Source organism: Ruegeria sp. AB8 (assembly GCF_056542605.1).
This window is the reverse complement of the sequence record NZ_JBQGAB010000008.1, coordinates 1-55,636: the sequence shown is the minus strand read 5'-3', so window position 1 is coordinate 55,636 and position 55,636 is coordinate 1. Positions and strand designations below refer to the sequence as shown.

The window sequence follows — 55,636 nt, the reverse complement described above, 5'->3', positions numbered from 1 at the left end:
TGCGACCGGCACGCCCACATGTACGTGTCCGTGGCGGACGCCTTGACACGGGGGCTGGCCGCCGCCAATCCGATTGTCGAAACAAAGTCCGTACCGTTGACTGAGGCGATTGGCAGGGTTCTGGCCGAGGATTGCCTCAGCAGGACCGACATGCCCGCCTTCGACAACTCCGCCATGGATGGCTACGCGATCCGCACTCGCGATCTGGGCGCGGGGCCGGTCTTTGATCTGCCCGTCGCCGGGCGCGTGGCCGCCGGGGACAGTGGCGCGCATCAGGCACCCGCAGGAAGCGCCTTGCGTATCTTTACCGGTGCGCCGGTGCCGAATGACTTCGATGCCATTCTGATGCAGGAGGATTGCGAGCTATCAAAAGGCGGTATCCGCTTCTCAAGTCGCCCGACCGCCGAACAGCATATCCGCCGCGCCGGTGAGGACCTGAAAGCGGGGGCACTGATCCTGCGTCGCGGCTGCAAGATTGGCGCGCGCGAGGCCGCGGCGCTGGCCTCAGCCGGGTTTGGCCAGGTCAAGGTATACCGCAAGCTCAAGATCACCATCTTCTCGACCGGCAGCGAACTGCGCCAGCTCGGAGAAGACCTCGGCCCCGGCCAGATTTACAACTCGAACCGCTATATGCTGCGGGCGCTGCTGGACAAGCGCTGGATCGACCTGACGGACATCGGCCCGGTCGAGGATGACCCTGTTTTGCTGGAACAGGTCTTGCGGCAGGCATGCGACACATGCGATCTGATCGTCACAACCGGCGGCGTATCTGTTGGCGACGAAGATCACATGCCGCGCCTGTTTTCCGAAATCGGCGGTCAGACAGATGTGATGAAAGTGGCCATGAAGCCGGGCAAGCCGATCATGTTCGGACGTCACGGCGATGCGCTTTATATCGGGCTGCCGGGCAATCCGGTTTCCGCCTACATTACCTGGCAAATCATCGGGTCGCCGATGATGGCACGGCGCGCCGGTTTGCATCCAAGCCCGCTTGTCGCCGAACAGGCGGTGCTGGCGGAACCGCTGCAGCGTCATCCCGGGCGGCAGGAATTTCGCCCGGTGCAGATCCGGGGCACAGCTCCGGACGGCAGGCCGCGCCTGCACCTGATGGCACCGTCCTACAGCGGGCGCGTGGAGTTGCTGGCGCAGGCGGACGGGTTGGCCGTGATCCCGGCGGATGTCGAAACCCTACCAAAGGGGTACGCTCTGGAACTGATAAGGTTCTGAGCGCTCGGTGCCCGGGCCGAAGGTTGTGTCCCTATCGTGTGTTGAAAGACAGTGGCTTGATCCTCTGATGGGCGCAAAACAAAACCAAGCAGTCGCTGACTAACCACTAGTGGTTGTGAGCTTCATCAACCAAGACCTTGGGCAAGCTTCTTCAGCTCACATTGTGGGGCCACCAATCGTTCTGCCAACGCGACATTGTCTTCCATCAGCGCGCGGCAAATCTCTTCCTCCAGTTGGTTTGCAAGTCGCAGCAACAAAGGCGCGACTTCGTTGGCTCCGTTGTTGTTGCCAGAGGCTCCGGGTTGACCCAGTTTGTTCGTTGATACTTGTGGCATAGCGCGAATTCCTGATTGGCTCTCCGGAACATGGTATCCGCATGAACTTGGCGATGCCGTTGACTTATCGTTGATGTATCGTTGATCTTGCAGGCAGTGTGGGAGGAGCACATGCGGCGATGGGTATTGAATCTCAAGGATGGCAAATTGTCATCGGGAAAGGATCAATCGACACTATCGCCAAAAGCTACCGAAGTGCTGGAGTACATGATTTCCAGGGCCGGTATGGTTTTGTCTCGGGAAGAAATACTTCAGGCCGTATGGCATGGCTTGTTTGTGAACCCGGATCTTGTGCGCGAGTACATTTTTGAGATCCGAAAATCGCTCGGGGATGACGCAAAAAATCCAAGTTACATTGAGACTGTAGGGCGGCGTGGATTTCGGCTGATCGGACCAGTTTCCGTCCAACACGGTGAAGATCAGGCTTCGTACTCTGCTCTTTCCCCAGCGCAACCTAACCCATTGCCTTTGGTGAAATATTGTCGTTCCAAGGACGGGACCTCCATCGCGCATACTGTTTCCGGCGAAGGGTATCCGATGTTGATTTCCGGAAGCTGGACGACCCACTAGGAACAAGACTGGCAAAACCCTGCTTACGGCGATTACATTCGAAACCTTTCGGATAAGTTTACGGTCATTCGCTATGACCAACGGGGGAATGGTCTGTCCCAGTGGGCGGATTTCGACATCAGTTTTGAGCGCATGGTCGACGACATGGAAGTCGTGATCGATGCCTACGATTTTGAACAAGTAGCGATCCTGGGTTTGTCACAAGGCGCATCTGTTTCGTTGGCATATGCGCTGAGGCATCCGGAACGAATTTCGCATCTTGTACTAAGTGGAGGGTATTCAAGGGGGCGCAAACATCGCGGCAACGAAGCCGAGATTGAAGAAAGCGAAGCTCTTGTCAATTTAATCCGCAACAGCTGGGGAAACGAAAACCCCGCAATTCGGCAGATCCTGACAACGATGTTCATGCCGGACGCTACAAAAGCAGAAATGCAGTGGTTCAACGATTTCCAAAAGCTCTGCGGACCAGCCGAGAATATTGCTCAGTTTCGCGCTTTGTTTGACGACATTGACGTGAGCAACCTGTTAACAGAGATTTCATTGCCGACCTTGGTTCTTCACAGCGACAGGGATGCAGTGGCACCGCTTTCGGAAGGGAAAATACTAGCTTCCCAGATTCCGGATGCTTCATTCGTGCAACTGGATAGCCCCAACCACTTACTTTTTTCGTCAGAACCAGATTTCGAAAGAATGATTGCCAGCATCGACAGCTTTGTTCGGTCCTGATGCTTATTCTTGATGAGTTGTCGTTCCTTTTCCGACAGTTGCACAACAGGCCTGCCAAGAAACACCGCTTCAGCCCGGCGCTCTGAGAAATTCAGACGCCGGGCCGCTTGGCTCGAATCAGGCGGTTGCGCCCTTTATGCGGATGGCACTGCCCACCGCGCCCGCGCAAACGCCGACGGCGATGGCGATCATCAGTTCCAACACTTCGACATGGGCAAACTGCCATTTGGCAAAGACCAACGTCTCCAGCACGCCGACCACACCGCCCATGACCGCGCCCAGCCACAGCTTGCGGGTCATCATGCCAAGCGCCAAACCCAGAATGCCGGGCAGGCTGAGGATGTTGCCACCGATGGTTCCAAGTAATTCAAGCATGTGTCGAGCTCCTCTCAGTCTGCCCGTTTGGCCAGAAACGACCGGATTTCGTCACTGCCTGCCGAGGCGTGCTGCTGCAGGTTCTGCGGCGCCTCGTCCAGTTCGGCAGTGATGTCCTGATAGGTTTCCAGATAGTTGGGCGGCAGACTGTGGGCGATGCCCTGGTGGCAGTCGATGCATGTCATGCCGGAATCGATAGCGCGCTGATGCTCGGACGCGGCGCGGGTTTCCTGAAGGGTGAAGTCCATATACTCGAAATTGTGACAGTTGCGGCATTCGCGGCTGTCGGATTCCTTCATTTTCTTCCACACTGCCGAAGCCATGCTCAGACGATGGTCCTCATATTTTTCCGGGGTGCTGATGGTGCCGGCCAGCTCGTGATAAACGTCCTTGACCGCCATGATCTTGGCTTTGATCTTGTGGTTCCATTCGTGCGGCACGTGGCAGTCGGAACAGATCGCGCGCACGCCCGAGTGGTTGTTGTAGTGGATCGTCTCGCGGTATTCACCAAGATTGGTTTCCATCGTGTGGCACGAGGTACAGAATTCCTCGGTATTGGTCAGTTCCAGCGTCCAGTGGAAACCGCCCCAGAACAGGATACCGGCCAGAAAACCGGCCAAAATCAGGAAGCCCGAGCTGAACATCACAGCCGGAGTCCAGATCGCGTTCCAGAGGCGGCCAATCCAGCCGCGATTTTCGGGGGAGTCTGCCATATCGGTGCTCCTTTCAAAGATGCGTTGGATCAGTTGCCGGAAGAAGGTTCGAATTCATTGTCGACCAGCGCCGGAGTGTCGGCCTGCGGCACGTGGCACTGATTGCAGAAATACCTTGTACCCGCGATCCGGTCCAGTTCACGGCCTTCGCGGTCCAGGTAGTGGGTCATCGAAAGGGTCGGCGCGTTGCGTTCGCCCGCTTTGGTCCAGTCGTGACAGGACAGGCACTGATTGGTGCGCAAGTCGATCTGGTATTGTTCAATGGAATGCGGGATCAGTGGTGGCTGCTGGCGATAATTCCGCTGCATGCGTCCTTCGACATTGCGATGGACCTGATCGAGGACCACTGGTTCATCCACTTCGGCTCCGCGTAGCGAATTCACCTGAGCGGACTGCGCCAGAGCAAACCCACTCAGGAGCAAAACGGGGATCAGGGCAATTCCGCCTGTCAGGATTGGTCTATTCATCATGGCACTCCCTTAGATAGGTCTGGCGGCGCGCGGCTTGGGCGCGGCGGCTGGATCGGCAGGCGCGACGAGGGCCTCGTCGAACCGGTGAGTAAATTTGAAGACATCGACCGCACACACATCAATGCAGCGGCCACAATTGGTGCAGTCAGGCGACAGGATCAGTGGGCTGGATCCCGGCTTGCCCTTCAGCGCGGGCGAAATCACCTGGTTTTCCGGGCAGACCGCATAGCAGTCCATGCAATCGTCACATGCGGCGCGGTTACTGGCGCTGACGCGCAGCAGGCTTTTTGCGCCGATCAGGCCGTAGAATGCCCCGACGGGGCAGATATGTCCGCACCAGCCATGGCGTGCGACCAGCAGGTCAAGCACAAATATCGCGGCGATCATGGCCCAGACAAATCCCATGCCGAAGATCAGGCCCCGGTGCAGCATGGTGATCGGATTCACGATCTCCCACGCAATCACGCCGGTCAGGCCCGAGACGATCAGGACTGTCGCCAATATCCACAGCCGGGTGCCGCGCTTTGGCTGCCAGCCTTTCGGCAGGTCCAAACGCCGATGCAGCCAACTGGCGGCATCAGTCACCGGGTTGATTGGACAAACCCAGGAACAATAGACCCGGCCACCGATCAGCGCGTAAGTGACAAGCACGATCAGCCCGCCGATCAGTGCGGTCAGTTCGGGCCAGTGGCCTGCCACCATGCTTTGCAGCAGGATCAGCGGATCGGTCAGCGGTAGAACGCCCAATGTCAATGATCCGGCCAGGTTGCCCTGAACGATCCAGATGCCAAACCACGGCCCCAGCAGGAACAGCACCAGAAAGAACACCTGGCTTGCCCGGCGCAACAGCAAAAAGCGATGCGCGCCGATCCAGCCCTTGGCCTCTATCGCCTCTTGGCCCACAGGTATCTGGGTGCTGGCGCTCATTGTCCCACTCCCGGCAGGTTGTATTCGGGCGCAAACCCTCCGGGTGTGACCAGATTGTCGGTGCCGGGCCCCGGCAGGCGGTCGGGCAGGTCAATGATGCCCTCGACCAGAGGAGCGCCCTTGGCGGCCTTTTCTTCCCAGCCCTTGCGGTAGTGATCCGCCGCGCTGCCACGCGCCAGACGGGCTGGAAGCACCTTTATTGCGGCTTCCGGCAAAACGCAGCTTTTCTCGCATACGCCGCAGCCGGTGCAGCGGTCCGCATGAACCGTCGGCGCAAAGATCGCGTGGCTGCCTGAGCGGGTATTGTGTGACGGCTCAAGCGTGATGGCCTCATCAATGACGGGGCAGACGCGATAACAGACATCACAGCGCAGGCCGAGGTAGTTCAGGCAATTCTCCTGATCTACCAGCACCGCAACGCCCATCTTGGCATCGTCGATGTTGTCCAGCGACGGGTCCAGCGCGCCGGTGGGGCAGGCGGCGACGCATGGAATGTCGTCGCACATCTCGCACGGCACGTCGCGGGCGGTGAAAAAAGGCGTCCCGGTGGCGCCGGAATCCGAGCCCAGTTCCGCCAGTTTCAGCGTATCGTAAGGGCAGTCCCGCACGCATAACCCGCAGCGGATGCAGGCCGACAGGAAATCCTCTTCGGGCAGCGCACCGGGCGGGCGCAGGGCCTCGGCCGGCAGGCTGCGCGCATCGCGCGCCAGCCAGGCCAGCAACGATCCTGCAACCACGCAGCCGCCCGCCGCGCGCGCCGTTCCCTGCAGGAAACGACGCCGTTGCGGCGAAAGAGGTGTGCCGGCAAGGGACATGGGGACTACCTTCGCGATCCGTGCCGGTTACGCGCGCTCGACCTTGCAGGCGCATTTCTTGAAGTCGGTCTCCTTCGAAAGCGGGCAGGTCGCGTCCAGCGTCAGCTTGTTGGTCAGCTGTCCCTCGTCGAACCACGGCATGAAAACCAGACCACGCGGAACCTTGTTGCGCCCGCGGGTCTCGACCCGGCTTGTGACTTCGCCGCGACGGGTGGACAGAACGATCTCCTGACCACGGCGCAGACCCCGATCCTTGGCATCTTGCGGATGCATGTAGACCACGGCCGCCGGATAGGCGCGGTGCAACTCGGGCACCCGGCGGGTCATCGAGCCGGAATGCCAGTGCTCCAGCACGCGACCGGTGCACAGCCACAGGTCGTATTCCGCATCCGGCTCCTCAGGGGCGGGTTCATACGGCGCAAAGATGATACTCGCCTTACCGTCAGGCTTGCCATAGAATTTCACGCCTGCGCCTTCGGGCACGTACGGGTCATAGCCTTCGCGGAAACGATAGAGCGTTTCCTTGCCGTCCACGACCGGCCAACGCATGCCGCGCGCCTGATGGTACATTTCGAATGGTGCCAGATCGTGGGCATGGCCACGTCCGAAATCGGCATATTCCTCGAACAGACCCTTCTGGACGTAGTATCCGAAATGCTCGGCATCATCGTTGTCGAAACCTTCGGCAGTTTCCGACAGCGGGTACTGGTCGATCTTCCCGTTGGCATACAGCACGTCATACATGGTCTTGCCGCGATGTTCCGGCATGGCAGCCAGCAGATCCTCGCCCCAGACCTCCTCGACGGTGAAGCGTTTCGCGAATTCCATCAGCTGCCACAGGTCGGACTTGGCCTCACCCGGGGCCTTGACCTGCTGCCGCCAGAACTGGGTGCGGCGCTCGGCGTTGCCATAGGCGCCTTCCTTCTCGACCCACATGGCGGTTGGCAGGATCAGGTCGGCGGACAGGGCGGTAACGGTGGGGTAGGGGTCCGACACGGTAATGAAGTTTTCCGGGTTGCGGTAGCCGGGATACCCTTCTTCGTTGATATTCGGCGCGGCCTGCATGTTGTTGTTGCACTGCACCCAATAGGCGTTCAGATCGCCATCCTTCAGCTTGCGGTTCTGCAGCACAGCGTGGAAGCCCGGTTTGGGCGGGATGGTGCCCGCAGGCACGTTCCATGCGGTCTCGCAGATTTCGCGGTGCTTGTCATTTGTCACCACCATGTCGGCGGGCAGACGGTGGGCAAAGGTGCCGACCTCGCGCGCCGTACCACAGGCCGAGGGCTGACCGGTCAGCGAGAAGGGCGAGTTGCCGGGTTCGGAAATCTTACCAACCAGCAGGTGCACGTTGTACATCAGCGAGTTCACCCACGACCCGCGGGTATGCTGGTTGAACCCCATGGTCCACAGGCTCATGACCTTGCGGTTCGGATCGGCATATTGCTGGGCCAGCTTCTCAAGCTTTTCGGCGGGCACACCGGACAGTTCCTCGGTGTATTCCAGCGTGTATTCCGACACCGCTTCGGCATATTCCTCGAAACTGATCGGTTCCATCTTGCCGACATTGGGGTTCGCTGCCTCTTGCTGCAGCGGGTGGTTGTCGCGCAGACCATAGCCGATATCGGTGGCAGTCTTGGTGATGTTGACGTGGTTCTTGACGAATTCCTCGTTCACCGCGCCGTTCTGGATGATGTAGTTGGCGATATAGTTCAGGATCGCCAGGTCGGTCTGCGGATTGAACACCATGCCGTTGTCGGCCAGCTCGAACGAGCGGTGTTCGAAGGTCGACAGAACATGTACCTCGCACCCCGGCTTGGTCAGGCGCGTATCGGTCAGGCGCGACCACAGGATCGGGTGCATCTCGGCCATGTTCGATCCCCACAACACGAAGGTATCCGCGTGCTCCAGATCGTCATAGCAGCCCATCGGTTCGTCGATACCGAAGGTGCGCATGAAACCCACAACGGCCGAGGCCATGCAGTGCCGCGCATTCGGGTCGATGTTGTTCGACCGGAACCCGGCCTTCATCAGCTTGGCGGCAGCATAACCTTCCCAGACCGTCCACTGACCGGAACCGAACATGCCGACACTGGTCGGACCTTTCTTGGCCAGCGCTTCTTTCCACTTGGCGGCCATCACGTCGAAGGCTTCGTCCCAGCTGACCGGCTCGAATTCGCCGTTCTTGTCATATTCGCCGTTTGACTTGCGCAGCAGCGGAGTGGTCAGGCGGTCATTGCCGTACATGATCTTGGACAGGAAATAGCCCTTGATGCAGTTCAGGCCCCGGTTGACCGGCGCGTCCGGGTCACCTTGCGTGGCCACGACGCGGCCATCCTTGGTGCCGATCAGAACCGAACAGCCTGTGCCGCAAAACCGGCAGGCCGCCTTGTCCCAGCGAATATCCGGCGTTGCCACCTGGGCATTGGCCTGTCCGGCGGCCATTGGAATACCTGCGGCCGAAGCAGTGGCTGCCGCGGCTGAAGCTTTTAGAAAAGTCCGGCGAGATTCAGAGATGGTCATTGCATGGGCCTCCTGCTGGTCGGTTGGCTTGGGGCATCAGGACGCGGATAGCTTTCCGCGAGATCCTCGAAATGGTGATAGGTCAGCGTCAAAGAGATCACTCCGGGGATCTGGTGCAGATCCATGATGATCTCGGACGCCATACGTGCGGGCGTGTCTTCGACGACAACGACAAAGCGGCCGTCGTCGGTTGCGGCGTGAACCTCGACCCCCGGCGTGTCTTCCATGACCTGGCGCGCTGTGCCGGTGCTGTCCGGGGCGACGTGAACAAGGCAACCGCAGATATTCATTGCAGTGTCTCCGGGTGTAAGGTTGCAGGGCGTTCAAATCTGACCGCGTCGGCGGGGCAGGACGTGGCGCAGCCGCCGCATCCGGTGCAGGTCTCGGTATTCAGAACCGGTTCCGCCTTGCCGCCAGGCATCAGCTTGAACCGGATCGAGCCTTCATCGCAGCTGTCCTGGCAAAGGCGGCAACTGATCCCGTTCAGTGACAGGCAAGCGCTGGCGACGATGGATGCGCGCCAGGGCCAGTCGGCCATGCGATCAGCGATCAGGGCGCCCGTTTGGCAGGCTTCCACGCAATCGCCGCAGAACGTGCACGCCCCGTCCGTCATCCGTAGCGTCGGGTATCCCCCCGCGCTGAGCGTAATGACATCTTCGGGGCAGGCGTCCAGACAATCACCGCAGGCGGTGCACAGGTCCAGAAACCTGCTTTCCACCGCGCCCGGAGGCCTGATGGCACCGGGGTCTTCGCGGAGCATGCGCCCACTGAGAAAAGCGCGTCTGCTGGTTGGCTGACTCATGCGTTGCTGACCTGCGTTTCTGGGGGCAGGTGATCCTGCCCGGATTCGCTTGCTAGCGCATTTTCACAAGACCGGAGTTGATCCAGATCATGTTTTTTTGGAACCGTTTCTCCAGCTTGCAAAAACAAGGCAGACACGCCCAAGAGCGGTTGCCGAAGTATCTGCTTGTTTGCCAGCGAAACATCCACTCTCACAGTGGTACAACACCTTCGGCCCTTTGCCAAAACTTTTGTGCCACAATCAAAAGTTGTGATCAGATCATCATCTCGATCCGACTGCCGGGAAAGTGGGCCAGCACGGTATCAACCCGCGTCTTTGGGATCAGGCAAAGGGCTGTGGAAAGACCATCGGCAATCGCCGCTCGGGGGGCCGAGACCGAGACGGCCCGGTGCAAGGGCTTGCTACCGTCCGGGCTCAGGATGTGGCCCTGACCGTCCTTCAGAATCGTGCCTCCGGGTGCAGAAGTGGCAACCGCCCGGTCGCTGATCCCGATCCGTTTCAGAACCGCACCGTCAGGCCCGGCCAGCCCGACACGCCAGTGGCGGCCATCCGCGTTGGCGCCTGTGGCTGCGATCTCGCCCATGTCCACCAAAACGTTCCCAAGGCCCATGGACCGCAACAGATCGGCAATACGATCTGTTATCGCCCCCTGCGCTATTCCGTTCAGGGTCAGAGCCGACACACCGGGTTGTGGCAGAAGAATATGATCTGCCGTCACTGTGACTTGGTGCCAGCCGACCACCTGCCGGGCCGAGCGGATCACGCTTTCATCGGCACCAGAGGCCAAGGCAAGCCACAGAGGTTGAACACTCGGATCAAACGCCCCATCCGATGCGTCATGCAGTGCCGAACACAGGCTGAGAACGTTCAGCAACTCCGGCGCGGGGGCGGTCAGCGTCCCGTCGCGGTTCAACCTGCTCAACTCAGAATCGGGGCGATAGAGGCTGAAAATGTTCTCAAGCCTGCGCAGTTCCGCCTCGATGGCAGAGTTCACAGGACTGGCCTCGTCATCGGTCAGACCGGACAATTGCAGGCTGGCACGCGCGCCCAGTGCGGTGCCGCGCCAATGAGCGACTGGGGCAGCCTTTGCTCCGGCGGGCAAGGCCATGCAAGCCGCGGAAATCGACAGGAAACGGCGACGGGACAAAACGGTCATACGGGGGTCTCCAGATTCAGGTCCAGATCGACGGGCCCCAGAACCTCGTCAGCCGGGATGTCGGACAGGGGCAGGGCGGTGCCGCCATACCGATTGATAAAGTCATCGGCGTCGGCGGGATCACCAAAAGGAACAACCTCGCGTGCGCCCATGCCGCCGGCGACGTTGGCCCCGACCACAAATGTCGCGCCGTCGGCGGTGATCCAGTTGGAGATACCGGGTTCTCGCCAGTTTACCGCGATGCCCATGTCACTAACATAGACGGCGGTAATCTTGGCATCGCGTTCAGGGCTTTTCAGATAGGCCACCATGTCGCGCACTTGCGCAAAGAACAGCGGCGCAGGGTAGCCATCCAGATGAATCTGGCCCTTGGGTCCACCATGTTCGGCGATGTTCATCTGGCAGAAGAAACTCAGCGCGTCCGGGGTCAGATCGACCGGATCGGGGGCGACAGCGACCTCTTCCTTGCAGGCGGCCAGAGCAATCAGCGCAATCAGGCACAGGCGTTTCACGGCTCGACCCTCCGGAATGCCGCACGGGCAAGGGCAAAACCGATCACCGGCCAGAGCAGCAGCGACGCTGGTGCGGCCCAGACGGGCAGGGCCTGAGCCGCACCGGTCATACCAGACGCCATGGCGACGCCTTCGGTCGCGGCGATGTTCCACAGACGGAATGCGTCGGCCGGGTTGGCCACCATCACCCATGGAAAGACGGATTGGGTGAAGGTGCCGCCCTTGTCCATGACGACGGCCCCCAACAGGCCCAGATCATAAAGGACGACAAATACCAGCCATAGCCCGGCCGACAGACCTGCCGCCGCCGTGGACCCCTTTGCCAGGGCGGACAGCAGGTATCCCAGCGCCAGAAAGACAGCGCCCAGAAGGATGGATGTAAGGATGAGGCGTGCCAGCGCCATCAGGCTTTCCGGGCCTGCGCCACCAAAGAAGGCGGCGACGGCGCCAGCGGTTCCGAAACCGACGGTCATGGCAAAGGCCAGGGCGGCCAGATGGGCGGTGAACTTGCCTAACAGGATTTCTCCGCGCCCCGCCGGGTAGGACAGCAACAGCGACAGGCTGCCCCGGTCCACATCCCCCGCGATAGCGTCGAACGAGATCATCAGCGCCAGCAGCGGCGCCAGGTAGACTGAAAGCGTTGTCATCGAGGCGACCGAGACGGTCAGCATGTCAACGCCCAACGTGCCGGTCGGGGCGCTGCCTGCAAAGGTCAGGGCTAGCGCGAACAACACCATTATCAACGTTGCCACCAGCAGCCAGCGGTTGCGGCGCAGGATCAGCATCTCGGTGCGGGTGATGGCGAGGAAGCGGGTCATAGCCTCTCCTCCTGTGCATAATGGCGATAGAGGTCTTCCAGCTTGGGCGGGGTCATTTCCACATCCGCCACCGCGTCGCCCAACCCGGCGATTCGGCGCAGGGCCTCCATCTTGTCGTCAGATGTACAGAGCAACTCAACGGATGCGCCGTTGATCCGGTTGCCGCCCAGTTCGGCGGCAAGCGCTTCAGGGTTTGCGCTGGCGCGGACCCGCAGGCGTATCGGAAGTCCCGCCAGGGCGGACAGGTTGGTCAGCGTATCGTCGGCCACCATCCGGCCCTTGCGCATGATGGCAATGCGGTCGGTACGCGCCTCGACCTCGGTCAAAGCATGCGAGGCGATCAGGACCGCCGTGCCTTGCGCCGCCAGTTCGTCGATGATGGCGTAGAGATCCTGCCGAGAAATCGGATCCAACCCCGATGTCGGCTCGTCCAAGAGGGCCACTTTCGGCCTGCCCAGAAGAACCTGAGCCAGACCCAGACGCTGCCGCATCCCCTTGGAATAAGCGCCAATCCGGCGGTCGAGTGCATCGCTCAGGCCGACGCGTTCCAGCAGACCGGGCACATCGGCTTTGGCTCCGGACAGCTTGGCAAACAGCGTCAGTTGCTCGCGTCCGGTCAGGGCCGGGTGGAAGGAGACCGCTTCGGGCAGATAGGCCGTCTCGCGCCGCGCTTGTGCGCTGCCGGGGGCGGCATCCCCGATCCGAATGGCACCACCATGGATAGGTGTCAGTCCGAGAATGGATTTGATCAGGGTTGACTTGCCCGCACCGTTATGGCCCAGCAACGCGACGCGCTGGCCGGGGGCAAGTGACAGGGTGATATCGTCAAGAACGCGGGTTTTCCCTCGGTCCTTGAGTACATGGTCGATTGACAGGGCCTTATCCGTCATGAGGCACCTTTTTCATAGCTGGGGGTTCAGGGGCTTGCATTAGCGGGTTGCTGTCCATCACACCGCCCGGCAGCAGGGCCGGGAATGCAGATTGGGACCAGCGCACCAACTGCACGGCAGGCGAGCCGAGCAGCAATTTGGCTGAGGGTTGGGTCCACAGCACATGGTCCATCGAGTCATTGGGGCGATAGGGGGCATCGGCGATACCGTTGCCATCCACATCATACGCGGCGAAATCGGACCAGTAATTGCCGCGCCCTTCTTCTGACCACTCGACCCATTTGGTCGAAACGTATTTCACCTGTGTCCGGTTACCGACAAAGGCGTTGCCGACGATCCGATTGCGCTCGGACCCGGCGGTAAAGTGGATGCCGATGCCGCAACCTTGGAACCAGTTGTCGGTAAATTCGTTTTTGTTCGAGTTATAGAGGAAGGTGCATTTTTCCTTGGCACCTTTCACCACGTTTCCGGTGATAACGCTCTTGTTAGCGTAGTTCAGCATCACGCCATGTTCCCGGTCACTGATCGAGACATTGTTGGCGACGGTCACATTGGTCGTGAACATCACCGCATAGCCCAGATCGTTCCCGATTGAGACGTTGTCGCTGACCACCGAATTGTCGGCATACATGTAGTGCACGGCAAATCGAAGATCGCGGAACAAATTGCCCGTGAAGGTGTTCTTCTTGGACGAGTTCACAAAGATCCCATCGCGGCCGTAGCGAATGTCGTTGTCTTCCACCCGCGCGCCCGGCGCGTTCCAGACGTAGACTCCATTGCCACGGTCGTTCATCCGCTGGTCCAAACGCCCTTCGATCCGGTTACCACGCACGATGCTGTGCTTGGCCCCGTGAATGTCGACGCCATAAAGGTTGCCCAGCAATACGTTATCCTCGACCACTGGCGCATTGGCCGTTTTGGTCAGCTGGATGCCACTGTCGATTCCGTCATGGTCAGAACCCGAGCCGACCACCGTCAGCCCGCGTACCGTTACGCCCGGCCCGGTCACGGTAATGACGCTGCCGTCGCCTTGCCCGTCGATGGTGGCCTGGCCCTGCCCGTCGAGGGTAACGGGCCGGTCCAGAACCAGTGTTTCAAAGTATACGCCTGGGCTCAGGCGGAGGGTGTCTCCATCCGCCGCCTGCGCCAGTGTTTCGTTGATGGCCCCCGCCCGGTTGGGCACATCCCAGTCCGCCGCCCAAAGGGGCGAGCCGAGCAGGAGCGGTATGAGCAGGGACCAACGCATCGTTATGCGCTCCGCGGCTCAACAAACATCCGGCCGCGCATTTCCATGTGCAGCGCGTGGCAGAACCACTGGCAGTAATACCAGTGCACGCCCGGACGGTCAGCAATGAAGGTGACCGAGGCGGTGGCCTGAGGTGCGATCTCCATCGCGACGCCAAAGTTCGACAGGCACAGACCGTGGGTCACATCATCCACGTCATCCAGGTTGGTGACATAAATGGTGACTTCATCACCCTGCTTGACCGTGAACTTCTCCATGCTGAAGACAGGCGCGGTCGAGGTCATGTAGACGCGGACCTTGTTGCCGTCACGGATGGGTTCTTCGGCCCCTTCCTCCAGATCGACACCGTCTGCCGCGGCCTGCTGGCGCGCATCTTCCCACATCGGGTCGTTGCGGTCCCAGACATTGACCGGGTTCACCTTCGACCGGTGAACGATGATCGAGTCATGAGGCTCTGCAAAGGTCGGGCCGTCGTGGACCACTTTCATCTTGTCGCCCGAGATGTCGATCAGCTGCTCGTTCTCGGGCTTCAGCGGACCCACGTTCAGGAAGCGGTCTTTCGAGAACTTATTCATCGAAATCAGCCACTTGCCGTCCGCCTCGGCCGTTTCGCCCATCGAGGTCGAGTTATGGCCGGGCTGATAATGCACATCCACCTTGTCGACAATGGGATCGACGTCCGCACCCGCATAGGCTTCGATGGCCTTGGCGATGTCCCATTTCACCACCTGGCTGTCCAGGAACAGGGTGGTATAGGCATTGCCCTTGCCGTCGAACGCGGTGTGAAGCGGGCCAAGGCCCAACTGCGGTTCAGCAACGATGGCGGAACGCGGATCGGCATTGTCAGCAAACAGCGCGTCGACTTTCTCCACATCGATCACGGACACGGTCGGCGACAGCTTACCGTTGATCATGATGTGTTTCTTGTCGGGCGCGGCGTTCACACCGTGCGGCGAGTTCGGGATCGGGATATAGCGGGTCAGGTTGCCGCCAGCCTCTTTGCGGCCGTCCACGACCTTGACGCCGTTCAGTTCCTGATAGTTCCCGGCGGCCACGGCCTCTTCGATGCCCTTGAGGTTGAACACGACCACATGGTCCAGCTCGTTCTCGGTCATCTCGGCCAGGTTCATACCCATTTCCGAGTTGTACGAGGTCGAGAAGGCGTATTTGCCCTGATAGTCGCAGTCGGTGTTGTCGAGGTTGCCCGACACCATCACCTGCCACGCGATCTCCATCGTGTCACCGTCGATGGCGGTGAAGATGTTCACGTATTGCGACGGATCGTCGAGGATCTGACCATCATTCACCAGCGGCGCTTCATGCTCACCATTGGCAAAGACGTAGCCGGTGCGCGGGTATTTCTGCGGACGCAGGCCGTGGATGTCGTGCGCGTTCGGGATCTCGATGATCTTGTCGCATTTCATCACGTCACAGCGCACACGGGCCACGCGGGTGTTGGCCTTGTCATTCATGAACAGATAGCGGCCGTCATAGGTGCCATCGGTGAAGGACATGTGCGGGTGGTGCAGGTCGCCGTTGTCGTAAGTCACCTTGCCGTTTGCGGCCAGGAATTCCTTGGTTTCGGGCAGCAGGCCCTCGGTCAGGATTTTCAGTGACTCGTTGGTCTGACCCCAGCCCGTGGCCGAGCAGCGGTTGAACACCGGAACCCGCATCAGTTCGCGCATGGACGGCACGCCCATAATGCGCAGTTCACCGGTCTGGCCCGAAGACCAGAAGCCGTAATACTCGTCCAGTTCGCCCGGTTCCAGCGCGGCATTGGCGGCAGCGCTGGCTTGCTTGGCCGTCATCAGGGTCGAGCCCAGGCCGGTCCCGGCAATCACCGCGCCGGTGGCGGTTGCCCCCAGCATCCCGCGGCGTGTGATGTTCAGTTTGTTTTCATTGTCCGACATGATCGTTCCTCCTTTTTTAGGAAACGGATTGCGGTTTGGCGTTCGGATGGTTCGCCGGTGGTCGTCCGAGAGGGGTCTTGAGGTTGACCGACCCTGTCTTGGCCCGCCGTTTTAGCTGGCGGATAACGACGGGACATTTCGTCTCGGACTGATAGAGCACCTGGCAATGCAGACAGGTGACGCACTCGTTCGGGTTGATCTCACCTGTGGGGTGGATCGCCTGAACGGGGCATTCGTTGGCGCAGGTCTGACAGGGGCTGCCGCAATCGGGGTAACGGCGCAGCCAATCGAACATGCGGATACGGGCAGGGATCGCCAGCGCTCCGCCCAGCGGGCAGAGGTAGCGGCAATAGAACCGTTCGATGAACAGCCCAATCCCCAGCAGGGCCAGCGCAAAGACCACAAAGGGCCAGTCACGCATGAATTTCAGAATGATCGCGGTCTTGAACGGCTCGACCTCGGCGTATTTCTCGGCCAGCGGGATCGAGACAAAGCTGATGCCGAAGAGAACGAGGAAGATCATGTACTTCGCAGGCCAAAGCCGTTCGTTCAGGCCCCAAGGCAGGGTCCATTGCGGAACCTTCAACGCGCGCGCGATCTTGTTGGTCAACTCCTGTAGTGCACCAAACGGGCACAGCCAGCCGCAATAGGCCCCGCGCCCCCAGAACAGCAGCGCAGCGGCGACAGCGAACCACTGAATGAAGACCAGCGGGTCCAATAGGAACGCGTCCCAGGAAAATCCGGTCCGCAAGCTTCCGGCCAGTGCCATCAGATTCACCACACTCAACTGCGCATTGGCGTACCAGCCAATGAAGAACAGCGTCATGGTCAGGTATCCGATGCGGAACCAGTAAAAGACGCGCGCGTTCATGGTGGCGTGGAACTGGAAGAAGAAAGTCGCGGTCAGCACCAGCAGCATGACGATAAGAACGCCGATCTCGACGGTGCGGTCCTTCCAGATGCGTTGCCACAAAGCAGCCTTGGCAGCGGCTTCGCCGGTGGCATCATCGACAACAACGGGGGCAGCGACGGGCAGCAGGTACTGTTCCGGCAACTTGTAGCCCAGGTCGAAGGTCAGAAAGGTTTTTTCGACCGCACCCACGGCGCGCTGCACCAGCAGTTGCAGGCGGAAGGGTGCGGCGGGGTCGAACTCGGCGTCGGCCGGGATCTTGAAGATGTCGAGTTCGGTAAAGCTGGGCGCATCCGGCGCGGCCACTTCACCCAGACGACGCTGTTGACGGTCGAAGAACCGCACCGAACTGTCGCCCTGAATCAGTTGAACCCGGTCGAAAATCCCGCCACGCACATAGCCCGAGCCTTTGAAACTATAGGCGCCGCGCCCCAATACCAGAATGGCCTGCTCGCCTTCGTCCAGCCAGTTGATCAGGTTCTGGTATTCAGCCTCACCCAGCAGCGACTTGCCGATGGACGGCACCGAAACCAGTGCCACGTGCATGTCGATGAAGGTATCATCGGGTTCGCCGGGTTCGGGGCGTCTGATGGCGCGCTGATCTCCGGTGGCCTCGAAGGCGGCATTCACCTGGCCGATATCCAGCGTCATCCGCCGGACCGAACCGTCGCCCGAAAGTGTCGTCCAGTCGAAAACAGCATTCTGCGCCATGTCGACTTCGCGTTTCGGTCCATCGGCCTTTACCGGAGACAGTCCACCCAGCCCCAACGCGCGCGCCACTTTGATACCACCACGCACAAGGCTGTCGTCAATCACCATGATCGTCACGGTCGCGCCCGAGATGATGTCCAGGTCATGCCCTTCACCGCCGGTTTCGGCCTCACGCTTGAGGTCCAGGCCGGCATAGCCTTCGGTCAGCTCGACCATGCGCGAATTGGGGATGCCGATCAGAACGATCGGTTCCGAGTGTTTGACCAGTTTCACACCGGTCAGGACCGCGTCACTGTCTATGGCCGCCACCACGTGAATGGGTTTGCCGGAATAACCGGTGGTGCCGACGAAATCAGATGTCAGGAACGCCCAGGCAACCGTTTCGCCCCCCTTCAAAACCGGGGCAACGGGTATGTCATCGCGGACCGGACCAAAGGCATCGGCTTCTGGAACCAGATCGGCAGGAGCAATTTCGGGCAGAAAGCTGGCGAGGCTGTCGGCATGCGCGCTGATCGCCATCAGGCAGGACAGGGTGAAGGCCAGCAGGAAATGGATTGCGCGACTTACGACCATGGCGCACCTCCGATTACTTGGGTGGATGCCATGGACGTGCGCAGGGCGCGTTCAGATTCTTCTTTGGTCAAATGCGGGGGACCCCGGGTTTCGGGCCATAGCCATTTCGGGCTGTACAAATCGCACAGGCGCTGGTTCGCGACGTGTACAAGCCGCACATCTCCGGCCTGCACGACAAGCGGCAGGTCTGGCAGCGGCGCTGCCGTCGTCACCGCGCAAAGCGCACAATCGGCGCATTTCGGACAGGGCGCGGTCGGGTCGTCGGTATCTTCTTCCAGATCAACCTCAACCCAGACCGCCCCTGCCTCCGAGCAGATCTCGATCCACATGCTGTCGCCGGAACTCGCCAGTGCCGGGCCAAGCATTTGTAACAGCAACAGGAATATGCCCACCAAACCGCACACCGCGCGGGACACGCGATCAAACAAGTTATGCGGAGGGCGGAAGGTGGGCATTGAGAATCCAACTCGGCGTTCTTTCCCGAACCCTATGGGATTCTCTCAAGCAGAAACTTGACTTAGGTCAGGTCCGAGAAAATTTGCACCTATTCATCGGCCTCATCCATCAACCCGCGCAGCCAGCGCCCGGCCAGCCATGTCGCTGGAATCCCTAAAGGAATCGACCAAAGGATCGCCGGAACTGGTTCAATTGCGCCGAAACCGGCGCTGTGCAGGATCAGGCCAAGCAAAAACAGGTTGATGGCCACGGTCAGTGCCGTGGCCGGGTACAGCAGTATGGCCAGTTTCCAAACTGGCCATCTGCCCTCAGTGGCTGGTGCCTTCCGAGAAGGTGATCTTGTTCCAGACATTGTATTTCCCCGAAGGTTTGCGCATCGGCAGACGGCGAACTTCCTCCAGCGTCTGCGCATCATAGACGATCACCGCGCCGTCATCCTCCCAGATCGAAACCAACGCATGGCTGCCGTCCTTGGTAAATTCTACATGGGCCACGGTTTTGCCCGGAGCAGGCCGCAAAGTTTTTATGATTTCAAGGCTTTGCTTGTCGATGACATGCATCGCATCCTTGTTGGGTCCAAAGAACACGTCGGCCCAGACGTAGGGTGAGTTCTCATGGCTGCGCATGAAGAACCCGGGCCCTTCGGTCTTGATCCGCTTGACGGTTTCCCATGTCTGCATGTCGATCACCGACACCGTGCCATCGGTCAGATGCGGAGTGGCCATCACGGTTGTATCACCGTGCTGCCATGTGATGCCCGACCCCAGATGCGGCATCCCCGGCAGGTCCAGATCGGCCACTTTCTGACCGATGACCAGGTCGATCACCTGCCCGCCTTTACCATCACGGGACGCACCCATGACGTATTCGTAGCTCTGATCGAAAAAGAAATCGTCCAAATAGTCCGGCGTCGTGATCTTGCGCACCGGGAAGGGGTTGGGGTTCTTGAACTGCCCTTCGATGCGGAAGTCATGACCCAGCCCGGATTGCGGCGGGTTGGCGCCATAAAAGACCTCCCATATCTCGGGCACATCTTTCAGCGCCAGAACAAAACTCTCGCGCGGCGGAGCCTGATACACGGCCGAAACACGGCTGCCCTTGCCCTTCTTGCCTTTGATCTCGATGACCTTGGCAACCGACAGATCCTCTGTCGACAACAAGGTCAGGGTGTTGGGCAAGTAATTTGCCACGGCCACCCATTTGCCGTCGCCGGACATGGCGATGTTACGGCTGTTCAGGCCGGCGCGCACTCGACCCACCTGTTTCAACGCCCAGATGTCATATTTCTGCACCCAGCCGTCGCGCGACATGATGAAGACATATCGTCCGTCGGGGCTGAACTTTGGCCCGCCATGCACGGCAAAGGGGGTCTCGAACCGGTCGAGAACTTCGAACGTGTCACCATCCAGAACGCTGACATGGTGATCGCCGGTTTCAACGACCAGCGTGATGTTCATGGGGTCACTGTCCCAGACAGGGGCATCAACCGATGTGTAATCCTCGTCCAGGGCACGGCTGGCCATAATCTCGGCCTCGCCCCAATCCGGGTCGGTCTCCAGCGGCGATTTAAGCCAACCTGCCAATTCCTCGACCTGCAAGGCGTCAAGCTCATGCGAAAACCCCGGCATCTGTGTCGCCGCCCGCCCTTCGGCAATTACTGCGGCAACACGGGGGCCGCGCATGCGTTTCAAGGTCTCGGGGATCAGCGCCGGACCCACACCGCCCAGACGGCTCTCACCGTGGCACGATGCGCAATGCTCGGCATAGTCTGAAGGCGCATCCGCCCATGCCGCCCCGACACTGAGGATCGAACACAAGACCCCGATCTTCATCTTTTTACAAATACTCCCGCCGGAGGCTTCAGAACTCACCACCCGCACAGGTGCTGGGTGAACAGAACGCCCATTATCAAAAGAACTGATGCGCCGGATCATGACGTTTCCCCCGGAACGGCGTGACCTGCAGACGTTCGCCCGCGTCGTCCACGCCGATTTCTTGATTTGACAGATAGCAGGCCGGATCTTCGGCCCAGGGATCGCCGGTCAGTTGCAAGGCGCGAATGCGGGTGTTGCCGCCACACACATCCTTCAGCTGACAGGCGCCACAGCGCCCCTTCAGCGGGCGGGGGCGCGTGCGCAGCATGGCCAGCATCGGGTCATCACTGGTCCAAAGTTCTGAAAACGATTTTGTCTTCACGTTGCCGACCGTGTAGTCGGACCAATAAGTGTCGGGATGCACGCGACCGAGATTGTCGATATTGGCAACACCCAGACCGCTGGAGTTGCCACCCCATGCGGCAAGATGTTCGCGCACATGCGCCTCTTTCTCTGCATCGAAACGCGAACGTACCCAGTTCAGAAAATACCCGGCATCCGCGTCGTTGTTGCCGGTGACGATATCCAGCGGTCGCCCTCCAGAGGCCGCCTCCCATGCGCGCTCCAACAACAGGTCCAATCCCTTGCGGGTGAGCAGATGCTCGGCATCCTCGCCCCGGTTCTTGTCGCCACGTCCGGCATAGACCAGGTGGGACAAGTAGAACTTGTCCACTCCCTCGTCGTCACACAGTTTCAGCAGGTCGGGCAGGTGATGCTGGGTCCCTTCGGTCAGGCAAAAACGCAGACCAACCTTGATGCCGCGTTTCTTGCATTCACGTACGCCGCGCAGGGCGTCGGCAAAAGCACCCTTGACCCCACGGAACCAATCGTTCGTGGCCCCGATCCCGTCCAGCGAGATGCCGACATAGCTGAACCCCACATCGGCGATCATGTCAGCGGTTTCGTCGTAAATCCGCGTTCCATTTGTCGACAGCGCCAGCATCGGCACCAGATCGCGGGCGCGTTTCGCGATGTCGAAGAAGTCGAACCGGTCCAGCGGCTCCCCACCCGAGAGGATCAGGGCCGGGACGCGAAACTGGCCCAGATCCTCAAGGGTAACCATGGCTTGCTCGTGGCTGAGCTCACCCGGGAAGGCCACATCCGCCGAGACGGTGTAGCAATGGCGGCACTTCAGGTTGCAGCGCCGTGTCAGGTTCCAGATCACCACCGGCTTCACCGGACCCGGACGCCGTTTGCGCACCGGCGTCGGATTGACCAGTTGATGCATGTATTCGGTCAGGCGGAACATGTTTCAGCCTTTCAATTGCTCTTTGGACTTCAGACGCAGCCCGGTTTTTTTCAGGATGCGTGTAGAATAAAGGATGTCTTTGGCGCGGCAGGCGTCGCCCAGAATGGCCGTGATTTCTGCCCGCTTTTCTTCGACCTCGGTCCGGTCCGAACCATGGACCATGGCAAAAAGGTTATAGGGCCAGTCGGGCAGGGCGCGCGGGCGTTCATAGCAGTGCGTAACATAGGGCAGCGCGCCGATTTCTGCGCCCAGTTCGGCAACACGGTTGTCGTCCACATCCCACACGGTCATTCCGTTCGACGTCATGCCCAGCTTGTAGTGGTTGGGTGCCGCAGCGATACGGCGGATCACCCCGCGCGATTTCAGACCCGCAAGCCGAGAAAGCAAGGCGTCTTCGTCCATGCCCAGGGTTTCGGCCACACTGGCATAGGGGGCAGGGACCAGCGGCAGGCCGCCTTGCAAAGCCTCAATGATCTCTCTGTCTTTTGCGTCGATCATGCTGCCACCCGGAAGCCTATGAAAAATTCCTGTAGTTTGGGGAACTGCAGGACGGCGATCCCGGTTTCCCTTTCGATTGCCTCGGCCGCTGTTGCAATCCCTTCAGGTGTTTCGGTCGCCAGAACGAACCACATGTTCAGCCGGTGCGTGCGTTCATAATTATGGGCCACCTCGGGGTGCGCATTGACTTTGGTTAGGACGGCTTCGAAATTCTCGGGTTCAACAGCCATGGCACAGAGGCAAAAAGCCCCCCCCATGGCGGCTGCGTCGAAGAACGGGCCAAACCGGGTAATCACACGCTCTTTCTTCATCCGGGACAGGCGATTCAGCAAATCGCTTTCAGATATGCTCAACGCGTCTGCCACGGCGGCGTAGGGGTTCGGTACCAATGGCAGGTCGTCCTGCATCCTGTTCAGGATTCTGCGATCAATTGCGTCGAGTGTCATGCGGCGGACTCCTTCGGTTGGATCAGCGCGCCGGTCTGTTTGAAGCAGCGGGTCGAAAACAGAACCTTGTGCCGCGCACCGGTCAGCTCCTGAAGCTCGGTCGCGCCAGCCAGCACCTCATACGCTTCGCTCCGCGAGCGGGCGTGGATCATGGAATAGAGCCGATAGGGCCAGACCCCCTCGACCGGATTGCGTTCGTAACACAGGGTGATCCCGGGATGGGCCGCAAGGGCCGGTCCAGCAGTGTCAATCTGATCGGCGGGAAGGTCCCAGACGACCATCGCGTTGGCAGACCATCCGAGTGCACGGTGACGCACGATGACGCCCAAACGCGAGATGATGCCCGCCTCGTGCAGGCAGCGAATGCGCGTCATTACATCTTCGGGCTCTCGACCCAGCGACCGGGCCAGCGCCGCGTAAGGGTCACCGACAAGTGACAGGCCCGAGCTCAGTGACTGGAGCAAATCACGGTCACCGTCCTGCATGGCCGACCGGTCGATCCGACGCGCGCTGGGAACGCGTCGCGCGCCACCGGACATGCGGAACCCCAGATCTACGTTGAAGGGGCGCACCAGCCGCAGGTCGAGAACGCGAAGTCCGGTTTTTTTTCTGATCCGGGCCAGCGTGTTGTCGACATGTGCGCGATCCGGCCCGGTGGCGACGAACCAGAGGTTCCAATCATCTTCCCGCTGGTAGTTATGGTTCACGCCCGGTTCCGCGTCGATCAGGGCAGCAATCTTTTCAATGCGGTGCTCAGGTGCCGCAACCGCAGCCAGCGTGCTTGCGGAAACCGCGCCGGGCGCGATGGTCGCCCCGACACGCGTGATCCGGCCTGCCGCCCGCATGCGGGCCAGCCGGTCGATCACATCGGCCTCGCTGAGCTTCAGTGTGTCGGCCACAACTTGGAAAGGGCGTTCGGTGACTGGAAAGTTGCGCTGGAAATCATCCAGAAGGTGGCGATCGATCGGGTCGGTGATATGGCACATGGGTTACAGGCCTGTTCTGTGCGCGCGGGCGGTGAAGAAGATGCCCGATGGGCTGTCCGCTTCGATTTCACGCAGTTTTTCAAATGTTTGCGTGTCGTAGATCATGACCTTGTTGGCATCCCGGACGCTGATCCAGACCTCATGCCCGCGCGGCGTGAACTCCATATGCAGTACGGCGGGGCCGGGTTTGAATTCGTGGATGATGTCCTTGCTGACACTGTCGATGACCTGGATCGTATCGTTCAGCGGGTGGGCGAAGTTGACCCAGACCTGCCGCCCGTCGGGCCGGGCCATTGCAAAGACCGGCTGGCCATGGGTTTGGGTGCGCCCGGTCTCGGTCAGGGTATCGGCGTCGATCCACAAGACCTCGTGATGGCCAACAGCAGGCAGAACGAATTCACGACCGGTCAGCGCCCAACCTTCAAGATGGGGCATCTTGTAGACGGGCACCTCTTCTTGCCCGCGCCCGTAATCGGACAGCACGCGGATGGGTTCCGGGGTGTCAGCCCAGAGGTCCAATGCCGTTAGGCCATCCTCGCCAAACAGGCCTGTGATATAGGTCCGGCCATTTGCGGTTATCAAAGCGTCGTAGGGGTTTTCACCCATGTTGGGGATTTTGGTGATTTCCGGCCTACCTGAGGAAAAATCGGCAATCCAAGTCTCGCCCGTGTCCCACATGGTGAACACGAACCGCCGACCGGGCGCGTCAACCAGGCCGATGGTTTTGCTGCCGGTCGGAATGTCCGCGACCATTTCAAGCGTATCGGAATCGAACACGCGCACGCCGCCGGGTTCATAGTTGGACACTGCCACCAGCGTACCATCGTCAGAGATTGCGCCGCCGATGGCGTTGCCCGCCTGTACAACACGATTGGCAATCTGGCGGGTGACGATGTCGACCTTGGTCAGACCTCCATCGCGGCCGAACACGTAGGCGAAACGTTCGTCGGGCGAATAGACCAGCGACGCATGAGACAGATCGCCCAGGCCTTCGATCCGGGCCAGCGCCGTGCGCTCGGATTGATCGACCAGCAGGACTGAACCCTGCGCCCGTTCGATCACCAGCCCGAGGTCGCCGGTGGCGGTGGGTTCCGCCTGCGCAGTGGACATCATAAGGGTTGCGGCAAGGCCGAGGATGAGCTGTTTCATTGTGCCTCCGGTTCCAGCAGGTAGCGGGCGATCCACTCGGCCTCTTCTTCCGTGATCAAGGGGCGCCAGGGCGGCATCGCGGTGTCCGGGATTCCGTCAAGGATGACGCCGGTCAAAACTTCGGCGTCGTAATGTGCAAGAGTTCCCGCACGCAAGTCGGGGCCCAGGCCCCCCTTCAAAGACAACCCGTGGCACGATCCGCAATCCTGATGGACAAGCCGCTTCAGAGCGTTGGGGTCCAGCGTATCAGCGGCAATTGCCGAGGTTGCCACCAGCACGGCAATGGTCAGGACGGTGCGCCCGGCCCATCCTGACTGCGGATTATTGCGGGCCGGCGCGGTATTTCGGCGACCGAGCCTAGCCATGAGCCTGTTCCAATAACTCAGCCACGGGTCGCTCGGAATACAGCGAAACGACCTGGCCGATGATGAACAGGGTAGGGGCCGCAAGTTCCGCCTTACGTACATCCGCAGCTAAGCGATCCAGCCGGGAAACAAGGCGGCGTTCAGCGCGCGTGGTGGCCTTGGCGACGGCCAGAACCGGGGTCGATCCGGGCAGGTTTTCTGTCATCAGACCCATGGCAATCTGACCGATATTGGCAACGCCCATATAAACCACCAGCGTCGAATCCGGGTCGGCCAGACGTTTCCAGTCCAGATCCAGGACCTTGTCTGCCTGCCGGTGCCCGGTGACATATTGGACTGAGGTCGCAAGGCCCCGATGGGTCAGTGGCACGCCCGTTGAACAGGACGCGCCTTGTGCCGCTGTAATACCGGGCGCGTATTCGACCTCGACTCCGTGATCCATCAGATAGGCGGCCTCTTCCGAACCGCGGCCAAAAATCATCGGGTCGCCGCCTTTCAGGCGCGCCACAGTATGGCCGGCGCGGGCCTCTTCCAGCAGGATTTCGTTGATGCGGTCTTGTGGGACAGTGTGGCATTTCGGGGCTTTGCCGACAGGTATGAGTCGTGCCCCTTCGGTGTGCATGGCAAGGATTTCGTCCGAGACCAATCGGTCATAGACCACCACATCCGCCTGTTGCAGCATCCGCAGGGCGCGCAGGGTCATCAGCTCCGGATCACCCGGTCCGGCACCAATCAGAAAAACCTTACCGCTCATGTGCAAACTCACTTGTCCTGAATGTCGTCGGAACCCGGTGTTTCCTGCGCGAATCCAGTGTGATTACGGGACGTTGCTGGGTGAACCGGGCGTGTCATGACGGCAGGTTGGCGCATTCACGGTTCAACCTCCTTGACATAAGTTAAGGAGCGCGGGATTTGCATCCGCGCTCCTTACTTCTGCCCGTATGTCTGCTTCTGCTCAGGGATCTACTGTGATCATTCCGATCATGTTCTGTGTCTCCCAATGCGGACCGCACAGATAGTCCTGCGGCCCCGGGGTGAGGAAGGTCAGATCAACCGTTTCCTCGGGAAACAGCCGGTCGCTTTCAGGTTCGCTGCCGTCTTTCAGCAGCACGCTGTGGCTGGTGCGTTTGTCCACGTTCACCCAGCGGACCGTGGTTCCTGCTTTGACGGTCAGTTCGGCAGGGCAGAAATTGTATTTGTACATCAACACAACTTCGGCGTCCTCAACGGCTGACGATGGTTGGCCGAACAGTTCGACATAACGTTCTTCGGCCTCGGCGCAGATTGCGGCTGTGTCTTCGTCGGCCGCAAGCACCGGTGATGCCAGAAACAAAAGTGCAGGAAGAAGTCTTTGGGTTTTCATGATCCAATTCTCCTTACTGAAAGGTTGGGGGCCGGATCCTCCGGCCCCCAACCTTTACTGTTTCACCACGTTGATATTCGCGCTGTCGTCGTCCAGCGCGAGGCTGGTGTTCAGCGTCACATGGTGGAATCGCGCACTGGCATAGTCATCGTGGATTGCAAAGCCGACCGTATAGGTCTGCCCGGGTTCCAGCGGCACATCACCCGGCGCACCGGAGTTCAACGGCCGCGTAAACACGACAGTCCACATTCCGCCGGAAAGCTCGGCCGAGGCAGCGATTTCACCGTCATTGACCACGCGCTGATCCAGCAGATAGCCGTTGGTGGCACTGCCATCGGCATAGACCCGCATCAGGTCAAGATAGGTGCCGTCGGCCAGGTATTGCTCAATCTGCTCGGCAGACTGCAGCTTGTCCCAACCACCCAGGGGCTTGCCACCGCGGCCTTTGACCTCAACCTCGGTGCGGCTTTCGCTGATGTATTTGGTCACTGTGTCCTGCGCGGTCAGACGTCCCGTAACATCACCATTGGCGGCAATGGCATCCGCACCCGGGTCAAAGGGCATGTAGCTGTTGTCGGCGTGACATGAAGCCCAGCAACCCACTTGATCACCCAGCTCAATATCTGTGCCGGTGATCATCATGGCGACCTTGATCTGGTTGTCGGGGTCCATTTTGCCGCCATCAACGAACGGGGCAGGGCTATGGCCCGCATCCGGCCATTGCAGGCGGATATAGAGGTTTTCATCGTCATGCGCTGCCTGAACGGTTGCGTCGATCACCCCACGTTTGCCCGGGATCGGGGTCGGTTCCAGTTCGCCACCGGCAACGATCTTGTTTCCGATGGTGTCCAGTTCCTTGGCGTGACAGGTCGAACACTGATCGCCCCCCTTGGTCAGCGGACGGGCACCGCCGTGGGTCTTGCCGTTCTGCACCCATTCGAAGGACGCCTGACCGGGATAGAAGAGTTTCAGGTCCGCACTGGTCACGGCATTCCAGTCGATGTTCGAAGCGACGTCGCTGCCACCGCCGCCCGCAGGCGCGGCCGAGGCCTCTCCCGCAGCGTTGGCGCGTTCTTCCGCCACAGCGGCGTCAACAGCGGCCGCAATCTGGGCCTGAACAGCCTCTTGCTGGGCTTGTTTGGCGGCTTTTTCCGCGTCGGCCTCGGCGGCCTCCAAGGCTTCGATCTTCTCGAGGCTGGCCAGATATTCTGGCGGGATCGGCCGGACAAACGCAGGGTTCGGGGCTTCCAACTCTTCCAGATACTCGTCGGTTGCACGGTCCCGGATGTTCGAGTGCGCAATCCCCTTGTGGCAATCGATACAGGTCTGACCGGTTTCCATCGCGTTCAGGTGTTGCTGACGGGCGCGGGGTTTCTGGAATTCGGGCATCATCGATTCGAAATCGTGGCAGTTACGGCACTCGCGCGAGTCGGTAGCCTTCATCCGCTCCCATTCGTTCATCGCCAGATGGATGCGTTTGGCTTCGAATTTCTCTGGGGTGCTGATGGTCCCGACCATTTTGCCATAAAGCTCTTTGGAGGCCTGGATTTTGCGGATGATCTTGTGGGTCCAGTCCTTGGGCACGTGGCAGTCTGAACAGACCGCGCCCACGCCGGAACGGTTCACATCGTGGATCGTGCCGGTGTATTCGGTGTATATATAATCGCGCATCTCGTGACACGAGACACAGAACTTCTCGGTGTTGGTCGCTTCCATGGCGGTGTTGAAGCCGCCCCAGAAGATGATGCCTGCAGCAAAGGCGGCAGCGAGACCGGCCACGGGCATTCCCCACAGGAAATACCGGCGCCAGATCGGTGGTTTTTTATCCGGTTCGGAGGTCATATCCGTGCTCCGTTATGGCTGTCTTGTCAGGCCTTGTGTGGCAGGCCGGTGAGTTTGGCTGATAGGTCAAACGAGGAAAGGGCGGGCGAGGGGCCCGCCCTTTCCGGTTCTGGATGCGATCCCGTCAGGTGACGTGGTTCGAACGGTTGTAGACGTTGAACTTGCCGGTCGGGGCATAAAGCCCTTCGATGCGGCCAATTTCTTCCAGCGTCTTGGCGTCGAAGATCACGATCTGACCGTTGGGTTCTTTCGAATCCGACAGGTTCCATTTGGAAACCCAGACCTCGGTACCATCCGCGTTGAACTCGAAGTGAACAGCGGCGCTGCCTTCATCTTCGGTGATCTGGATGGTTTTTACGATCTCGCCGGTCTCTTTCGAGATGACCTGAACGGACTGCTGAATTTCCGGTTCCGGATGTTTGGTCTGGTCAGCCCAGATGTAATCCGAATTCGGGTGTGTGCGGATAAACAGGCCGGGGCCGTCGGTTTCCACTTCGTAGCAAACCTTCCAGGCATCGTCCGGACGGTTCTCTGGGTCGTTGCCCCAGACGGTCACGGCACCAACACCAAGGTGGGTTGTACCGGCAACCGGACCACAATTCGGGTCAACCCAGTTGGCGCCCGGGCCGGGGTGCGGCAACGCAGCCGTGTCGATCATCGCCTCAAGCTTGTGAGTTTCGGTGTCGACGACAACCATCTTGTTCGACGCGTTCGCGGCGATCTGGAAGTAACGGCCTGTCGGGTCGAAGAACCCGTCATGCAGGAACTTGGCACTGTCGATCTTGTCGATCCGCAGGTTCTCAAGGTCGGTATAGTCGACCTGCCACAGCTGACCCAATTCCTTGATCGCGACAATCCAGGTTGGCTCGTTCGGTGTGGTGTAGATTGCAGCCACGCGGGCCTCTTCCACATAGTCCCCGTCCACGTTCACGCCGCGTGTCGACACAACCTTGACCGGTTCCATGGTCTGGGCATCGACGATTGCGAAATGCGGCGGCCAGTAACCACCACCGATGACGTATTTGCCGTCGCCGGAAACGGCCACATCGCGGGCGTCGTAGGCAATCTTGACCTCGGAAACCAACATATTCTCAGGTTTCTGCCAGAGGTCGATCTTGGTCATCTTGCCGTCGCGGCCCATGGTGTACCAGAAGCGGCCCGGATGTTCCGGTTCGGTAGTGCTGTGGTGTTCGGATGCTTTCAGAACGTGGACAGCGTAACCGGTCGGGATGTGTGTCAGCACTTCTTTGGTGTCGCCGTCGATCACGGCCACTTTACCTACGTCACGTTCGATGACGACAAAGAAGTTCTCCCAGTTGCGGCCATGCAGCGGTTCGGTCGGATAGTCGGCTTCTTCGACATAGACCTTGCGTGTCGCTTTCATCTGTTCCAGCGACATCTCAGGCGGCTTGGGGGCCTCCATCATAATGTATGTCGCCATGTCCTTTATTTCCTGCTCGGTCATGATGTCCGAGAAGTTGTTCATGCCGCCTTCGGTCCCCCAGGCGATGATCTTTTCAAGACGTTCCTGCCCAAGCGCGAGGGTGCCGCCTTCGGTCACGGTGCCATCGGCTGCGGTTTTCTTCCAGTGGGGTTCAAGGTTTTTGCCTGTGGCGCCTTTACGCAGAACGCCGTGGCAACCTGCGCATTGCTCGAAATAGAGCTGTTTGGACGATTCAAACGCTTCGTCGCTCAATGTTGGCTCTTCGGCGAAGACTGGTGCAGCGACGCTGCCCAGCAGCATCGCCAAACCGACCCCAAAGGCGCGGCCAGTTTTGTTGTAGCTGATTCCAAGTGACATGATCACTCTCCATTTGCTGGTGAGGCAGGCTGGAGACTGAAACATCACGGAGATGTTATCCTTGACCAAAGTCAACGGAAGGGACGGAAACGGGTTTGTACACAGACTGAAATGCAAAAATAATTCCTAATAAAACACGTGTTTCCGGGTCATGTTTTGCGACGGTTTTGATTTTGGTTAAGTCATCCGGGCCGCCGGGCTGCTACGTGTGGCAAAACGGTCTAGGAGAGCAGAAATGCCCACGATCATCACCCGTATTTTTGGTGAAGGATTCCGAGTTTTTTTCCTGTCTGCAGGTCTCTACGGCTTGTTTGTCGGCCTTGTCTGGGGGCTGTGGCTGGCGGTGCCGTATTTGGCACCGGATTACGGCATGACACCGCCTATGTGGCACGCGCATGAGATGATTTTCGGCTATGCCACAGCAGCTTTGGGAGGGTTCTTCCTGACCGCGGTGCCGAACTGGACCGGTGCGCCCGACGCGCGGGCTCGCTTCATCGCACTGGCGGCAGGGGTCTGGCTGGCCGGCCGGATGGCAATGTGGTTTTCCGGGATACTGCCGCCGCTTGTGGTCGCGGTTTTGGATCTGGCCTTTGTGCCAATTCTGGCAGCCAAGATCGCCACACTGCTCATCCGCCGTCCCAAGCCGCAGAACATGGTGTTTCTCCTGCTGCTAAGCCTCATCTGGGTCGCGAACCTGCTGACCCATCTGGAATGGGCTGGTATTACAAGCGACACACTGCAAACAGGTCTGCGAGCAGGCTTGCTGACACTCTGTGCGATGATCGCCATTCTGGGGGGCCGGATCACTCCCGCCTTTACACGCAATGCAATGAAACGCGCCGGAGAGCCCGAGGCGAACTGGCCGGTCTCGGTGGCGGGCCTGGACAAGGCGGGCATGATTCTGGCCTTGGTTCTGCCCTGTGGCGTTCTGGTATTGGGCGCGACGGGCACGGCCGGAGTGCTGGGGCTGGCCCTTGGCGGTGTGCAAATCCTGCGCATGTTGCGCTGGCGCATGATCTGGTCCGCGCGGCAGCCAATCCTGCTCGCGCTGCACCTGGGACTTGGAATGCTGGCGCTGGGGCTGATTCTTTGGGGGCTTGCGGCATTGGGTTTCGGCAACGAGGTTGCTGCGCTGCACGTTCTGGGCATCGGTTGCGTGGGCGGCATGACCCTTGCGGTCATGAGCCGAGCTGCGCTGGGGCACAGCGGACGGGATCTGATCGCACCCGGCCCGATGGTCGTGGCCTATGGACTGATGGCCGCGGCAGCGATCTCGCGCTGGATCGCGGCGGATATGGAATCTGGCTATCTAGTTGCGATGCTGCTGTCCGATGGTCTCTGGGTCAGCGCATTTGCGCTGTATCTGATCGCCATGTGGCCTGCACTGACGGGTCCACGACTGGGGCGCTCGACCTGAATTTCAATTCCTGTCGCAAGTCTTGACTTTCGTTAAGGCGATACCATGACCCACCCGCCATTCTGAGCAAACTAGCTAATCTGCGCAAAGGAGAGCGCGATGCGAGAAGTCATGACAAAGAGCATGGCTCGCAATATATTCTATGGCGGGTCACTGTTCTTCATTCTAATCTTTCTGGCCCTGTCGGCCCATTCCCACCTGTATATCGTCAATTCCGAAAACGCGGCAAAGCTTGACGACAGTGTGGTTCGCGGCAAGCACGTCTGGGAAAAACACGCCTGTATCAACTGTCACTCGATTCTCGGCGAAGGGGCCTACTTCGCTCCCGAAGTCGGTAACGTGATGACCCGTTGGGGGGTGCTGGACGACCCGGAATCAGCCTTTGAATCCCTCAAGGGCTGGATGGAGGCGCAGCCGACCGGCATTCCCGGTCGCCGACAGATGCCCAATTTCAACCTCAGCGACGAAGAACTCCGCGACCTGACCAACTTCCTGATCTGGACGGACAATATCGACGCTCAGGGCTGGCCGCCCAACGAGGCAGGCTGAGAAAGGGACAAGGACAATGAAATACGAATCCCAAAAAATCGCCTACGCCTACTTCGCAGTGGCAATGGGCCTGTTCGCGATCCAGGTGATCGGCGGCCTGCTGGCCGGACTGATCTATGTATCGCCAAACTTCCTGAGTGAGCTTCTGCCGTTCAATATCGTGCGGATGCTTCACACCAACTCGCTGATCGTCTGGCTGATCCTGGGCTTCTTCGGCGCTGCTTACTTCCTGATCCCGGAAGAGGCCGAGCGCGAGATCCACTCGCCCAAGCTGGCCTATCTGCAGCTGATCATTCTGGTCGTCGGCACGCTGGGCGTGGTCGTGACCTATGTCTTCAACCTGTTCGAAGGCAACTGGCTGCTGGGCAAAGAAGGGCGCGAGTTCCTGGAACAGCCCAAATGGGTCAAGGCGGGTATCGTCGTGGCTGCGCTGATCTTCCTTTACAACGTGTCGATGACCGTTCTTAAGGGCAAGAAGACCGCTATCACCAACATCCTTCTGTTGGGTCTGTGGGGTCTGGCGCTTTTGTTCCTGTTCGCTTTCTACAACCCCGGCAACCTGTCACTCGACAAGCAGTACTGGTGGTACGTTGTCCACCTGTGGGTCGAAGGCGTGTGGGAACTGATCATGGCCTCGATCCTGGCCTATCTGATGCTAAAGCTGACCGGTGTTGACCGTGAGGTGGTCGAGAAATGGCTTTATGTCATCGTCGCCGCCGCACTGTTCTCGGGCATCCTCGGCACCGGCCACCACTATTACTGGATCGGTACACCCGCCTACTGGCAGTGGATCGGATCGATCTTCTCGAGCCTCGAGGTGATCCCGTTCTTTGCAATGATGGCCTTTGCCTTCGTCATGGTCTGGAAAGGCCGTCGTGACCACCCCAACAAGGCCGCACTGTTGTGGTCGCTGGGCTGCGCCACATTGGCCTTCTTCGGGGCCGGTGTCTGGGGCTTCCTGCATACGCTGCACGGTGTGAACTATTACACCCACGGCACGCAGATCACGGCCGCACACGGTCACCTGGCCTTCTACGGCGCCTATGTCTGCCTCAACCTGGCGATCTTCAGCTATGCCATGCCGATCCTTAAGAACCGCGATCCATACAATCAGGTTCTCAACATGGCGTCCTTCTGGCTGATGACCGGCGGTATGGTCTTCATGACCTTCGTGCTGACCTTCGCTGGCACTGTTCAGACACACATGCAACGAGTGGTCGGTGACTACTTCATGGATGTGCAGGATCAGATCGCGATCTTCTACTGGATGCGCCTTGGCTCTGGTCTGGTCGTGGTGCTTGGTGCGCTGCTGTTCATCTACTCGATCTGGGTCCCCCGGAAAGAGGTCATTGAACCCGGCGCAGCTGAAACTCCTGCGGAGTAATGGATATGGACGGCTCCATGCAACTGGGAACGGGGGCGGCTGACGCCCCCTTCTACCTGCCCCAAGGCGACGAATGCGACGTGTTTGCCGCCGCCTATACCAACAACCTGCCGGTTCTGCTGAAAGGGCCGACCGGATGCGGCAAGACCCGCTTTGTGGCCCATATGGCCGCCAGCCTTGGCCGCCCGCTTTACACCGTGGCCTGCCATGATGACCTCGCTGCCGCCGACCTGATCGGCCGCTACCTGCTGAAAGGCGGCGAGACCGTCTGGGTCGATGGCCCGCTGACCCGCGCAGTGCGCGAAGGTGCGATCTGCTACCTTGATGAGGTGGTCGAGGCTCGCAAGGACGTCACCGTCGTTCTGCACCCGCTGACAGACGACCGGCGCATCCTGCCGATCGACCGCACCGGCGAAGAGCTTGAGGCCGCACCCGGCTTCATGTTGGTGGCCTCATACAACCCCGGCTACCAGAACATCCTGAAAACTCTGAAACCCTCGACCCGACAGCGTTTCATCTCGCTGGAGTTCGACTTCCCGTCGCCCGAGATGGAGGCCGAAGTCGTTGCGCAGGAAAGCGGTCTGCCGCTGGAACGATGCAAACCGCTGGTGCGCCTTGCAGGCAAACTGCGCGGGCTTAAGGGTCAGGATCTTGAGGAAGGCGTTTCAACCCGTCTGGTCGTTTATGCCGCAACGCTGATCGCGCAGGGCATGTCCACCGACCGCGCCATCCTTGCCGCCATGATCGAACCTCTGACTGATGACGAGGATATCAAACGCGGGCTCCTCGATCTTGTCACGGCTGTCTTTGGGTGAGGCCGGCCGATGGTCAAGATCGACTTTGAGCCATGGGAACCCGAAGAAACGATCGGGAAACTGTGGCACACCCTTGCCAGCCGCCTCGATGCACCTGAGGTGCATGTTGGAGCCGCGGTCGACCTCTCTGAGGTCGCGGGGCGGCTGGCAGTCCTCTTCCGGGGACTGGGGGGCAGCCCGGGCGTCGAATTGCGCCCGGTCTCTCCTGAAGTTTCGCGCCACCGTCTCGGCTGGCGCCGCCGTCTGGCGACCGAAACCGAACTGATGCCGCGCGCGTCGTTCGACGGGGAAGTACTGCGCCTGCCGGACCGGCTGGCCGTATTCCCAGCGCGCGAAGCAAACGGCGCGCTTTATGTCTGGCTGGCCGCAACTGCCGCCCATGCCGCAACAAGAATTGACGAAGACGATCCTCTGCGCGGCGACCTGCGCGCACTGGTCGCTGCCCGGCACATGGTCGAGGCGACATTGGAAAATGCCCCCGGTCTGCGCCCGCTTTACGCTGAACTCTGCAAGGGCGTTCTGTATCAACGGAACATACCCGGCCTGCCACCACTCGAGGCGGCGGTCGAAGAGGTTGTCCGCAACATGCTGGGTGACCCCGCGCCCCTGTCACCGAAAGCCCAAGAGCTTTTGGCACTGGATGACGATCTCACCGCCCCGCGCGGCTATCAGCATTTCCGCCCGGTCCCGCTGTGGCCCGAGTTGCGCGCCGTCGGGTTTTCCGAACATAACGAGGTTGAAAACCCCGATACCGAGGGTCCGCCCGAAGAATCCGGTGAAAAGACCCACCGCGCGCGGCGCCGGAAATCTGACCAGGCTTCGCGCAGCGACAGTTTCATCCTGCACAAGTTCGAAGCAATCCTCAGCTGGGCTGAGTTTCTGAACATCAACCGTCGTATCGATGATGATGACCCAGACAACGCGAAGAAAGCGGCCGACGATCAGGAGGAGATCGGCCTGGGCCAGATCTCCAAGGCCCCGCCGACCAAGTTGAAACTCCACCTCGATCTTGCGCCAGAAGACGTGAACCGAGAACGCCTGTCAGGCCGCATCCTCTATCCCGAATGGGACGTGCGCACCTGTCAGTACCTGCCCGACCACGTCAACGTTCTGCTGTCCGACGCCGATATCCGCGACGATGCAGCCGAGTTCGGCAAGGACCCCGCCACGGCCCGCCGCATTCGTGCCGTCAAACGCCAGTTCGAAGCCCTGCGCCCCGGTCGGGTCATGACCCGAGGTCATCTGGACGGTGATCAACTCGACATCGAAGCCGCCGTGCGGGCTGCTACCGACCGTCTCGCAAGCGGGGAAAGCAACGAACGCGTCTGGATGCAATCCCGCCCCGAAGCCCGCGATCTGGCGGTGTCGATCCTGCTGGATGTCAGCCGCTCGACCGAAAGCGCCGTCACCGGCCGCGCTGTGATCGACATAGAACGCGAGGCGCTGGCGGCGCTGGCCTGGGGCTTGAATGCCTGCGGCGACGATTTCGCCATCCACGCCTTCAGTTCGCTGAAACGCCAACGCGTATACGTTCAGCGGTGCAAACGTTTTGACGAACCCATGGGGCCAAAGGTCGAGCAACGTATCGCTTCGCTGCGACCGGGGCACTACACCCGGCTCGGAGCCGCAATTCGCCACTGCTCCGCCGACCTTGCCGCGCAATCTCGCAAGCGCCGCCTGCTGCTGGTCATCACCGATGGCAAACCGAACGACCTGGACCATTACGAGGGCCGCCACGGTATCGAGGATACCTGCATGGCTGTGCGCGAAGCCCGCCGTACCGGTCATTCGGTCTTTGGCGTCACCATCGACAAGACCGGCAAAAGCTGGTTCCCGCGCATGTTCGGGCAGGGTGGCTTTGCCGTCATCCCGGACCCGCACCGCCTGACCATGGCCCTGCCGCAGATCTACCGCCAACTGGTCGGCGCATGAGCGACACCACCCTGATCGACGAACTGCCCGGCGAATTGCTGATGTGGGTGCTGATCATCAGTGAACTGCTGGTGTTCGGGGCAGGGCTGATCGCCTTCATGGGCGTGCGTCTGACTGACCCGGCAGGATTTGCCGAAGCCCAGTCGCATCTTCACCGCACCGGAGCTGCATTGAACACCATCGTTCTTGTCACGTCTGGCTATCTGGCCGCACAGGCACTGCGCTGGCGGCGGGATGCCCGCCGGAATACCGCCCGATTGGCACTGTTGGGTGCGTCCCTGCTGGGACTGGTTTTCCTTGTCATCAAAGGGGTGGAATATGCCGACAAAGCAGCGCAGGGCATCAGCTACGAAACCCACCCGTTCTTTCTCTTCTACTATCTGCTAACCGGATTTCACGCCGCACATGTGCTGGCCGGAGCCTTCATCCTCCTGCTGGTTGCCTGGCGGGATGACCCCGGAAATGTCGAGGCAGGCGCCCAGTTCTGGCACATGGTCGACCTGGTTTGGATCATGCTGTTCCCGGTCATCTACCTGCTGGGATGAACATCATGGCCGCCCCTTCATCTTTTTCCAAATACTCCCGCCGGAGGCTCCCGAACCCGCTAACGAAGGCCTGGCTTGGACTACTGGCGCTCAGCCTGGCATCCGCGCTTCTGACCCTGCTGCCTGCGGCGCCTGCGACAATAGGGGGTGGAATCCTGCTTATGGCGTTGCTCAAGGCGCGCCTCATCCTCGCGCGCTACCTCGACCTGACGGACAGCCCCGGCTGGCTACGAGGCTTTACAATGGTACTGACCGGGTTTTCAGTCGCGGTTTTTGGCCTCTACCTGGTATGATAGAAAAAGCCGCCCGAAAGGGCGGCCATTTTATACAATTTTCAAGCCGGTATCACTGCGCGGCCATCGGCCTCCGGGCAATCTGACAGCGTTGCCACAGCGCGGACAGCGCGCCGACAAGATGATCGATATCTGCGTCAGTATGGACGGGCGACGGCGTGATCCGAAGACGTTCAGTGCCTTTGGGAACGGTCGGGTAGTTGATCGGCTGGATATAAATGCCGAATTCTTCTAGCAGTGTGTCCGAAATGAATTTGCATTTCACCGGATCACCCACCATCACCGGAATGATGTGACTGGGGTTGGGAAGATGCGGGATGCCTTCGGCATCCAGTCTGGCCCGGACCTGTTCCACACGAGCCTTCTGCAAACCGCGCTCGGCGTTCGACTGTTTCAGATGCCGAATTGATGCCGCTGCCCCGGCTGCAATCGCCGGCGGCAGGGCGGTCGTAAAGATGAATCCACTGGCGAAGCTGCGCACGAAATCGCACAAGGCGACCGACGCCGCGATATAACCGCCCACTACTCCGAACGCTTTGCCAAGCGTGCCTTCGATGACGGTAAGGCGGTCCATCAGCCCTTCACGTTCGGCGATGCCGCCGCCACGTGGACCATAGAGACCAACGGCGTGAACTTCATCCAGGTAAGTCATCGCCCCGTATTTGTCGGCCAGGTCGCAGATCTCTTTGATCGGGGCGATATCCCCGTCCATTGAGTAAACGGATTCAAAGGCGATCATCTTGGGCGCATCGGGGTCAGCGGCGGCCAGTTTGGCCTCGAGATCTGCAAGGTCGTTGTGTTTCCAGATCACCTTTTGCGCCCGTGAGTGGCGAATGCCTTCGATCATCGAGGCATGATTCAGCGCGTCGGAGAACACGATCAGACCAGGAATTTTCGCCGCAAGTGTTCCAAGCGCGGCCCAGTTCGAAACGTAACCGGATGTAAACAGCAGCGCAGCTTCTTTCCCGTGCAGGTCAGCCAGTTCCGCCTCGAGCAACACATGATCGTGGGTCGTGCCGGAAATGTTGCGCGTTCCACCCGCACCCGCGCCGCAGCGGTTCAACGCATTATGCATCGCGTTGATCACATCCGGATGCTGACCCATGCCCAGATAGTCGTTCGAGCACCAGATCCGCACATCGCGCTGGATATCGCCATCGGTTTGCCGCGCATTAGGGAAATCGCCGCGGTGGCGTTGCAAATCGATGAAAACCCTGTAGTTTCCCTCATCCCGCAATGCGTCGAGGCTTTGACTGAAAAATCGCTCGTAGTCCATGGTGTGTGCTCCCCGGATTGCTGGCTTTGCAGCGAGGTTAATCGCTGCGGCCGAGGCGTGACATGACAATAGTCAAGTTGGTGCGCGGGAAAGGGCTGGTGCCGGGGCGACGGCTTTGGCATAGCCATAAGTCAAGGGAAAGACCGGTCGGAGACCCGGCCTGAAAAAGGGGAATATTCGTGGCCCATGAAGCCGAAAAGGCAATTGCCCGGCAGTCTTTGCTGCTCAGGAGCTTGCCAGAGCAACATGTAGATACATTACTGAGCCAAGCCATCTGGCGCGAATACGACCGTGGGGAAACCATCTTTCTGCAGGAAGAGACGGCTCAGGCCGTTCACGTGGTTCTGGCTGGGTGGATCAAACTGTTCCGGATGTCTCCGTCCGGTGCCGAGGCAGTGGTCAGCGTGTTCACCAAGGGCGAGAGCTTTGGCGAGGCGGTGGCGCTGCGCAATATGCCCTATCCGGTCTCTGCCGAGGCCGTGTCGCGTTGTCAGGTGATGCATATCCCGATCCCTGTGCTGATTTCGCTGATGAAGGAAGACCCCGAAATCGGTATCTCGATACTGGCGGCAACATTTACGCACCTGCATTCACTGGTGGCGCAGTTGGAACAACTGAAGGCGCAAACCGGGGCACAGAGGGTGGCAAAATTCCTGCTGGGTCTTTGCGATCGCGACAGCGGCGCCTGCGAGGTGGTGCTACCCTATGACAAGATGCTGATCGCCGGACGCCTTGGAATGAAGCCCGAAAGCCTGAGCCGCGCGTTTTCGCGCCTCAAGGCAACCGGAGTCGTCATCGATCGCAACCACGCCCGGATTTCAGATGTCACTTCTCTTCTGGAATATGCTGAAAGCGACCCGATGGACAAATGACCGGACTGTCCTGTCACTTCGCTGATTAAGCCTGAACTTTGTCTTCCTATCATGCAAGTTTCCTGCATGGCTTCGACCCGTTTTGAGCCGGGGCCCTGTGCACAAGTTCCATTCCGGAATATTTGGAACCGTTGCGAGGTACTGAACAACCCGTCAAGCAATGGCTGCGCAGGCTCTCTCGGCCCATGCACGCCCGGCAGGTGATAGCTGCGGACCGATCCGGCGCAGGACCTCGGCGTTGTATGCGTTCAGCCAGCATCGTTCCGCTTGGGACAACTTGTCAGTAAGCAGCATATCAGTCTGGATCGGTATCCATGTGAGGTTGGAAAACGCCATGAAGCCATCGTCCTCTTCGACGATCTCGAACAGGTTTTCGATACGGATGCCAAACCGGCCCATCTCATAAAACCCCGGCTCGATGGACAGGATCATACCCGGCACAAGATCCACCGGGTTGTAGGGCTTGCCGATACGTTGCGGGTGTTCGTGTACGGAAAGGCGATGCCCGATGCCATGTCCGGTTCCGTGATCATAGTCCAACCCTAGATCCCACAAAGGGCGGCGGCAGATGGCGTCGATGTGGTGGCCCTGTGTGCCGGGTGGAAACCGCAGTGTTGCTAGGGCGTGGAACGCTTTAAACACGGCGGTATAGGCGCGGTCATACCCATCCGGCCTGACCTTTCCGAAGGCAAAGCTGCGGGTGGCGTCGGTTGTGCCGGTCTCATACTGGCCGCCAGAATCCAGCAGATATGTCCCTTCAGGGTCAATTGTTGCCGCATCCTCCGGAATGGTCGCGTAATGGCACATGGCAGCATTCGCACCCGCGGCCGAAATGGTATTGAAGCTTTCCTCAAGATACCCGGCACGGTCGCGGCGGCAGGACTGAATTTTGTCTTTTGCTTCAAGCTCGGTCACTTGTCTGTTGAGAGAGGCTCGCGCCGGGATTTCAGCATTTAGCCAACCACAGAACTCGGTCCACGCGATGGCATCTTGAAGGTGACAGGCACGCAGGCCTTCTATTTCGACCGGATTTTTCCGGGCCTTGAAAAGCGTCAGCGGACTGCTGGCCGCTCGACCTTGCGCAGATGACCGGTCGAGGGCCAGACGCACCGCAGCCGGGGAAAATTCGCCATCGTATTGCACGCACGCGCCACGACCCGACAACTCCGAAAGGGTCGGTAGAAATGCTGCTGGCGGATGCAGCGTCACGGTGTCGGGCAGATGATCGCAGATTTCTGGGCTGAATTTTTTGGTTTCGACGAACCAGTCAACCTGACCCGATGAACGCGCCAACAAAAAAGACTGTGGAACCGGACAATAAGCCACATCCGAACCGCGCACATTGAGAAGCCATGCTATGTTGTCCGGCTGTGTTTCCACCAGCAGATCGACCTCGTCGCTTTGCAGGGTTGCGACAAGCTGAGAGATCTTTTCATCCGCGCCTACACCCGTGAATTGTGTCGGAAAGGCAGAGATGATGCCGTTGGGCGGCGCGGGCTGATTGGGCCAGATCGCGTCAACAGGGTTGTCTTCAACGGCGACAAAACGGGCGCGCGATCCATTCAGCGCATCCGTGAAGCGGTCATGCAAAACGGGCGGCAGGTGCATGGCGTCAAACCCGACGGACCAGCCCTGTTCGGCGACGGTGGCCAGCCAGAATTCAGGCGGCTCGTCGTGCAGATGGTGATGCGAGAACAAAGGTTCCGGGCATTGATTGGCAGCCTGAACCACATATCGTCCATCAACAAACATGGCGACAGTGTCACCTGTCACGATGGCCAGTCCGGCAGTACCGGTGAAGCCGGTCACATAGGCCAGCCGTTCGTCATGCGGCGCGACGTATTCGGCCTGATGCGCATCGTAGCGGGGCAGAACAAATGCATTAAGACCACGGGTGCGCATCTCGTCGCGCAGGGCTGAAACGATCCGAGCGCGGTCAGGCATGGGCGTTGATCTCTTTGACGTGGTGGCAGGCGACCCGGCCGCGATTTTCGAACGGCATCAGGGCAGGAGTATCGGTCCTGCAAATCTCGGATGCGTGGCGACAGCGGACATGGAACGGGCAGCCCGATGGCATGTTCAGGGGCGAGGGCAACTCTCCTTCAAGCGGGATGGCCTTGCCCCGATCATCCGGGTTCAGGGATGGCGCGGCAGACAAAAGCGCCTGACTGTAGGGATGGGCAGGGGCGGAGAACAATGTCTCGCTATCGCCGATTTCGACGATCCGGCCCAGATAGATCACCGCAACGCGATTTGACACATGCCGCACCAGTCGCAGGTCGTGAGCCACAAACAGGATGGTCAGGCCCAGTTTTTGCTGCAGGTCCAGCAGCAGGTTGACCACCTGCGCCTGCACCGACACATCCAGCGCCGAAACCAGTTCATCCGCAATCAGCACTTCGGGCTCGACCGCCAGTGCGCGGGCAATGGCGATGCGCTGTCGCTGGCCACCGGAAAACTCGTGCGGCAGTTTGTGCTGAGCGTCCTGAGGCAGACGCACAAGGTCCAGCAGTTCCGCGACACGGGCGGGGATGTTCGCTTTGGTGCGCATGTCGTGGACCGCCAACGCCTCGGACAGAATCTGGCCCGTTGTCATGCGTGGGTTCAGCGAGGAATAGGGGTCCTGGAACATCATCTGAACGCGCCGGTTGTAACTGCGGTCGCCGCCTGCATCTTCGAAGATATCCTGCCCCTCGAAACGGATCGTCCCGTCACTGGGGCTATGCAATCGAACGATGCAGCGGGCCAGCGTGGATTTCCCGCAACCGGATTCGCCGACGACGCCAAGCGTTTCACCCCGGATAAGATCCAGGCTGACGCCATTCAGCGCCCGCACCACTCGACCCGGCCGGCCGGTGGCAAGATCAGAAAGGCTGCGACCCAGGGCAAACCGCTGATGCAGGTCGCGTATTTCGATAACGGCATTGTTCATGCGGCGTTTCCTTCGGCCTTGGTCACAGGGTTGAAGCAGGCCACCTGCCTGCTGTCCGCGATCACCGACAGAACCGGGCGGTCCTGCTGGCAGGGCTGGATGCAGGCCTCGCAGCGTGGCGCAAAGGCGCATCCCTGCGGAAGCGCGTCCAGAGATGGAGGAACACCCGGCACGGAATAAAGCGGCGTCCGAGGTGTAAGATTTTCCGGAACCGAGCGCATCAGGCCAACTGTGTAAGGATGGCGGGGTTCGCGCAGCACATCCCGAACCGGCCCCTGTTCGACGATCCGGCCTGCATACATAACCGCCACGTTGTCACAGGTTTGGGCGACCACGCCCAGATCATGAGTGACAAGGACGACGCCCATTTCCATCTCGTCCGCCAGACGCAGAATCAGATCGAGGATCTGCGCCTGAATGGTCACATCCAGCGCCGTAGTCGGCTCATCCGCCAGCAGCAACCTGGGGTTGGCGGCCAGTGCGATTGCGATCATGACCCGTTGGCGCATTCCACCGGAGAACTGGTGCGGGTAATCCCTGAGCCTTTGCGCCGCCGAGGGGATACCGACCAGATCCAGCATCTCGACCGCCCGATCGCGCCGGGCTTTTCCGGACAGATCCGTATGTGCGCGCAATGTCTCCTCCAGTTGCAGACCCACTGTCAGCAATGGGTTCAGCGAGGTCATGGGTTCCTGAAAGATCATCGCGATCTCGCGCCCCTGGACCTGCCGCAGAGCGCGGTCCGGCAGCGGCACCAGATCGCGGCCCTGCCAGCGGACCTGCCCGCTGACATCGCCATAACGCCGCGCCAGTCCGATGATCGAGCGCAGGGTGACGCTTTTGCCCGAACCGCTTTCACCGACCAGCCCCAGAACCTCGCCACGAGCCACGCTGAAGCTGACGTCGCGCAGGGCCGGCAGTTCCCGGCCGTTGCGGTGGAAAGTGGTGTTAAGCCCCTGAACCTCGAGGATGGGAGTTCGTTCAGTCATCTCTTATCCCCGTGGTCTCAGCAGATCGGCCAGCCCGTCGCCCAGCAGCGAAAAGCCAAGGCCCGTCAAAACGATTGCCAAACCGGGCATCAGGCTGAGCCACCATGCGGTCGAGATGAAATTGCGCCCCTCGGCGATCAGCACGCCCCATTCCGCCTGCGGTGGCTGCGCGCCCAACCCAAGATAGCCCAGCGACGAACCCAGCAAGATCACCAGCGCCATGTCAGTCATCCAGTAAACAATGACCGGGGTGATGGCGTTAGGCAGCAGGTGGCGGAAGATGATGCGCCGGTCGGAATAGCCCATGACCACCCCGGCGGCGGCATAGTCATTGCCCATCTGTGCGATCACCTCGGCCCGCATCAGACGCGCGTAGTAGACCCAGTAGACCACTGATATGGCGATATACATGTTGATAAGGCCCGGCCCCAAAACGGCGACTACCGCGATCACCAGCACCAGAAATGGAAATGTGATGACCGCATCGACGATCCGACCAAAGATCAGATCGGCAAAACCCCGGTAGTATCCAACCAAGGCCCCGATGATGACACCTGTCACCAGAGCAAAGACGGTGCCAAAGACCGCCATCTGCATATTGACCTGATAGGCCCAGATCACGCGGGACAGGCTGTCCCGCCCCAGCAGGTCGGTGCCGAACGGATGCTCCCACGAGGGAGGCTTTCGCACCGCCAGGTAGTCAATCGCATTTGGATCGTAGGGCGCGAAAACCCCCGGGAAGATGGCCAGCAGGGTCGAAAACCCGATGATCAGCAACCCGGCCGCAAAGCCCGGTTTGCGCAAGGCGGCGCGGGCAAAGGACGGGCGGCTGGCGGTAAAGGTCACGTCACTCATTGCAGGCGCATCCTTGGGTCCAGGCGGCTTTGGAACAGGTCCGTCATCAGAAAGACCAACGAGACAAGAAGCGCGAAGGTCAGGGTCAGCCCCTGTATCAGCGGGTAGTCGCGGGCAAAGATCGCCTCCAGCATCAGCCGTCCCATGCCGGGCACCGCAAAGACTGTCTCGGTAACCAGCGTGCCGCTCATCAGATTGCCGATGGACAGACCCAAGAGGGTAACCGTGGAAATCAGCGCGTTGCGCAGCACGTGACGGCCAAGGATCAGGCGCGGCGGCAGACCCTTGGCGCGGGCGAACTGGACATACTCGGCATCCAGAACCTCGATAATCGCGCTGCGCAAGTTCCGCATGATGATGGCCGAAGTATAAAGCGCCACGGTCACCGAAGGCAGAAACAGGTGATAGAGACGCTCACCAAACGTGTCGCCATAGCCACCCACCGGGAACAGGCGCAACTGCGCCGCCAAAAAGGTCAGCAGGACCAGCCCGATGTAAAACACCGGCATCGACAGGCCGATCTGGAACACGGTGCGGATCACCGCATCGGGCCAGCGGCCGCGATTGAGCGCCGCGACAAAGGCCAGCGGACCAGCGATGATCAGGGATAGCACAACCGAGTAGATCGTCAGGAAAACGGTGATCGGCAATCGATCGGCAATGACGCCCACGACATCCGTCCGCATCAGGATCGAACGGCCCAGATCGCCCTGCAGAGTATTGGTCAGAAACAGCCAGAATTGCACTGGCATCGGTTCCGTCAGACCCAGCCTTTCCCGGATTGCAGCAATATCGGCGTCAGATGCGCGGTCCCCGGCCATGGCGATGGCCGGATCACCGGGCAACAGGCGCACCAGCATGAATATGATGATCATGACCAGAAAGAAGGTCGGGATCATCAGCAAAAGCCGTTTAAAGATGTAGGACAGGCTGGACAATTCGACGCTCCGCAAAGGGCCCCGCCGCAGGGTGCGGCGAGGCAAGGGATCAGCTCTTAGCGGCTGACTGTGGCTTCATCGAAGATGTTATTGCCAAGCGGGGTCTGAACATAGCCCTCGACCGCCGTCCCCAGCGCGACAGCGAAAGGTGTTTCATACATGAACAGCAAGGGGGCTGCCTCGGCATAAAGTGCCTGCATGCGGTCGAACTTGGCCTTTCGAGAGTCCGGGTCCATGTCTTTGGCGGCCTCTTCGAACAGGGTGTTGAACTCTGCGTTCTCCCAACCGGTGCCGACAGCCTTGGCAGTCGGTGTGTAGCCCAGCCAGCCGACAACCTGGCTGGGATCGTTCACATCGTTGACCCAGCCATAGGTGTGAATGTCAAACTCACCCGAGCGGTTCTTGGCCCCGCGCGTGGCGCCGTCGACCTGTTCGACGACCAGATCAATTCCCAACTCGCCCCACATTTGCTGAAGCGCGGCGAAAATTGTTGCGTCATCGGCGGATCCGGCCAGCGTGGTCAGAGTCACCCGCGTGCCGTCCGCGACCCCGGCATCCGCGATCAACCCTTTGGCTTTTTCAAGATCATAGCTATAGAGCGGGCTCAGATCGGCCGCATATTGCGTTGCTTTGGCCATCAGCGGTGAGCTCATGGGTTGGCCCGCACCGTGCAGAACCACACCGATCAGAGCATCCTTGTTGGTGCCATAGTTCAGCGCCTGCCGCACGCGGGGGTCTGCCAGCGGGTTGGGGGAACCGTCGGCGCGTGTCTCACGGGTGTTGATCGGCGAATAGATGATCCGTGTTGACGGATACAGCTGCATGTTGATGTTCGGATCGGCCTCAAGCTCGGCCACGCGGCTGAACGGGATGAACTCGGCTGCATCCACCTCTCCCGCCTGGAGGCGCAGAATGCGGGTTGCATCATCGGGAACGATCTCGAAATGGACGCCGTCCAGATAGGGCAGGGCTTTGCCATCCGCGCCCATGCGCCAGTAATGCTCGTTGGCGCAGAAATCCATGCTGGCCCCTTGTTCAAAGCCGCACAAATAGAACGGGCCGGTGCCGACGCCTGCGCTTGTGGCCGCGAAAATGGCAGCGGATTTGTCCTGATCCGTTTCACCTGCGGCTGCGTCAAATGCGGCTTTCGAAACGATGGCCGTGTTGAATGTGGCCAACATCGACAACAGGGTGGGATCGGGGTCCTTCAAAGCGATGGTGATCGCGTTTCCATCCGCGGACACCGTGTCAATCGATCCCAGCAGACCGGCCCATGGGCTCAGGTCAGGGTTGCGGGCGCGATCCAGCGAAAAGACTACATCCGCGCCCGACATGGGCGAGCCGTCAGCGAACTGGATACCTTCTCGCAGGGTCAGGGATACGGTCTTGCCATCCTCTGACACTGCATAGTCTTCTGCAAGCCCGGGTTCTACCGAGTTGCCATCGGGGCTGCTGCGCAAAAGCGTGTCGAACAGGCTGCCAACCATCCAGATATCGGGGTTGCGGTCCGCGTAAATCGGATCGATCAGGCGCGATCCGTCATAGCGGGCAAAGTTCAATGTGCCCCCGCGTTCCTGCGCCAGAACGGGCAGCGCAAGCGTCGCGGCGACCGTGGCGCCCAATAATGTCTTCAGCTTCATCTTCTTCTCCTCCCGCAAGTCTTCTTGCTCCTGCGGAGGGACATTAAGTGATTCTTAGTTTTACTAAAGTTTTTTTTAGCAAAAGATGAAACTTTTTTAGACCGCGGCATTCCGGGACTGAGTTTTTCGCAGTCCTAACCGCTGTCTGGTGGCGCGGAATCCTTGATCGGAGAGGTTGTAACCCACAGTTCGACGGCCTCGGTTTCGCCCAGGACAACGGAATAGTGAGGCGTCGATGTGTCGTGATGAACCACATCACCGGGTGACATGATAAAAACACGATCACCCAGATGGTATTCCAGTTGACCGGCTTGCAGATAGCAAAAGGCTTCACCGCTGTGGCACATACGTTCCGATACGTGGCCCGGCGGGCGATGAACGATCTGCGGGTGGAACAGAGCGCCCAGAAATCCCGGCCCGAGTTTCTCGTAAAACCGCCCGCGCAAGCCAAGGGAATAGGTCTGTCTGCTATCCTTGGCGACAAACTCGGAAAAGACCTGTGGAACGCTCAGCAGTTGTTCGATGGTTGTCTGCAAGGCCGCGGCAATTGCCATGAGAGAGGTTAAGGAGGGAGAGCTGAGCCCACGCTCGACCTGCGACAGGAAACCTGTGGTCAGATCGGCCTTCTTGGCCACCTGATCCAGCGTCAGCCCCATCGCCTTGCGGCGTCGCCGGATCGCCTGACCCAATTCGGTCGGCTGCCCCTTGGTTTTTACCCGCGTTGTCGGAGCTTGCATCCGGTCTCTCCTGCATTCCATTTGTTCTGACCATTGAACAGAAGAATGTGGGGAAGATCAAAATTTATTTTAGTACATCTAAAAATCCGGCACCAAGTGTTGTCAACTTTGCTTCCTTGCCTTTTGAAAATCAAGAAACTCCCGTGAGATGGCTTGAGCCGCCATCTCCAGCAGTCGGGCTCCGTCTGTGGGCGTGGCCAAGGCAGAATGGGATCCGACCCGCCCGTCCGGGAATTCTGCGCGGTGTTCATCGGGCGGCCCGTGACGGTCTCCGCTGTGATCACGCAGGTATTGAGGGGTCAGCTTTTGCGGCGGCTCTTCGGCGCGTTCGTCGGTTATGACGCCCAACAAGGATTGCGTGATGGCAACTTCGGACGGGGTGGCGTGCATCCCTTCCCATTCTCCGTATAGCGTTCGCCGCAATGCGTTGACGGGTTCAGGTTCCCACCAGCTGCGGGTGATCAAGGCGTTCGGGGGCAGGTCGGCGCTTATGGCCTGCAGCGGTGCAATGTTCGCACCATGGCCGTTAACGATGAAGACGCCAGAAAAGCCCTGCGCCAAAAGGCCTTCAATGATTTCCCTTGCGTAAAGGGTGAACACATCCGGGGTAACGGAAACCGTGCCGGGAAAGGCAGCGTTGAAAGGTGCGGGCGTGTAGGCCAGGGCGGGTGCCACGATCGCGTCACACAGATCAGCGGCGCGCAGCGCGACGGCCCGGGCACAGATCGTATCGGTCCCGATCCGCCCGATCGGCCCGTGCTGTTCGGTCGAACCGACAGGAAGTATAACGGCGCAGCCATTGCTTAGGCGTTCGTCAACTTCGTACCAGGTCATGTGTTCCAGTTGCATCAGGTGTCCTTACGGTTACGCGCGCTTTCCCTTTTTGTACCGGGGCGGTACGCTGCGAGCATGGAAGATTCCGCACCCATCGAAGGGGAAAAGCCCCGGCTGGATCAGGTAATCGGCGCAGCGGTCAAAACCCACAGGGTTCTGGCCGGCCTGACGATCGCTGAACTGTCGGCGCGCGCCAATGTCTCGCCAGCGATGATTTCCAAGATCGAGCGGGGACAGGTATCCGCTTCGCTGAGTTCGCTTGAGGCGTTGGCGAAGGCCACGGGCGTTCCGCTGATCAATTTCTTCGCCGGAACTGCCGAAGTGACGGATGTATCCTTTGTGGCCGCCGGCGAGGGCATGACGGTTCAGCGTATGGGCAGCGATTTTGGGCATGCGTTCAAACTGATCGGACGGGCGGAAGCCAGCCACGTGAGCTTTGAGAGCTTCCTTGTCACGCTTGAAGGCCCCTTGCCGCTGGGCCCGCTTTATCAGCATGAAGGGGCAGAGTTCGTGCATGTAACCGAGGGCGAAATGATCTTTCGGTGCGGCGAAGGCTTGTACCACATGCGCCCCGGCGACAGTCTGAGTTATGATTCCAGTACGACCCATGGGGCGGTTGAGCTTAAGACGGACAAGGTCAGTTTTATTTCACTTCTGGCCAAAGCAGTGCCTGGCTAGACCGTCCGCTCCGGCCGGAGCGAACGGTTCTGAATATGGGGATCAAAGCCCCCATTTTTCCTTGTTGGCCTCAAAGAACCCCTGCGCCTTTTTCACTTTGATCCAGTTGTTCACGTAATTGATCCATACCTGATCGTCCTGTGGTAGCAGCATGGCGATGGGCGAAGGAGAACGCGCCTCGGCGCCGGCAACCGGGACAACCGGAAATTTGGCTTCCAGCGTCGCGCCTTCGATGTTTGACGTGATAAAGACGTCGGCACGTCCGGCCAGAACCTCCTGAAATCCGCGGGCAGGGGCCTCGACCACCTTGATATCCGCGTTCGGGAACCATTCGCGCGCACGTTTTTCGAATGTGGTGCCAAGGGTTGTTGCAACCTTGACGTCAGGCTGGTTGATCGAGTCGTAGCCGTTGAAACGGTCGGCCTTGTCCTTGGTCGTGAACGGATAGAGTTCGACCGAAATGTAGCTTTCCGAGAAACCCGCAACCTTCATGCGCGGCGGCGAGATCGAAGCCGAACCGGTCATGTGGTATTTGCCCGAAACCACGCCGTTGACCAGCGTTTTCCAGTCGGTCGGAACAAACTCGACCTCGACCCCTAGGTCGTTGGCCAGCTCGGTCATGATGTCGATGTCATACCCTTTGTAGCTGTTGGTTGCAGGGTCGCGCAGGGTCATCGGGTTCCAGTCACCGGTTGTGCCAACCTTCAGGACACCGCCATCAAGGATTTCGTTCAGCGCTGACTGGGCCTGTGCGGCCCCGGCAAGGGCCAGTCCGATGGCTGCCGCAGCGGCCGTCCTGAGTAGGTTTTTCATCTGAGTGCTCCCGTTGGTTGTTCATTGATTGCCGTTGTATACTAGCATTTTTGATGCTTGATTTAACGTCAAGTGCAACGTTAACCTCAAGAAAAATATTTCTTCCCAGGAAAACTTCATACCAAGGGAGCCCGGCCAGTGAGCGAAACGGCAATCGAACTTGTGAATGTCAATAAATGGTACGGCGATTTCCATGTTTTGAAGGACATCAATCTCAGCATCAAGTCGGGCGAAAAGGTTGTGATCTGCGGCCCTTCGGGGTCCGGCAAATCGACCGTGGTGCGCTGTATCAACCGATTGGAAGAACACCAAAAAGGCACCATCCGTGTTGATGGAATTGAACTGACGAATGACCCCAAATCCGTGACGGCCATCCGGTCCGAGGTCGGAATGGTGTTTCAGCAGTTCAATCTATTCCCGCACCTGAGCGTTCTGGAAAACCTGACCCTTGGCCCGATCAAGTCACGAGGAATGTCGCGTGCCGACGCCGAGGCTCGGGCGAGGCACTATCTGGAGCGGGTTCACATCCCGGATCAGGCCGAAAAACGCCCCGGCCAACTGTCCGGGGGACAGCAGCAGCGCGTCGCCATCGCGCGGTCGTTGTGCATGGAACCCCGGGTCCTGCTGTTTGACGAACCCACGTCGGCACTGGACCCCGAGATGATTTCCGAAGTGCTTGATGTGATGGTGGAACTTGCGCAAGAAGGTATGACCATGGTCGTGGTGACACATGAGATGGGCTTTGCCCGCAAAGTGGCAGACAACATGGTGTTCATGGATGCGGGGCAGATTGTCGAGCAGGGCAACCCCGAGGAGTTCTTTGGCGCCCCCCGATCCGAGCGCTGTCAGAAATTTCTCAGCCAGATACTGCAACATTGAGGGGGCCAAACGCGATGATAAGAAACCTTCTTCTTCTCCTGTCGTTTCTGGCGCTTGCAGCTTGTTCCAGTTCTTCCACATGGGGATGGTATGTCATCAATCCGATGACCGAAGCGGGCTGGATCAATGTCAAATTCCTAATTTCCGGCATGGGCGACACCATCTTGATTTCAGTGATCGCCGCTGTCATTTCGATTGTTCTGGGGCTGATCGTGGCATTGCCGGGGCTGGCCAAAAGCAGGGGCTGGCGTTTGGTGAACCGGGTCTATGTCGAACTGATCCGCTCGATCCCGCTGCTGCCCATGCTGTTCTGGGTCTTCTACGGCCTGCCGATCGTTTTTCGTGAAATGGGCCTGAACATACCGATTGATCCGTTTTGGGGCGCGATCATCACGCTTGCCTTGTCCGACAGCGCATTTACGGCCGAGATATACCGGGCCGGTATCCAGTCGATTGCCAAGGGACAGACCGAGGCGGCCCAGACCATCGGCCTGAACTATCTTCAAACCATGCGCTATGTGATCCTGCCTCAGGCGATCCGGCGCATTTTGCCGCCGCTGGCGAACCAGTTCATCTACATTGTCAAGATGAGCGCCTTTGCCAGCGTCATCGGCATGCAGGAACTGACGCGGCGCGCGAACGAGCTGGTGGTGACGGAATACCGCCCGCTTGAGATCTATTCGCTGCTGATCCTTGAATATCTGATCCTGGTTCTGATCATCAGCGCCGGAGTGCGCTGGCTGGAACGCCGCATGGGATCGGACGAACGCGGCTGAAGGAGGACGACATGGACTGGAATGACTTCATGGCCGGGATTGAGGCCGACATCGCAACATATTCGAAAGAAGTGCCCGAAACGGTCAAAGGCTTTGGCATCATGGGGAAGGCCGCCAAGTCTAACGGCGCGCTCAGCGAAAAAACCAAAGAGTTCATGGCGCTCGGTATCGCAATTGCGACGCGCTGTGACAGTTGTATCGGCTTTCACGTCCGTTCTTTGGTGCGCCTCGGTGCCAGCCGGGAAGAACTGTGCGAGGCGCTGGCCATGGCGACCTATATGGGCGGCGGCCCGTCTTATGCCTACAGCGCCAAGGCGCTCAAGGCGTTCGACACCTTTTCAAAACAAGCTTAACGGCTGATCGTGATGCCCGCGCGGCGCGCCGTTGTTCTCAGCTGATCCAGCAAGTCCGCGTCGCGCTGAACGTATCGTGTTTCTGTTACAGTCAGCGCGCCGGGTGTTACCCGATCTTCGAACAGCATCATCGCCAATGCGGAACTGTCACGCACGGATGACCAGATCATGCCATCTGCGGCGGGATTGTCTTTCCAGATCAAGGCGGCAAGCTCTCGGCAAGTGGGATAGTTGCTTTCATCGTAGGTAAGCAAGTCAGCTTCCGCGATGTCCCAGGCGGCGAGTTCCGGCGTAAACAAACGAACCAACTGAAGTTCCCGCCTGGTAGTTAACCGGCTTGCTGCATAGTCATCAAGACGGTTACGAGGGAATGTCTGATACTTGGCCGGACGTTCTCGGAACAGTGTTTCATAAGCCGCGCCATCAAATGTGGTAGCGGAGTAAAGAGTGGGAACTATTTTGCCCTCGAGATCCTGAAAGGGGGCGAAGCGGGACGTGCCGTAACCGGGATTGAACTGATCACCATCCAGAACGTCTCGGTGCAGGCGAAAGACCTCTCGCCCGCTTTCCAGCGCAAAGTAGGGATGCTGTCCGGCCGCATTCGGAAGTATCACGCGCCGTCAGCCTGCCGGCGTTTCAAACGCGCGCGCAGCGGCATCGACAACCCGCGCGTCACCGGCCTGAACAAGATCAATCGGCCGAGCACCATCCAGCGCGTTTTGGGGCGCGACAAGCCAAAAGGCAGTTTGCCAGGGAGTCAAATCCTGCGGAAGCGCCGCAAGCACGTCCGCCAAGGTCGCATGGGGCCGCCCATCAGCATTAAATTGGAACGCCGGATACAGGTCCTTGCCCTGCAGTTTGACCGAAAAGATCTTTCCGGCCTTTTTCCAGTCGTTCGCCGTGGCTGACTTGTTTCTCGATGTGCTGCCAGACATGGCATGGATCTGGGCGCTTGTAAGGACCTCAAAATCGCTCAGGAACTCAGCGCGCAGCCGGGCGTTGTCGTCGTCAATCTTTGCCTCGACCTGATCGAACGCGTCCGTGTCGAGATAGGCATCGATCATCGCGTCAATACGCTCCTGAGCGCGCTCCAGCTTTCGTCTGGCAACCGAGGATGCGATGAGATGAAATGTCCTGGGCGACATGTCCCGAACACCGCTGATAAGGATCAGGGATTTGTCCTTTTGAGCAAGCCGAACCGCTTCCTGCGCGGAAAGATCGCGTTCGGTATCTTCTGCGACATCATAAAGATGAAGAATCCTGGACATCACAAGCTTCCTTATATTTCATATACGACAATATAGATAAGAAGCATCAGAAAACAAGCATTGCGAAGCCGTTGTCATTGGCCAAAGCGAGTACTTCGGCAATACAACTCTTTTTAACATAATCTTGATTATGCGATTAACGCATGTAGCGGGGTGGATTCACAAACGAAGTGCGAATTCTGTATCAAAACAAAGTGTTGCATGAAGGATATTGAATGGGAAGCTGTTACCCTCACCTGAGTTTGGAAGAACGTCGTAAGATTGCCATGTGGCGAGACGCCAGAATGCCGGTGCCGGAGATTGCGGATCGGATGGGTCGCGCACCGTCGACGATCTATCGCGAGTTGAAGCGCAATTTCTTCACGGACACGGAAATGCCGGAGCTGAATGGTTATCACGCGATAGCGGCTCAAAACATGTATGAGGGCCGCCGCGCCATCCATCGGAATGTGGTTATGCACCCGGATTTGAAGGAGGCCATCGAAGATCGGTTCAAAACCGGCTGGTCTCCTGAACAGATTGCAGGCCGGACGCGCCTGGAACGCCATTCGATCCGCGTGAGCCACGAGACGATCTATCGTTTTGCCTATTCCAAGGATGGTCTTGATGAGCAGTTCTATCGGCACCTGTCTGAGCATCGCAAACGCCGCCGCCCGTGCGGATACCGGCGGTACCACCGTACGCAGTTCTTCGACAGCCAAGGCTTGTCACGCAGGCCGGAACCGTATCACGCAACGGACTGAGTTCGGCCATTGGGAGTGCGATCTGATGATGTTCCGTAAGGAGTATTGAAAGACCAACGTGACTTCGCTCGTCGAGCGCGTCAGCCGCTATGCTGTCTTCATGCGCAATGAAGATCGTCAATCGAAGCCGATCATGGAAGCATTGATCAAGGGGCTCGCCCCCCTGCCCGCCGATGCCCGGCAGTCGATTACCTTCGACCGCGGGAACCGAGTTCTCGGCCTGGCAAAGATTGAAGGATGGTATGTGAGCTGACAGTTGGTTCTGCGATCCGCAGGCTCCCTGGCAGAAAGGTACGGTCGAAAACACCAACAACAGGCTGCGAAGATACCTCCCCAGATCAACCGAGCCGACGGCGCTGACAAATCGATTTTTGAGGTGGATTTGCCACCGCCTCAATTCAATGCCGCGCAAAATGCCTCGGCTACCGAACACTTGCCGAAGTCTTCGAAAGCAACCTGATGGAAATTCAGAACCGGCTGACGTAAAGAACAAATAAGAAATTGCGCTTCAACGTGAGTCCACACCGGGTGGATTTGTCGGAGTACGAAGATAATACGGTTGAGTTATTGAGACTCGCCTCCCATTGAATTCAACACCTTAAGATTTTTGTTCTTTTTGAATTTTTCGACGGTTCAAGCGCTTCAAGTCTAAGTCAAGCAGAAAGCCAGTAAGCCTCTTCGCAACCTAGAAACCGGTGCAGTGTGTCTTACTAGTACATGGTTGATCGGCAGAATACCCTGCCCCAGCACACGGCCGATATTGTTGAAAAACTCCAGTTTTGGCCAAAACCTGTAAAAAATTACCCATTGAGAGGCGGTTGAAGTTCTTGGCCAGGGGTTCGGCCAAAGCATTGGTTCCGAGATGTGCGAGGCTGTCATGGCCTTCTCTGGGCAAGTGGCGTCAACATTGCTGACGCGATGGAAAATAGGCGAAAAAGCGAGTGGGCCGAATTCTCGAGTTTTTCAACAATATCGGCACATAGCTGCCGTTGGCCACACCGCTTCGATACTGTGATTGCAGCCCGCTTAGCGGCCATTCGCTGCGATCGCGAAATGTGTAGCAGGCCGAACTCACGCCCTGCGGGACGGAGTTTCCATTCGCTGCTGGAAGCACCACGGTGTGTTCTGCGGGCACATCTTCTACGTACTACGAGGTATGGCAGCCCATGTGACAGAGCCGCATAAACAGTGATCTGTTAGACTTTTTTGCTGTAAATTTCCGGCTTTCTGCATCGCACAGCGGTCAGCAGTCTAGGCAACGTTTAGGAGTTTCTTGCACTGCGCCAAGCCCTCGAAAACTGTCCAAAACGTAAGACCACTTTACTCAAGTCAGTTGATCTTTTGAAACCTGATCAAGCAAACCAGTCCAGGCGGCAACCGCATACATTCGATCACGATTTAGCCGTGGGTCGGCAACCCGCTTGAGAGTAACGTCGGGCACATCATCAGACCTACCCAAGTCCTCAAATATCTCCTCAAAACAGGTCCTCGTCGGCACTGACCAACATGCCTACAAGCAATCTCCCAACCACAGATGCTACTGATTTCAGTTGAGACAAAAGTTGTCGGTTCCAGCTACGTTAAGCACGTTGAGAGGCAATGATGAATAAGGCCCAGTTCCCGGGCAGAAAGTCATGTGGCACTCCGGCCCGCCACGACAGGTGCTAGGGTCAAGACACATAGCCAGTAAGTGACGATTGCCGCCAGCGCGATGGCTGACAGGAAGACCTTTGGGCATCTGTCGTAACGGGTCGCGACCCGCCGCCACTCCTTCAACCTGCCGAACATGATTTCGATCCGGTTGCGCCGTTTGTAGCGACGCTTGTCGTACTTCACCGGTTTCTTGCGCTGTTGTCGACCGGGGATGCAGGCGCGTATCCCTT

At 59.3% G+C, this 55,636-nt stretch carries 57 protein-coding genes and 1 pseudogene (1 of these 58 cut by a window edge); 16 read left to right on the top strand and 42 right to left on the bottom strand.

The window, feature by feature from the left end:
- Positions 1 to 1,227, top strand: the 3' portion of a protein-coding gene (locus tag ACR0CG_RS10030) for a molybdopterin molybdotransferase MoeA (protein WP_480524509.1). 18 nt of this gene lie to the left of the window's left edge; 1,227 of the gene's 1,245 nt are visible here — the last part of the coding sequence; its start codon lies off the left edge, out of view; the stop codon is at positions 1,225 to 1,227.
- 125 nt (positions 1,228 to 1,352) lie between these two features.
- Here the strand turns inward: ACR0CG_RS10030 and ACR0CG_RS10025 are convergent, their stop codons facing one another.
- Positions 1,353 to 1,562, bottom strand: coding sequence for a hypothetical protein (locus tag ACR0CG_RS10025; RefSeq protein WP_480524507.1), 210 nt, complete (start codon positions 1,560 to 1,562; stop codon positions 1,353 to 1,355).
- A 111-nt stretch (positions 1,563 to 1,673) separates the two neighbouring features.
- Between ACR0CG_RS10025 and ACR0CG_RS10020 the strand changes: the two genes are divergently transcribed.
- Entirely contained in the window at positions 1,674 to 2,132 is a 459-nt protein-coding gene (locus ACR0CG_RS10020) for a winged helix-turn-helix domain-containing protein (protein WP_480524505.1), read from the top strand.
- Between the two features lie 36 nt (positions 2,133 to 2,168).
- The gene (locus ACR0CG_RS10015) at positions 2,169 to 2,858 is read left to right on the top strand and encodes an alpha/beta fold hydrolase (protein WP_480524729.1); all 690 of its coding nucleotides are present in this window, start codon (positions 2,169 to 2,171) and stop codon (positions 2,856 to 2,858) included.
- Positions 2,859 to 2,975: 117 nt separating this feature from the next.
- Here the strand turns inward: ACR0CG_RS10015 and ACR0CG_RS10010 are convergent, their stop codons facing one another.
- The 28 genes from ACR0CG_RS10010 to ACR0CG_RS09875 all read right to left on the bottom strand — a co-directional run bounded on the left by ACR0CG_RS10010 (position 2,976) and on the right by ACR0CG_RS09875 (position 30,235).
- Entirely contained in the window at positions 2,976 to 3,233 is a 258-nt protein-coding gene (locus ACR0CG_RS10010) for a hypothetical protein (RefSeq protein ID WP_170614021.1), read from the bottom strand.
- 14 nt (positions 3,234 to 3,247) lie between these two features.
- The gene (locus ACR0CG_RS10005) at positions 3,248 to 3,946 is read right to left on the bottom strand and encodes a NapC/NirT family cytochrome c (protein ID WP_170614020.1); all 699 of its coding nucleotides are present in this window, start codon (positions 3,944 to 3,946) and stop codon (positions 3,248 to 3,250) included.
- Positions 3,947 to 3,975: 29 nt separating this feature from the next.
- Positions 3,976 to 4,416 carry a nitrate reductase cytochrome c-type subunit gene (locus ACR0CG_RS10000; RefSeq protein ID WP_480441068.1) on the bottom strand — a complete coding sequence of 147 codons (441 nt, stop codon included), beginning with the start codon at positions 4,414 to 4,416 and terminating at the stop codon, positions 3,976 to 3,978.
- Between the two features lie 9 nt (positions 4,417 to 4,425).
- Positions 4,426 to 5,343, bottom strand: a complete 918-nt coding sequence (gene napH / locus ACR0CG_RS09995) for a quinol dehydrogenase ferredoxin subunit NapH (RefSeq protein WP_480524503.1) — start codon at positions 5,341 to 5,343, stop codon at positions 4,426 to 4,428.
- Positions 5,340 to 6,158, bottom strand: coding sequence for a ferredoxin-type protein NapG (napG, locus tag ACR0CG_RS09990; RefSeq protein ID WP_480524501.1), 819 nt, complete (start codon positions 6,156 to 6,158; stop codon positions 5,340 to 5,342). Before napG ends, napH begins: the two co-directional genes overlap by 4 nt.
- 27 nt (positions 6,159 to 6,185) lie before the next feature.
- Complete coding sequence (gene napA, locus ACR0CG_RS09985; RefSeq protein WP_480524500.1) at positions 6,186 to 8,678, bottom strand: nitrate reductase catalytic subunit NapA; 2,493 nt, start codon at positions 8,676 to 8,678, stop codon at positions 6,186 to 6,188.
- Entirely contained in the window at positions 8,675 to 8,968 is a 294-nt protein-coding gene (locus tag ACR0CG_RS09980; protein WP_170614015.1) for a chaperone NapD, read from the bottom strand. Before ACR0CG_RS09980 ends, napA begins: the two co-directional genes overlap by 4 nt.
- Entirely contained in the window at positions 8,965 to 9,480 is a 516-nt protein-coding gene (gene napF, locus ACR0CG_RS09975; RefSeq protein WP_480524498.1) for a ferredoxin-type protein NapF, read from the bottom strand. The genes ACR0CG_RS09980 and napF overlap by 4 nt, the downstream gene beginning before the upstream one ends.
- A gap of 253 nt (positions 9,481 to 9,733) precedes the next feature.
- The gene (locus tag ACR0CG_RS09970) at positions 9,734 to 10,636 is read right to left on the bottom strand and encodes an FAD:protein FMN transferase (RefSeq protein WP_480524496.1); all 903 of its coding nucleotides are present in this window, start codon (positions 10,634 to 10,636) and stop codon (positions 9,734 to 9,736) included.
- Positions 10,633 to 11,148: a nitrous oxide reductase accessory protein NosL gene (locus ACR0CG_RS09965; RefSeq protein ID WP_480524495.1), complete on the bottom strand. Its 516-nt coding sequence runs from the start codon at positions 11,146 to 11,148 to the stop codon at positions 10,633 to 10,635. The genes ACR0CG_RS09970 and ACR0CG_RS09965 overlap by 4 nt, the downstream gene beginning before the upstream one ends.
- Positions 11,145 to 11,966 (bottom strand): ABC transporter permease, encoded by an 822-nt coding sequence (locus tag ACR0CG_RS09960; protein ID WP_170808020.1) that lies wholly within the window; start codon positions 11,964 to 11,966, stop codon positions 11,145 to 11,147. The genes ACR0CG_RS09965 and ACR0CG_RS09960 overlap by 4 nt, the downstream gene beginning before the upstream one ends.
- Entirely contained in the window at positions 11,963 to 12,856 is an 894-nt protein-coding gene (locus ACR0CG_RS09955; protein ID WP_170614010.1) for an ABC transporter ATP-binding protein, read from the bottom strand. The genes ACR0CG_RS09960 and ACR0CG_RS09955 overlap by 4 nt, the downstream gene beginning before the upstream one ends.
- Positions 12,846 to 14,102, bottom strand: a complete 1,257-nt coding sequence (locus ACR0CG_RS09950) for a nitrous oxide reductase family maturation protein NosD (protein ID WP_170614009.1) — start codon at positions 14,100 to 14,102, stop codon at positions 12,846 to 12,848. The genes ACR0CG_RS09955 and ACR0CG_RS09950 overlap by 11 nt, the downstream gene beginning before the upstream one ends.
- A 2-nt stretch (positions 14,103 to 14,104) precedes the next feature.
- Positions 14,105 to 16,012 (bottom strand): TAT-dependent nitrous-oxide reductase, encoded by a 1,908-nt coding sequence (nosZ, locus tag ACR0CG_RS09945; protein ID WP_480524492.1) that lies wholly within the window; start codon positions 16,010 to 16,012, stop codon positions 14,105 to 14,107.
- A gap of 16 nt (positions 16,013 to 16,028) precedes the next feature.
- Positions 16,029 to 18,206: a 4Fe-4S binding protein gene (locus ACR0CG_RS09940; RefSeq protein WP_480524490.1), complete on the bottom strand. Its 2,178-nt coding sequence runs from the start codon at positions 18,204 to 18,206 to the stop codon at positions 16,029 to 16,031.
- Positions 18,197 to 18,661, bottom strand: a complete 465-nt coding sequence (locus ACR0CG_RS09935) for a DUF2946 family protein (protein WP_480524488.1) — start codon at positions 18,659 to 18,661, stop codon at positions 18,197 to 18,199. The genes ACR0CG_RS09940 and ACR0CG_RS09935 overlap by 10 nt, the downstream gene beginning before the upstream one ends.
- Positions 18,662 to 18,750: 89 nt before the next feature.
- The gene (locus tag ACR0CG_RS09930) at positions 18,751 to 19,014 is read right to left on the bottom strand and encodes a hypothetical protein (RefSeq protein ID WP_170678703.1); all 264 of its coding nucleotides are present in this window, start codon (positions 19,012 to 19,014) and stop codon (positions 18,751 to 18,753) included.
- Positions 18,971 to 20,494, bottom strand: a complete 1,524-nt coding sequence (locus ACR0CG_RS09925; RefSeq protein ID WP_480524486.1) for a cytochrome D1 domain-containing protein — start codon at positions 20,492 to 20,494, stop codon at positions 18,971 to 18,973. Before ACR0CG_RS09925 ends, ACR0CG_RS09930 begins: the two co-directional genes overlap by 44 nt.
- Before the next feature lie 76 nt (positions 20,495 to 20,570).
- Complete coding sequence (gene nirJ, locus ACR0CG_RS09920; protein WP_170614004.1) at positions 20,571 to 21,785, bottom strand: heme d1 biosynthesis radical SAM protein NirJ; 1,215 nt, start codon at positions 21,783 to 21,785, stop codon at positions 20,571 to 20,573.
- Between the two features lie 3 nt (positions 21,786 to 21,788).
- Positions 21,789 to 22,283, bottom strand: a complete 495-nt coding sequence (gene ahbB / locus ACR0CG_RS09915; RefSeq protein WP_170614003.1) for a siroheme decarboxylase subunit beta — start codon at positions 22,281 to 22,283, stop codon at positions 21,789 to 21,791.
- The gene (locus tag ACR0CG_RS09910) at positions 22,280 to 22,729 is read right to left on the bottom strand and encodes an Lrp/AsnC family transcriptional regulator (RefSeq protein ID WP_170614002.1); all 450 of its coding nucleotides are present in this window, start codon (positions 22,727 to 22,729) and stop codon (positions 22,280 to 22,282) included. The genes ahbB (ACR0CG_RS09915) and ACR0CG_RS09910 overlap by 4 nt, the downstream gene beginning before the upstream one ends.
- Positions 22,726 to 23,715 carry a siroheme decarboxylase subunit beta gene (ahbB, locus tag ACR0CG_RS09905; protein ID WP_170614001.1) on the bottom strand — a complete coding sequence of 330 codons (990 nt, stop codon included), beginning with the start codon at positions 23,713 to 23,715 and terminating at the stop codon, positions 22,726 to 22,728. Before ahbB (ACR0CG_RS09905) ends, ACR0CG_RS09910 begins: the two co-directional genes overlap by 4 nt.
- Positions 23,716 to 23,718: 3 nt before the next feature.
- Positions 23,719 to 24,864, bottom strand: a complete 1,146-nt coding sequence (locus ACR0CG_RS09900; RefSeq protein ID WP_480524482.1) for a cytochrome D1 domain-containing protein — start codon at positions 24,862 to 24,864, stop codon at positions 23,719 to 23,721.
- A complete protein-coding gene (locus ACR0CG_RS09895) occupies positions 24,861 to 25,229 on the bottom strand; it encodes a c-type cytochrome (protein WP_480524480.1) in 369 nt (122 codons plus the stop codon). Before ACR0CG_RS09895 ends, ACR0CG_RS09900 begins: the two co-directional genes overlap by 4 nt.
- Complete coding sequence (cobA, locus tag ACR0CG_RS09890; RefSeq protein WP_480524479.1) at positions 25,222 to 25,983, bottom strand: uroporphyrinogen-III C-methyltransferase; 762 nt, start codon at positions 25,981 to 25,983, stop codon at positions 25,222 to 25,224. The genes ACR0CG_RS09895 and cobA overlap by 8 nt, the downstream gene beginning before the upstream one ends.
- 201 nt (positions 25,984 to 26,184) lie before the next feature.
- Positions 26,185 to 26,592, bottom strand: a complete 408-nt coding sequence (locus ACR0CG_RS09885) for a cupredoxin domain-containing protein (protein WP_480524477.1) — start codon at positions 26,590 to 26,592, stop codon at positions 26,185 to 26,187.
- Positions 26,593 to 26,646: 54 nt separating this feature from the next.
- Positions 26,647 to 28,434 (bottom strand): NapC/NirT family cytochrome c, encoded by a 1,788-nt coding sequence (locus tag ACR0CG_RS09880; RefSeq protein ID WP_480524475.1) that lies wholly within the window; start codon positions 28,432 to 28,434, stop codon positions 26,647 to 26,649.
- Positions 28,435 to 28,558: 124 nt separating this feature from the next.
- A complete protein-coding gene (locus ACR0CG_RS09875) occupies positions 28,559 to 30,235 on the bottom strand; it encodes a cytochrome D1 domain-containing protein (protein ID WP_170613995.1) in 1,677 nt (558 codons plus the stop codon).
- A gap of 235 nt (positions 30,236 to 30,470) precedes the next feature.
- Here ACR0CG_RS09875 and ACR0CG_RS09870 point away from each other — a divergent pair, with 235 nt between their 5' ends.
- From ACR0CG_RS09870 to ACR0CG_RS09840, 7 genes are all read left to right on the top strand, one after another.
- Positions 30,471 to 31,652 (top strand): NnrS family protein, encoded by a 1,182-nt coding sequence (locus ACR0CG_RS09870; protein WP_480524473.1) that lies wholly within the window; start codon positions 30,471 to 30,473, stop codon positions 31,650 to 31,652.
- A gap of 99 nt (positions 31,653 to 31,751) precedes the next feature.
- Positions 31,752 to 32,201 (top strand): c-type cytochrome, encoded by a 450-nt coding sequence (locus tag ACR0CG_RS09865; protein ID WP_480524471.1) that lies wholly within the window; start codon positions 31,752 to 31,754, stop codon positions 32,199 to 32,201.
- A gap of 16 nt (positions 32,202 to 32,217) precedes the next feature.
- On the top strand, positions 32,218 to 33,585 hold the full coding sequence (locus ACR0CG_RS09860) for a cbb3-type cytochrome c oxidase subunit I (RefSeq protein WP_170678681.1): 1,368 nt from the start codon (positions 32,218 to 32,220) through the stop codon (positions 33,583 to 33,585).
- Between the two features lie 5 nt (positions 33,586 to 33,590).
- Complete coding sequence (locus ACR0CG_RS09855; RefSeq protein ID WP_480524469.1) at positions 33,591 to 34,400, top strand: AAA family ATPase; 810 nt, start codon at positions 33,591 to 33,593, stop codon at positions 34,398 to 34,400.
- 9 nt (positions 34,401 to 34,409) lie between these two features.
- Positions 34,410 to 36,332: a nitric oxide reductase activation protein NorD gene (locus tag ACR0CG_RS09850; protein ID WP_480524467.1), complete on the top strand. Its 1,923-nt coding sequence runs from the start codon at positions 34,410 to 34,412 to the stop codon at positions 36,330 to 36,332.
- Entirely contained in the window at positions 36,329 to 36,877 is a 549-nt protein-coding gene (locus ACR0CG_RS09845; protein ID WP_480524465.1) for a cytochrome c oxidase subunit 3, read from the top strand. Before ACR0CG_RS09850 ends, ACR0CG_RS09845 begins: the two co-directional genes overlap by 4 nt.
- 5 nt (positions 36,878 to 36,882) lie before the next feature.
- On the top strand, positions 36,883 to 37,170 hold the full coding sequence (locus ACR0CG_RS09840; protein WP_480524464.1) for a cytochrome C oxidase subunit IV family protein: 288 nt from the start codon (positions 36,883 to 36,885) through the stop codon (positions 37,168 to 37,170).
- 52 nt (positions 37,171 to 37,222) lie between these two features.
- On the opposite strand, the gene hemA is transcribed toward ACR0CG_RS09840, so the two are convergent.
- Positions 37,223 to 38,446, bottom strand: a complete 1,224-nt coding sequence (gene hemA / locus ACR0CG_RS09835; RefSeq protein WP_170825168.1) for a 5-aminolevulinate synthase — start codon at positions 38,444 to 38,446, stop codon at positions 37,223 to 37,225.
- A 179-nt stretch (positions 38,447 to 38,625) separates the two neighbouring features.
- Here hemA and ACR0CG_RS09830 point away from each other — a divergent pair, with 179 nt between their 5' ends.
- Positions 38,626 to 39,318, top strand: coding sequence for a Crp/Fnr family transcriptional regulator (locus ACR0CG_RS09830; protein WP_480524463.1), 693 nt, complete (start codon positions 38,626 to 38,628; stop codon positions 39,316 to 39,318).
- Between the two features lie 153 nt (positions 39,319 to 39,471).
- On the opposite strand, the gene ACR0CG_RS09825 is transcribed toward ACR0CG_RS09830, so the two are convergent.
- The 8 genes from ACR0CG_RS09825 to ACR0CG_RS09790 all read right to left on the bottom strand — a co-directional run bounded on the left by ACR0CG_RS09825 (position 39,472) and on the right by ACR0CG_RS09790 (position 48,258).
- Entirely contained in the window at positions 39,472 to 41,262 is a 1,791-nt protein-coding gene (locus ACR0CG_RS09825) for an aminopeptidase P family protein (protein WP_480524461.1), read from the bottom strand.
- Positions 41,255 to 42,250, bottom strand: a complete 996-nt coding sequence (locus tag ACR0CG_RS09820; RefSeq protein WP_170613972.1) for an oligopeptide/dipeptide ABC transporter ATP-binding protein — start codon at positions 42,248 to 42,250, stop codon at positions 41,255 to 41,257. Before ACR0CG_RS09820 ends, ACR0CG_RS09825 begins: the two co-directional genes overlap by 8 nt.
- Positions 42,247 to 43,239 (bottom strand): ABC transporter ATP-binding protein, encoded by a 993-nt coding sequence (locus ACR0CG_RS09815; protein WP_480524459.1) that lies wholly within the window; start codon positions 43,237 to 43,239, stop codon positions 42,247 to 42,249. Before ACR0CG_RS09815 ends, ACR0CG_RS09820 begins: the two co-directional genes overlap by 4 nt.
- Before the next feature lie 3 nt (positions 43,240 to 43,242).
- Positions 43,243 to 44,094: an ABC transporter permease gene (locus ACR0CG_RS09810; RefSeq protein ID WP_480524456.1), complete on the bottom strand. Its 852-nt coding sequence runs from the start codon at positions 44,092 to 44,094 to the stop codon at positions 43,243 to 43,245.
- Positions 44,091 to 45,032: an ABC transporter permease gene (locus ACR0CG_RS09805; protein WP_170807990.1), complete on the bottom strand. Its 942-nt coding sequence runs from the start codon at positions 45,030 to 45,032 to the stop codon at positions 44,091 to 44,093. The genes ACR0CG_RS09810 and ACR0CG_RS09805 overlap by 4 nt, the downstream gene beginning before the upstream one ends.
- Positions 45,033 to 45,088: 56 nt before the next feature.
- Positions 45,089 to 46,672, bottom strand: a complete 1,584-nt coding sequence (locus tag ACR0CG_RS09800; protein WP_480524454.1) for an ABC transporter substrate-binding protein — start codon at positions 46,670 to 46,672, stop codon at positions 45,089 to 45,091.
- A gap of 134 nt (positions 46,673 to 46,806) precedes the next feature.
- Positions 46,807 to 47,409: a helix-turn-helix domain-containing protein gene (locus tag ACR0CG_RS09795; RefSeq protein ID WP_480524452.1), complete on the bottom strand. Its 603-nt coding sequence runs from the start codon at positions 47,407 to 47,409 to the stop codon at positions 46,807 to 46,809.
- Positions 47,410 to 47,511: 102 nt separating this feature from the next.
- The gene (locus tag ACR0CG_RS09790) at positions 47,512 to 48,258 is read right to left on the bottom strand and encodes a creatininase family protein (RefSeq protein ID WP_480524450.1); all 747 of its coding nucleotides are present in this window, start codon (positions 48,256 to 48,258) and stop codon (positions 47,512 to 47,514) included.
- A gap of 60 nt (positions 48,259 to 48,318) precedes the next feature.
- Here ACR0CG_RS09790 and ACR0CG_RS09785 point away from each other — a divergent pair, with 60 nt between their 5' ends.
- On the top strand, positions 48,319 to 48,921 hold the full coding sequence (locus ACR0CG_RS09785) for a helix-turn-helix domain-containing protein (RefSeq protein ID WP_480524448.1): 603 nt from the start codon (positions 48,319 to 48,321) through the stop codon (positions 48,919 to 48,921).
- Between the two features lie 42 nt (positions 48,922 to 48,963).
- Here ACR0CG_RS09785 and ACR0CG_RS09780 read toward each other — a convergent pair whose 3' ends face one another.
- The gene (locus ACR0CG_RS09780; protein ID WP_170613967.1) at positions 48,964 to 49,734 is read right to left on the bottom strand and encodes a transporter substrate-binding domain-containing protein; all 771 of its coding nucleotides are present in this window, start codon (positions 49,732 to 49,734) and stop codon (positions 48,964 to 48,966) included.
- 138 nt (positions 49,735 to 49,872) lie between these two features.
- On the opposite strand from ACR0CG_RS09780, the gene ACR0CG_RS09775 reads away from it, so the two are divergent.
- Genes ACR0CG_RS09775 through ACR0CG_RS09765 form a run of 3 tightly spaced genes read left to right on the top strand, consistent with a single transcriptional unit; the run spans position 49,873 to position 51,742 of the window.
- Positions 49,873 to 50,613, top strand: coding sequence for an amino acid ABC transporter ATP-binding protein (locus ACR0CG_RS09775; RefSeq protein ID WP_170613966.1), 741 nt, complete (start codon positions 49,873 to 49,875; stop codon positions 50,611 to 50,613).
- Between the two features lie 14 nt (positions 50,614 to 50,627).
- Positions 50,628 to 51,389, top strand: coding sequence for an amino acid ABC transporter permease (locus tag ACR0CG_RS09770; RefSeq protein ID WP_480524446.1), 762 nt, complete (start codon positions 50,628 to 50,630; stop codon positions 51,387 to 51,389).
- Positions 51,390 to 51,400: 11 nt separating this feature from the next.
- Positions 51,401 to 51,742, top strand: coding sequence for a carboxymuconolactone decarboxylase family protein (locus ACR0CG_RS09765; protein WP_170678646.1), 342 nt, complete (start codon positions 51,401 to 51,403; stop codon positions 51,740 to 51,742).
- Here the strand turns inward: ACR0CG_RS09765 and ACR0CG_RS09760 are convergent.
- Positions 51,739 to 52,356: an RES family NAD+ phosphorylase gene (locus ACR0CG_RS09760; RefSeq protein ID WP_480524443.1), complete on the bottom strand. Its 618-nt coding sequence runs from the start codon at positions 52,354 to 52,356 to the stop codon at positions 51,739 to 51,741. The genes ACR0CG_RS09765 and ACR0CG_RS09760 overlap by 4 nt on opposite strands.
- A 6-nt stretch (positions 52,357 to 52,362) precedes the next feature.
- The gene (locus ACR0CG_RS09755; RefSeq protein ID WP_480524441.1) at positions 52,363 to 53,010 is read right to left on the bottom strand and encodes a hypothetical protein; all 648 of its coding nucleotides are present in this window, start codon (positions 53,008 to 53,010) and stop codon (positions 52,363 to 52,365) included.
- Between the two features lie 215 nt (positions 53,011 to 53,225).
- On the opposite strand from ACR0CG_RS09755, the pseudogene ACR0CG_RS09750 reads away from it, so the two are divergent.
- Positions 53,226 to 54,239 (top strand): annotated as a pseudogene (locus tag ACR0CG_RS09750) (IS30 family transposase).
- A 1,146-nt stretch (positions 54,240 to 55,385) separates the two neighbouring features.
- Here the strand turns inward: ACR0CG_RS09750 and ACR0CG_RS09745 are convergent.
- On the bottom strand, positions 55,386 to 55,636 hold a 251-nt coding region (locus tag ACR0CG_RS09745; RefSeq protein WP_480524440.1), incomplete at its 5' end, for a transposase.

Coding starts and splice junctions, on each gene's coding strand:
- nosZ (WP_480524492.1), bottom strand. CDS start 16,012: ATGTCGGACAATGAAAACAAACTGAACATCACACGCCGCGGGATGCTG.
- ACR0CG_RS09960 (WP_170808020.1), bottom strand. CDS start 11,966: ATGACCCGCTTCCTCGCCATCACCCGCACCGAGATGCTGATCCTGCGC.
- hemA (WP_170825168.1), bottom strand. CDS start 38,446: ATGGACTACGAGCGATTTTTCAGTCAAAGCCTCGACGCATTGCGGGAT.
- ACR0CG_RS09765 (WP_170678646.1), top strand. CDS start 51,401: ATGGACTGGAATGACTTCATGGCCGGGATTGAGGCCGACATCGCAACA.
- ACR0CG_RS09870 (WP_480524473.1), top strand. CDS start 30,471: ATGCCCACGATCATCACCCGTATTTTTGGTGAAGGATTCCGAGTTTTT.
- ACR0CG_RS09825 (WP_480524461.1), bottom strand. CDS start 41,262: ATGCCTGACCGCGCTCGGATCGTTTCAGCCCTGCGCGACGAGATGCGC.
- ACR0CG_RS09770 (WP_480524446.1), top strand. CDS start 50,628: ATGATAAGAAACCTTCTTCTTCTCCTGTCGTTTCTGGCGCTTGCAGCT.
- ACR0CG_RS09855 (WP_480524469.1), top strand. CDS start 33,591: ATGGACGGCTCCATGCAACTGGGAACGGGGGCGGCTGACGCCCCCTTC.
- ACR0CG_RS10025 (WP_480524507.1), bottom strand. CDS start 1,562: ATGCCACAAGTATCAACGAACAAACTGGGTCAACCCGGAGCCTCTGGC.
- ACR0CG_RS09880 (WP_480524475.1), bottom strand. CDS start 28,434: ATGACCTCCGAACCGGATAAAAAACCACCGATCTGGCGCCGGTATTTC.
- ACR0CG_RS09980 (WP_170614015.1), bottom strand. CDS start 8,968: ATGAATATCTGCGGTTGCCTTGTTCACGTCGCCCCGGACAGCACCGGC.
- nirJ (WP_170614004.1), bottom strand. CDS start 21,785: ATGTTCCGCCTGACCGAATACATGCATCAACTGGTCAATCCGACGCCG.
- napF (WP_480524498.1), bottom strand. CDS start 9,480: ATGAGTCAGCCAACCAGCAGACGCGCTTTTCTCAGTGGGCGCATGCTC.
- ACR0CG_RS09930 (WP_170678703.1), bottom strand. CDS start 19,014: ATGTCTGGAACAAGATCACCTTCTCGGAAGGCACCAGCCACTGAGGGC.
- ACR0CG_RS09860 (WP_170678681.1), top strand. CDS start 32,218: ATGAAATACGAATCCCAAAAAATCGCCTACGCCTACTTCGCAGTGGCA.
- ACR0CG_RS09785 (WP_480524448.1), top strand. CDS start 48,319: ATGGAAGATTCCGCACCCATCGAAGGGGAAAAGCCCCGGCTGGATCAG.
- ACR0CG_RS09950 (WP_170614009.1), bottom strand. CDS start 14,102: ATGCGTTGGTCCCTGCTCATACCGCTCCTGCTCGGCTCGCCCCTTTGG.
- ACR0CG_RS09895 (WP_480524480.1), bottom strand. CDS start 25,229: ATGGCTAGGCTCGGTCGCCGAAATACCGCGCCGGCCCGCAATAATCCG.
- ACR0CG_RS10000 (WP_480441068.1), bottom strand. CDS start 4,416: ATGATGAATAGACCAATCCTGACAGGCGGAATTGCCCTGATCCCCGTT.
- ACR0CG_RS09955 (WP_170614010.1), bottom strand. CDS start 12,856: ATGACGGATAAGGCCCTGTCAATCGACCATGTACTCAAGGACCGAGGG.
- ACR0CG_RS09820 (WP_170613972.1), bottom strand. CDS start 42,250: ATGAACAATGCCGTTATCGAAATACGCGACCTGCATCAGCGGTTTGCC.
- ACR0CG_RS09885 (WP_480524477.1), bottom strand. CDS start 26,592: ATGAAAACCCAAAGACTTCTTCCTGCACTTTTGTTTCTGGCATCACCG.
- ACR0CG_RS10010 (WP_170614021.1), bottom strand. CDS start 3,233: ATGCTTGAATTACTTGGAACCATCGGTGGCAACATCCTCAGCCTGCCC.
- ACR0CG_RS09935 (WP_480524488.1), bottom strand. CDS start 18,661: ATGCCCACCTTCCGCCCTCCGCATAACTTGTTTGATCGCGTGTCCCGC.
- ACR0CG_RS09940 (WP_480524490.1), bottom strand. CDS start 18,206: ATGGTCGTAAGTCGCGCAATCCATTTCCTGCTGGCCTTCACCCTGTCC.
- ACR0CG_RS09780 (WP_170613967.1), bottom strand. CDS start 49,734: ATGAAAAACCTACTCAGGACGGCCGCTGCGGCAGCCATCGGACTGGCC.
- ACR0CG_RS09910 (WP_170614002.1), bottom strand. CDS start 22,729: ATGACACTCGACGCAATTGATCGCAGAATCCTGAACAGGATGCAGGAC.
- ACR0CG_RS09865 (WP_480524471.1), top strand. CDS start 31,752: ATGCGAGAAGTCATGACAAAGAGCATGGCTCGCAATATATTCTATGGC.
- napA (WP_480524500.1), bottom strand. CDS start 8,678: ATGACCATCTCTGAATCTCGCCGGACTTTTCTAAAAGCTTCAGCCGCG.
- ACR0CG_RS09900 (WP_480524482.1), bottom strand. CDS start 24,864: ATGAAACAGCTCATCCTCGGCCTTGCCGCAACCCTTATGATGTCCACT.
- ACR0CG_RS09755 (WP_480524441.1), bottom strand. CDS start 53,010: ATGTCCAGGATTCTTCATCTTTATGATGTCGCAGAAGATACCGAACGC.
- ACR0CG_RS09810 (WP_480524456.1), bottom strand. CDS start 44,094: ATGAGTGACGTGACCTTTACCGCCAGCCGCCCGTCCTTTGCCCGCGCC.
- napG (WP_480524501.1), bottom strand. CDS start 6,158: ATGTCCCTTGCCGGCACACCTCTTTCGCCGCAACGGCGTCGTTTCCTG.
- ACR0CG_RS09845 (WP_480524465.1), top strand. CDS start 36,329: ATGAGCGACACCACCCTGATCGACGAACTGCCCGGCGAATTGCTGATG.
- ACR0CG_RS09800 (WP_480524454.1), bottom strand. CDS start 46,672: ATGAAGCTGAAGACATTATTGGGCGCCACGGTCGCCGCGACGCTTGCG.
- ACR0CG_RS10005 (WP_170614020.1), bottom strand. CDS start 3,946: ATGGCAGACTCCCCCGAAAATCGCGGCTGGATTGGCCGCCTCTGGAAC.
- ACR0CG_RS09925 (WP_480524486.1), bottom strand. CDS start 20,494: ATGAAGATCGGGGTCTTGTGTTCGATCCTCAGTGTCGGGGCGGCATGG.
- ACR0CG_RS10020 (WP_480524505.1), top strand. CDS start 1,674: ATGCGGCGATGGGTATTGAATCTCAAGGATGGCAAATTGTCATCGGGA.
- ACR0CG_RS09970 (WP_480524496.1), bottom strand. CDS start 10,636: ATGACCGTTTTGTCCCGTCGCCGTTTCCTGTCGATTTCCGCGGCTTGC.
- ACR0CG_RS09850 (WP_480524467.1), top strand. CDS start 34,410: ATGGTCAAGATCGACTTTGAGCCATGGGAACCCGAAGAAACGATCGGG.
- ahbB (WP_170614001.1), bottom strand. CDS start 23,715: ATGTGCCATATCACCGACCCGATCGATCGCCACCTTCTGGATGATTTC.
- ACR0CG_RS09815 (WP_480524459.1), bottom strand. CDS start 43,239: ATGACTGAACGAACTCCCATCCTCGAGGTTCAGGGGCTTAACACCACT.
- ACR0CG_RS09795 (WP_480524452.1), bottom strand. CDS start 47,409: ATGCAAGCTCCGACAACGCGGGTAAAAACCAAGGGGCAGCCGACCGAA.
- ACR0CG_RS09875 (WP_170613995.1), bottom strand. CDS start 30,235: ATGTCACTTGGAATCAGCTACAACAAAACTGGCCGCGCCTTTGGGGTC.
- napH (WP_480524503.1), bottom strand. CDS start 5,343: ATGAGCGCCAGCACCCAGATACCTGTGGGCCAAGAGGCGATAGAGGCC.
- ACR0CG_RS09790 (WP_480524450.1), bottom strand. CDS start 48,258: ATGCAACTGGAACACATGACCTGGTACGAAGTTGACGAACGCCTAAGC.
- cobA (WP_480524479.1), bottom strand. CDS start 25,983: ATGAGCGGTAAGGTTTTTCTGATTGGTGCCGGACCGGGTGATCCGGAG.
- ahbB (WP_170614003.1), bottom strand. CDS start 22,283: ATGATCGACGCAAAAGACAGAGAGATCATTGAGGCTTTGCAAGGCGGC.
- ACR0CG_RS09840 (WP_480524464.1), top strand. CDS start 36,883: ATGGCCGCCCCTTCATCTTTTTCCAAATACTCCCGCCGGAGGCTCCCG.